The sequence below is a fragment of the Paracholeplasma manati genome (assembly GCF_025742995.1).
Taxonomy (GTDB): domain Bacteria; phylum Bacillota_I; class Bacilli_A; order Acholeplasmatales; family UBA5453; genus Paracholeplasma; species Paracholeplasma manati.
In genome coordinates this window covers 403,701-461,371 of the sequence record NZ_JAOVQM010000001.1, presented here as the reverse complement: position 1 = coordinate 461,371, position 57,671 = coordinate 403,701, and the positions used below count along the sequence as shown (strand labels likewise).

Below are 57,671 nucleotides of genomic sequence, written 5' to 3'. Positions count from 1 at the left end.
AGTTTTTCAACCAATGCCTTGAGTTCTTCTTCAGACTTCACTTTGATGGTGAGCTTATTCGCGGTAACGACGGTCTTTAAACCTAACTTTTGATTTAAACTTTGTTCGTAAACGACAAATGTCTTTGGTTTGGGTTCGCGTTTTTGTTTGTTGGTTTTTTCTTCTTTTTCAGCAAGCACTTCAATTTGACGTACAGACAATTGTTCGTTCACAATTTTCTTCGCCAATGTTTTGATGCGTAGTGGATCGTCTAACTTAGATAATACACGCGCATGTGCCATAGAGATGTCGTTGTTGAGTAACATGGCTTGTACTTCATCTGGTAAATTTAATAGCCCGATGATATTGGTCACATAACTTCTGGATTTCCCAATGCGGTCAGCCAATGTTTTTTGTGTGATTTCCATAGAACGCATGATGTTGGCGTATGCTTCAGCTTCTTCAATTGGGCTTAGGTTTTCACGTTGTAAGTTTTCAACCAACGAGATTTCAGCAACCTTTGCTGGATCATAGGAACGAATGATGGACGGGATGGTTTTAAGTCCGACTTGTTTAGCCGCTCTAAAACGACGTTCACCGGATACAATCATATACCCATCTTTGACTTGTTTAACGATGATGGGTTGGAAGATACCATGTTCACTGATGGACGCTGCCAAATCATTGATTTTTTCTGGGTCGAAAATACGTCTTGGTTGGAATGGATTTGGGGTGATTTCTGTTAATGGGATTTCAACAATTCTTTCCCCTTCTTGGATTTCATCGATGGTATTTTCTACCAATAAATCTCTTAAACCTCTGCCTAAAACCTTAGTGTTTGTTTTCATTATTCTCGATTAACTCCTTTGCCAATGATTTATATAAAGTAGCTGCGCTGGATTTCGGCGCGTACGTTAAAATAGGAACCCCATAGGTCGGTGCGACTTGAGCAGCTACATTACTGGTGATGAACGTTTTAAATACCCCTTCTTGAAAATATTCTTTTACTTCATTAACAATCGCCCAACCGGCTTTGGTGCGCTTATCTAACATGGTTAATAAGACACCTTCAATGGTCAGTTCACGATGATTGACCTTTAGGTTTTTTTGAACAACCCTAACGGTATTGAGCAATTGTGTTAATCCGTCAATCGCTAAGAATTGACATTGGATTGGAATCAAAACTGAGTCGGATGCATAGAGTGCATTCAAGGTTGAAATACCAAGGGCTGGTGCACAATCAATCAATACATAATCATATCTATCTTTGACCTTTCTAAGTTGTCGGTCTAGGATGTATTCATGATCATCAAATTTAATCAGTTTCATATCAATACCGGCCAAATCGATGGTAGCTGGTACGACATCCAATGGATATTTATCCAATACAGAAATGGTTAAGGCAACTTGATCAATGGTTTTTTCCCCCATCAATGTATCGTATAAATTACCTTTTAATTGGCTTCGGTTGATACCTAAGCTGGTGGTTGCAGAACCTTGTGCATCAAAATCAATAAGCAGTACACGTTTCCCGTAATATGCCAATGAAGCTGCGAGGTTAACAGATGTAGTTGTTTTTCCGACGCCGCCTTTTTGATTGGCAATCGAGATGACTTTTCCCATGTGTGCTCCTTAGAGTGGTTTATTTTTAATGTCTTTATACGGTCTAGGATATTGGTTATTTTCTTTGACCTTCTTTATTTTAAGTAAATGTCTTTCACCCAATTGGTTGGGTAATTCTAATGATATGATGGATTCTACTTGTCCACCCAAAATATGAATGCCTTTGTTTGCGCGTTCTAATTCCACTTGGAAATTTTGAGCTTTCATGGCGATGAGATATCCGCCGACTTTGACCATCGGTAATGCCAATTCATCTAAAATATCGATGGGTGCGACTGCTCGCGCGGTAACCAAATCAAAATAATTCCGTTTGGTTTTGGCGTAGGTTTCAGCACGGTCACAGACCAGTTCAATCCCGTCTAATTCAAGGGCTTTAACTAAACGCCCTAGGAAAAGAATTCGTTTGTTTAATGAATCCACGATGGTTAGTTTCAAATGGGGGAAAACAATCTTTAATACAATGCCCGGGAATCCCGCACCTGAGCCAATATCTAACAGTGTTTGAACAGATGATAGATCGATTGCTTTAGTCAGTGTTAGGGAATCATAAAAGTGTTTATAATAAACCCCTTCAAGGTCCGTGATTGCGGTTAAATTCATCACTTCATTTTCCTTGACCAAAACCTCAAAGTATCGATGTAATTTTGCTTGTTGGGTCTCGCTCAATTGGAGACCTAGGGGTTGAAATATGTCCATGTTACCTCAAGGATTCTAAGTAGACCAATAAGATCGATATATCGGCTGGATTAACCCCACTGATACGAGAGGCTTGTCCAAGCGTGGTTGGTCTGATTTTTTTCAATTTGACTCTGGCTTCATTCGCAAGGTTTTTAATCAGATCATAGTTGATGTCGTCTGGTATTGGTTTTTCGTCGACACGAACCATTTTTTCTGCTTCTTTATACGCTTTGTCAATGTAGCCTGCGTACTTCACCTGAATTTCGACTTGTTCAAGTACAGCTTCACTGTAATTGTTTGGATAAAATTCATTAATTATATTATATCTAATTTCAGGTCGTTTGAGTAGTTCATATAATGACGTGCGATCGGATATCTTGGCCGAACCTGTAGAACGGATGATTTGATTGTTTTGTTCCGTAGGCATGATATAGACAGTTTTAATCTCTTCAGTCAATGAAGTGATGTCGCGTTTTTTGGCTAAGAAGCGTTGATAACGTTGTTCATCAACAAGACCAATTTGATGTCCATATTCACGTAGTCTTAAGTCTGCGTTATCGTGTCTTAACAACAATCGATGTTCCGCACGAGAGGTCAATAATCGGTACGGTTCTTTGGTGCCTTTGGTAATTAAATCGTCAATTAAAACGCCAATATAGGCTTCGTTACGTTTGAGGATGAATGGGGCTTCGCCGCGAATCTTTAAAACTGCGTTTATGCCCGCCATTAAGCCCTGTCCCGCTGCTTCTTCATAACCGCTAGTCCCATTGATTTGTCCCGCACAGAATAAATTCTTCACAAGACGTGTTTCTAGTGATTGATAGAGTTGTGTTGGGTTGATAGCGTCATATTCTATCGCATATGCATATTTAACGATAACCGCGTCTTCAAGCCCTTTTATGGAGTGCACAATACGTTCTTGAACGTCTCTTGGCATCGATGAAGATAGCCCTTGGACATAGATTTCATTCAAACTCATGCTTTCAGGCTCTAAGAATATTTGGTGTCTTTCCTTATCGTTGAAGCGAACCACTTTATCTTCAATCGATGGGCAGTATCTAGGGCCGACACCTTCGACGATTCCCCCATACATCGCAGAGTCACCCAAGTGCATATTGATGATACCGTGGGTAATTAAATTGGTATGGGTTAAGTAACAAGGTTCTTGGTGTCCCATGGATGTAATTTCAGGGTCATATGAGAAGGTTTGAAACTTATCATCGGCGTATTGTGGGGTCGTCTTTTCATAGTGAATGGACTCCTTTAAAATGCGGGGTGGTGTCCCTGTTTTTAACCTGACAATTTCAAAACCGAGTTTAGCCAATTGAGCACTGATGCCATGGGTGGTCGGTTGATTGTCTGGTCCACTGTCTTTCGTTTGATGTCCGATGAGGATACGGCTATGTAAATAGGTTCCAGTAGTGATGATGACTGTCTTGGATTCAACAATATCGCCACTCTCTAAAATAACCCCTTTCGCAACCCCGTCTTCGACATGTAGGCCATCGACCAAAGCTTCTAATAAGGTTAAATTAGCGGTGTTTTTGAGCACCTCTAACATGATTTTTGGATATTCTAACTTGTCAATTTGTGCCCTTAAAGCCCAAACAGCCGGACCTTTAGAAAGGTTCAGCATCTTCATTTGGATTTGTCCTTTATCGGCACTTCTGCCCATTTGTCCGCCCAGAGCGTCGATTTCTCGAACAACAATACCTTTGGCTGGACCCCCAATGGAAGGGTTACAACTCATGGTGCCAACACGATCCAGTTTACCTGTAACGAGCATGGTTTGCATGCCCATTCTCGCAGCAGCGAGCGCTGCTTCGATTCCGGCGTGTCCGCCACCAACGACGATGACGTCTAACATAAATATCACTTCCTGCTGTAATATTCTACCAAGAACGCTTTATGTTTACAACATAAAACGCTTTTAAGAAAAAAGAAGCGATTGCTCGCCTCTTAGATACTTAAAAATGCTTGTGCTACTTTTTCTTTGGTAAATCCAAAAGCCTTGATGACCACTTCAAGTGGGGCGGATAGACCGTAGCGGTCAATGCCATAAACATGAGGTGTGTACTTGTACCAAGAAGCGGAAGAACCCATCTCGATGGCTAAAGTTTTAACCCCTGAAGGGAGCACTTCTTGTTTATAGGCTTCAGATTGTTTTTCAAATAAGTAATGAGAAGGCATTGATACGACTCTCGTAAATACGCCTTGAGATTCGAGTTGTTGTTGCGCTTCAATCGCTAAACCAACTTCTGAACCAGCTGCTAATAAGACGCCTTGAAGTTTACCTCTTTCAGGGGAAACCACATAAGCACCCTTTTCAAAAACGTCCATACAAACGACTGGTAAGGTCTTTAAATTTTGTCTTGTTAAGATGATTGCTGACGGTGTTTTATGTTGCTTAATGGCCCATAACCAAGCGGCTCTGGTTTCGTTTGCGTCAGCAGGTCTTAAGACGTTTAATCCGGGAATGACGCGAAGTCCCGCGAGTTGTTCAATGGGTTCATGGGTCGGTCCATCTTCACCAACCGCGATGGTATCGTGGGAGAAGACAAAGATGGATGGGATTTGCATGAGTGCTGCTAAACGAATGGCTGGTTTCATGTAATCGGAGAATACGAAGAACGCGCCTCCGAATGCTTTCAATCCACCATGTAGTTGAAGACCATTGACGATGGCACCCATCGCATGTTCTCTAACACCAAAGTTGATGTTACGGCCTAAGCGGTTTTCTTTCGAAAAGTGACCATCTGCACCTTTGGCTTTGGTTGAAGCAGTTAAGTCTGCAGAACCCCCGATGATGTTTGGCATCAATTTTGAAAGTTCATCTAAGACTTTACCAGAAGCTGCGCGTGTGGCGATTTGTGCACCTACTTCAAACTTCGGTAAATCCTTTAACTCAACTTCTTGATTTTCAACAATGAATGATTTGAGTTGTGCTGCTTCTGTTGGGAATTGTTCTTGATACTCAGTGATCATTTGAATCCATTTACGATAGTTTCGAGAACCGCGATTATAGACTTTGGTTCTGTAGTATTTATATACATCTTGTGGTACTTCAAATGGTTTATAGGACCAATTTAAGTTTTTTCTAAGTTCGTCGGCTTTTTCTAAACCAATCGGTGAACCATGAACATTCGATGTACCAGCCAATGAAGTACCATAACCAATGATGGTTTTGACTTCAATAACACTTGGTTTATCGGATTCTCTTTGAGCTTTTTTAATCGCTTTGGTAATGGCGTTTAAGTCGTTACCATCGGAAACCTTTTGATAATGCCAGTTCATGGACTCGAATTTCTTCTTGTGGTCATCTGAGAATGCTAAAGAGACTTTGCCATCCAATTGAATGTCATTCGAATCAAATAAAACGATGAGTTTACCTAATCCAAGGTGCCCTGCTAAAGATAAAGACTCTAACGCAACCCCTTCTTGTAGGTCACCATCGCCACAGATGACATACGTATAGTGATCAATGATTGGGAAATTTTCTTTGTTAAAACGAGCTGCTAAATGGGTTTCAGCGAGTGCCATACCTACCGCGTTTGAAATCCCTTGTCCAAGTGGACCAGAGGTGGTTTCAACCCCGTCGGTATGACCATATTCAGGGTGACCTGGGGTCTTACCAATTTGTCTGAAATTCTTTAAATCTTCGATGGATAGTTGATAACCGGACAAGTGGTTTAATCCGTACAATAACATCGAGCCATGACCCGCAGACAAAATGAATCGGTCACGGTTGAACCAATTGGATTTCTTTGGGAATGCTTTTAAAAAACGGGTGAAAAGCACGTGTGCCATTGGTGCTGCACCAAGTACAATACCCGGGTGTCCAGAGTTGGCTTGGTTGATTGCGTCGACACCTAGAAAACGTAGCGTTTGAATACTTAAATGATCCATTTTTTCCATAAATTACCTCTCTATTTTGACTTATTATCTTCGGTTTCAGTTTTTTCTTCTACTTGAGCTTCAACAACTTCTTCAACAGGTTCTACTTTTTCTTCAAACTTGAAATAGTCTTCGTAGTATTTACCTTGTTGTTCTAATAGTTCGTTGAAACGAGCTTCACCCACGATATGTTTGATGTCTTTAACGGCTTCTGATCTTGCGCCTTCGACTTTCTTTCTCATGATGGATGTTTGTAACATATTGGTGATTAACACCACTGCTAATATACCGATGAGTGCATAGTTTTGATAATCACTCAATGCTTCTACGGTAGAGAATAGAACAGCCAATACCATGGATAATGCAATCATTGGGAACACCATTTTGTATAGTAATCCAAAGCGGACTTTGTCGGCTTGTTCATAGAAGCGAATCCACACTTGATTGACACGTTTTGAATAGAGGTCCTTCATGACTTTGTAATAGCCATCTTCGACCAAGAGTTTGTAAGATTTGGAGTCACTGGTCCACACGGCGAATTGTCCTTTGCCTGCGAAACGTGATAAATATCGGGTATTGTTCATGGAATGGATTTCCACAGTTTTCCCTTCAGCTTGTTGGGTTTCTTTCGGTTCGTTGAGTTGTTTAAATATTGCGTATTGTAATTTCATGGGTTACGTCCTCCAAATTTAATTATACCACATATATTCATATGTAATCGAAAAAAAACGAAGATAAAAGCCCTATAATGGGCTTCTATTGAATATTATTCATAAACAGATTTTTAGGTTCATTGTATTGAACAGGTTAAAATGATGATTTCATTCATGTCGTATCATAAACTCAAATCTACGTTAAATCAATCATTAAGAATTGTTATATGAAAAGTATCCCTATCAGGCACCGCCACCCACATCTTACCAATGCTTATGGCTGCTTCGATCAAGACCTGACCAGGTTCACACGGTAAAATTGGATGACGGTGCCTCATAGGGATACCTGTTTTATGATTTATTTCTAAGTTGTTTGAAGAAGGATTTGAGTTCATTCGAACAAGCTTCTTCTAGTATACCACCAATCACTTCAACTTGGTGATTGAATTTGATATCGAATAAATTCATGATTGAACCTGCGACGCCACCTTTAGGATCTTTCGCACCATAGACAACGGTTTTCATTCGAGATTGAATGATGGCTCCTGCGCACATCGGACAAGGTTCAAGTGTAACGTAGAGCTTACAATCTTCTAAACGCCATGAATTCAGCTTCTTGTTCGCTTTTTGGATAGCCAACATTTCTGCATGGGCATGGGTTTGTTCTTTTTCGACCCTTTTATTATAAGCTTTTGAAATCACTTTGTCACCTAAAACGATGACTGCTCCTACAGGGACTTCATCGTGAAGGGCTGCTTTTTTCGCTTCTTTTAAAGCAATCGCCATGAAATAGGCATCGTCTTTAATCATAACTTGTTGGGTTTGTTCTTAACTTCATGACAATCGCGACTTCTTGGTTCATAGGCTTCAGAGGCACCCACAAGTACAATCGGGTCATCGAATGAGGCTGGTTTACCATTGATTAAGCGTTGAGTACGTGTGGCTGGTTGTCCTGAAACCACACAAACAGCGGTGAGTTTTTGGACGAATTCTGCGATGGCTAACAATTGAGGCATCGGACCGAACGGTTCCCCTCTAAAATCACGGTCTAGTCCACCAATGATGACACGAATACCGCGATCAGCCAATACTTCTGATACCCAAATCACGTCATTATCTAAGAATTGTGCTTCATCAATAACAACGGCGTCTACACCTTCTTTAACATAGTCTAGAATTTCAATGGCTTTGTTAATGTTGATGGATTTCGCTTTGGTTTTGTTGTGTGACACTATTTCCGATTCTGAATAACGATTGTCTATGGTTGGTTTGAAAACCAAGACATTTTTCTTAGCGTATTCTAAACGACGAATACGTCTGATGATTTCTTCTGTTTTTCCCGCAAACATTGGTCCGCAGACCACTTCAATCCAACCGCCAAATATTGGTTGATGCATAGTATCACTCCCTACAACTAGTATACGGATTTCAATTCAAAGGTTCAAGCCTAAAAAAGATGAAAGTATCTTACATTCTCATTAAGCAAAAACACGACCTTAAAAGTCGTGTTTTTAGTGTATTTTTATTTAAAATATTAAGACTAACATCGATACAGCTGTAGATACAAACCCACTGATAAAGTTTACAGCGTCGTTGGTGATCCATGCAAGCCCACTGGTTAAAATGACTTTTTCATTTTCTAAGAAGGCTTTTTCGGTATACTTACCAGTTTTCTCACCTTTATACTTAGCCTGAAGCAAAATCCCCATGTATGAATCCACCAAGCAACCAATAAAGCCACCCAATGTAATCACGCTGAAGTACATCCATATCTTAGTAGTACTAAACAGTGGTGAAGACCAATAGAGTAATAGGAAACTGATCCCGATGAATAGCGATCCTAGAAAAGACGCGAGTGTGCCCAATCGAGAAACGCCACCAGAAACCCCTTTTTGAACTTCTTTGAATGTCAGTATAGAATAGGTTTTACCTTTGGATAAAACACCAATTTCACTCGCCCACGTATCTGAATTACAAGAAGCGATGGAAATGATTGCTGCTACCATAAAAAGTTCATTCTTAGTGACATAAAAGAATATCGAGAATAGTGCTGCGACAAATCCGTTAGACAACACCTGAATATAGTTTCTACCAGACGATGCGTCTTTAACTTTTTTCTCGTGTAGTTTGGTTAGTAAAGATGAAGAGATGAAAAACAGGATCAAAGCACTCCATACAACATACGTTCCAAACCCATAAATGATGGTTCCTAATAGCGTTGCAGTAATGAAGCCTGATTGATTCAGTGAATGTTTTTTATAGGCTAAGAACGCAACCACAAAGCTGAGTAAAAGCCCGATTAAAAATTGAATTGCCATAGGAACCTCCGTGGTTAGATGAGCAATAATAACACGTAGACTAATAAGCTAGAAAATAGCGGAACGGAGAGATTATCTAATCCCTTCGGTGTGTATAATTCAATCACAGTTGACAATAGTGATACCACGACTGCAACAATCAATGTGGTGACCAAAGCGGTACCCGCTATGAGTAGCACAATCAAGATCACTATGAAGCTTGCAAGTAACATGGTTAATGAGCCTTCTAAGGATTTGTTATCTACCAGTTTACGTTTACCATAAGCCTTACCGATGACCGCTGCTAAGCCGTCCCCGTAACCCAATACGAGAATCCCTACCGCACCAATTTCAGGACGGTTAATGACACCAAAGGTAAAGATGACTAAAATCAATAATGAGATTGGAAAGTAGACGGTACCTAAGTTACCATTGCCACTGCGTTCCATGGATTTGATCAAATTTGTTTTATAGGAATAATAGTTTAATAGGATGAATGTGATTGGTGGCACAATCGCGAACCAAAGTGCATTTTCACCTTGGAAAAATACCCACGCAAGAATCCACCAATTGGATACCCCAATGTGAATGAACTTACGTGCGCCTTCGTCATCTAGGACTTTTGCTTTTTGTAAAACCGTAGAAATACCAATGATTAAAAATACCAAAATGTAAGATAATACTAAACCCCAAATGTTCATATATAATCTCCTTAGCCCTTAGGCATGTTTTTGATAAAGGCCTTCATGATTTGTTCTTTCTTAGCTTCTGTAACAACCGCTCGTTTTCTAAAAACGTCATAACCATTGTCACGTATCGCATCCAAAATAGCTCTATAAAATACAATGGATAGCCCCAATGGTTTTGCTGTATCTTTAGGGTACATACCGATGTCTTTTAACGCTTCATCGAAGTACTTTTCTGCGACTTTCGCTAGTTTTTCAATCAAGACGACCAATCCGTTATTGATTTTACCATTTTCTAGGTCATTTAGTGAGTAGTTTGCTTCACGCATCAACTCTCTTGGAAGATAAATACGGCCTTGTTGATAGTCTTCTCCGATGTCTCTTAAAATGTTTGTAATTTGCATCGCGTGACCCAAGTGAACTGCGAACGGATATAGTTTAGGTTCATCTGTCCCTGCCAATATCGGATTTAACATGAGTCCGACGGTCCCTGCGACATGATAACAGTACTTTAACAAGTCATCTAATGTTTCATAACCGACAAAATGTAAATCCATGCGTTGACCTTCAATCATGTCGTAAAAAGCTTTAAAATGGTGTTCTTGATAGACATCTTTGGTATGTCTTTTCAAAGCGCGCCACATAAAGTTAGGTGTTCTTTTTTTATTGATATAGTTGGTGAGTTCCTTTTCTAGTTTATTCAACTTATTTTCATCCTGATACTCATCCACCAAGTCATCGGCGTAGCGACAAAAAGCGTAAACAGCATATATCGCTTTACGTTTGTGTTTATCGCCAACTTTTGAGAATGCTTTGTAGAAGGTAAGTGAGTTTTTTTGGATGATTTTCTTACAGCGACGATCGTCTCTATAAGGTCTGGTAATTTGAATCAAAATGAGGATTGTAGTAAAACTAAGGTAAATCCAAACGAGGTATAAATGAGTTGAAATAAACTCAATGATATTATTCATGGGTTGTATGGTCCTTTAATATGTCATTTACAGCCAATTTAGCACTGGCTAGCACGATAGGTACCCCTGCACCGGGGTGATTAGACGATCCTGCAAAATAGAGGTTTTCAATCGTCTTAAATTTGGTTTGTGGTCTAAAATAAACACTTTGAGTCAGGGTTGGTTTTAACCCGAAGGTTGCCCCATGCTCAAGGTTGAATTTATAACCGTAAGTTTTTGGTGAATAGATTTTTAATACTTCGATGTTCTTCTTGATGTCTTCAAAGCCAGGGATTTTTTCAACCATGTCGATAATCTTGTCTTTATAGGCTTCAGTCATACCAAAATCCCACTCAAATTGTCCACTCTTCATATTAGGTACTGGCACTAAAATGTATAACAGTTCCTTATTTTCAGGTGCTACTGTCGGGTCAATTTGTGATGGACTATACATATAGAATGACGGATCATCTGGCAAGATATCTTGATCCAATTCTTCAATATTCTTCTTAAAGTCTTTCGCAAACCTAATGGCGTGAACTGACGTTGGGTATTTTTTCTTTAAACCTAAATAGATGACGAACGATGAGGATGCATATTTCATCTTCTCAATCTTTTTCGGTGTGTATTTGCCTTTCAATTCATCTTCTTTAATCAAATTATTCATAGCCCATGGGAAGTCTGCATTACACAAAACGATGTCTGAGTAAATCGGCTTACCTGCAACCAAGACACCTGTTACTTTTCCAGACAGTGTAAGAATTTCTTCGACTGGTGAATTGAAGCGGATTTTGCCACCCATCTCGATGAATCGTTTTTCCATCGCTTTCGCCATTTGATACATACCGCCCTGGATATACCAAACCCCATATACCAATTCAATCATCGGGATGATGGTATAAATGGATGGGCCAGAGAATGGAGATACCCCAATATAAAGTGTTTGGAAGGATAGAATTTGTCTGAGTTTTTCGTCTTTAACAAACTTAGAAATCGAGGTGTATGCGCTGTTTAACGTTTTAAGTTTTAATATTTTATATAAGGTTTTTGGGTTAAAAAACTCTAAGGGTTTTCGATAACTTTTCTCTAAGAAAGTTTCTTTAACAATGGCGTATCTTTCATAAACATCGGCTAAATAGGCTAAGTAACCATCGGTTTCTTTCATGCCGAATTTTTCTAGCTCAGCCATCAAGCTTGGTAGATTAGAGGATACTTTTACGGATGTCCCATCACTGAAGTGAATCACATTCAGTGGGTCTACTTGGACCATTTGAATATAATCATCAGGATTGACCCCAGAAAATGTAAATACGTCTTTATAAAAGTCTGGCATCATGACGATGGTGGGTCCAACATCAAACTTAAAACCACGTTCTTCGATAGAGAACATGCGGCCGCCTACTTTTTCATTTTTTTCATAGATTTCGACATCGAATCCAAGGGTTTTTAATCGGATGGCAGATGCCAAACCAGCAACCCCAGCCCCTATGATAATCACTTTTTTCATGAGTACCACCTCTATTTTATTGTATCATTTTTAAGCCTCTTAACCTAGCAAGAATTTACGTATTCAATTATAACCATGTTATAATGGGATTACTACATAGAGCATTATGACGAATGGGGTATATCATGGGACTAAAACACATCTTAAATCCAATTTTGTTTCAAGGCTATAAAAAGAAAAACCGTTATTTTGAGGGTTGGTATTATAAAATGGTTTCAGCCGATGAAACCTATAAAGTGGCTTTTATTCCAGGCATCAGTTTAGCAGGTGAAAAAACCCACAGTTTTGTTCAAGTCTTCATCTCTCAAAAGTTACCAAATATGACACTAAAAACCGACTATTTTAGATATGAGAAAAGTGACTTTCAATATGAAAACGAACCGTTTAAAGTTACTGTAGGCCCTCAATCTTTTTCAAGCAATCAATTATCTGTAGATTTCAAGAGTAATCGTCTACAAGTCAAAGGATCCCTATTCATAGAGTCCTTAACGCCGCTTGAAAAAGGGCTTTGGACGCCAAACATCATGGGTCCATTTGGCTATTTGAACTTCATGGAGTGTTATCATGGGGTGGTCTCAATGACTTCACCTTTAAAAGGATCATTGATCATCGATGGTAAGGAAGTATCTTTCGATGGTGGTAAAGGGTATATTGAAAAAGACTGGGGTAAGAGTTTCCCTAGAGCTTACGTATGGCTTCAAACCAATCACTTTCAAGACCCTGATACATCACTTATGTTTTCATACGCTGATATCCCATTCCTAGGATTTTACTTCATTGGTTTGATATGTAATTTATATTACAAGGGAAAAGAGTATCGTTTCGCAACCTACAATTTCTCAAAAGTTATCAAAGAAGAAATCTCCCCCAAACAAGCTTTTTATGTCCTCAAAAAAGGAAAATACAGACTAGAAATCAAAGCGATTCAACAAGATCAAATTGACTTAGCTTCACCGATCAATGGGGCGATGGACCATACGATTAAAGAAGGATTATCTGGTCAAGTTGAAATCAGGTTATTCCATAAGAACGTTTTAATCTATGAAGATACAGGTAAAGAAGCCGGTATTGAAATCATGCGAAAATAAAACAGCTTTCGAGCTGTTTTTGTTTTACTATAAAGAAAAAACACGGTTGCCCGTGTTTGGTTTCTTAGCTTATTTAGCGTTTTTTTCAACACCATAGCGCTTATTGAATCTTTCAACACGACCTGCTGCTTGTGTGAATGTTTCAACGCCAGTGTAGAACGGGTGGCAATTTGAACAAGTATCCACGCGAATTTCTTTCGCTGTTGTACCCACTTCAAATTCGTTACCACAAGTTACACAGTGGACTTTAGCCACTTGGTATTTTGGATGAATTTTTGCTTTCATATCCATTCTCCTTCCGCCATAGACATACGTCCATAGTAAGTTTGCGTAGGTATTATAACATAGTTAAATCCAATATACAAACATAATCTTCATTTTTTTATTGGGATCGATTGAAATCAATCTATAAGACTTTGACCATCGTTTTACAAAGATAAGCCTGTTATAAAAACGAATATCTTCTGTTATCCACAAGCATATACACAGATGTGTTTAAGAGTGCCAATGACATGTGGATGGGTTGTTGGCCTTGACCAAAGTATATCTCTACCAATTCAGGGTGATCAATGAATGGGTTTCGATTATCTTGAATGCCATAAATACGATCATTGCGGGTTTTTTCAAAGTCATTGACCGGATCCAATTCATGCCATTGAAGGAATGTTTGGAGGTTACCTACGACGTCAATATTTAAGTTATAGCGAATTGAAATGTATAGGACAATTCTCGCAACATCTCCGATATATTCATCACCAGGGTACCAACCACTACCGAATTTCCCATAGGATTGATTGCCAGTGAACGGACGATTATCTTCAACAAATGGTAAATTACCACGGTCGGAGTTAGTGTTTGAGTTAGACGCTCTCAGATTATGTAGGTCATCTTTGACTGAACCTAATTTGGATTGTGGCCAAACGTGTTCACGGTTGCCATAAGAGCCCATGCCATCATAGATGAGGTAGTAACTGTTGCCAACACGGTCAATCGATTGTACTTGTGACGTTGACCCCGTTGCTGAACCAGTATTGACTACAAGCGAGCGTAATGCTGCAGTGAAACTGCTGCCTGTTAAGCCATTTAGACTTAAGTAATAGCCTTCATATACACCGATTTCAATCGGATTTCTAACATAAATGATGTAGGTAGCAATCACATCTTGATAATTATTTAAATAGACTGTGACTTCGTAATCACCAGGTACGTCCAAATCCACCAAGGATGTATCGACACCTAACAAGGATGTAAAATCATCGCCATAACCATTTTTAGCTGTAATACCTGCAAGGAAATTAGGGGTAGCATCACCAATGGTGAAGTTAATATTGGTTGTGCCATAAATACTGATGATATCTGGATTCTTAGGTTTTGAAACAACAGAACTACGGTTGGTGAATAAGAACTGTGCTTTACCAGCGTATTGACCGACGGTGATGTTGTATAAATCGACGATTTCACCGACTTTAATGGTATCAAATAGGTAAGGTGATGCATTGACACGTTTGTCTAGTCTGACAAAGGTTTGTTCACCAACACTATTCTTTAAATACAGCTCAATGGCGTTGTTTGGTGTCGCGATTGAAGTGACTTCTAACTCTAAATAGGTGATGACGTTGGCTTCATACAAAATAACATCGTCAAAGTCCAATGAATAACCCGTTAAATCAATGCCATCACTCAGGGTATGTGTGCCCAAAGTTTGTATGATTTTTGGTGAACTGAGTTGTATTAGGCCATTGAATTGACTTAAAGTACCTTCAATCACGTATTCAGTTCCGACAACTAAGCCGGTGTTGTTATTCATGTAAACAGGGATTGCACCTGTTGCGTCCTGAATGGTGAAATTGCCATTGGTCATCAAACTGGTGACGACACCTTGAATGGTCACCACAGTGCCTTGAGTTTTCAATCTCACTTCAGAAATCGGTGTTTGAGAAGACTGAGGGAAGTCAGCTGATTTAGGTACCAATACACTAAATGTCTTGGTAAATTGGTTATTATCAACAATCGTTGCGGTTAGAACAACGGTCACGTCCACATTTTGTCTTGTGACAACACCAGCATTATTGATTGCGTTACTATTGGATGTCCATTGAATTTGAACCCCTTCAATGGTCGTTGGTAATGTTAGATTAGTACTGGTTTGTGATGGTACTGAGATTTGATTTAAGATGCTTTGATAATCTGGAGTAATGGGTTCTGCCTTAATGACTTTAACATCCAAGGTGATCTCATACGGTACACCATCGATCGTGACTGTGGCGGTCAATTCTACAACCATATCTTCGGCTTGTCTGGTTATTAACCCTGTGTTTGAAATCACTAGCGGGGATGCTGATTGCCAAGTGACTGGATTGCCTAAATAGGTTGATTTTAAGACCAAATCGACGTCCGTTTCAGTAGGGACAGCTAAATAATCACTAAACGCGTCATAATCGAATACATAAGGTGCGATGATTGTGATCGTATATGTATGATTTTGGGTGATGCCATCAACCGTAATGGAAGCTGTTAAAAATACAATTCGATTGAGATCTGGTAAAGTGACCACACCTGTATTCGTTAATAGCGCTTCATTGGAACTCTTCCAAGTAATGCTGTGACCATCGATTGTGGTGGGTAATGTGATGGAATCCTCGATTTGTGATGGGAGTTCAATGGCATTGAATAGCGCATTAAAATCCACAGGGGATTTCAAAATTGTGAAACTAAACGACTTACCTACAACAATCCCATTCACGGTGATGGTTGCGGTTAATTTAACAGTAACGTCATTGGTTTGTCTAGATACTTTTACACTGTTGTTATCGATGACTGCGTGAATGCTATCGCTCGTCCAATCAATGGTGTACTCCTGAATCGATGTAGGTAGACTAAAGTCACTGATGACCGTGTCTTTGGTTTCATTATTGGAATACTGAATTTCGATGCTTTCGATGATACTTTGTGGTGTTTTTTGAGTACACCCACTTAAAAACAAAATCAATAAAACGACAAAAATCCTATTCAACTTCATTGTTTATAATCCTGCCTTCGTTTTTTCGGTAAAGACATTATAGCACGGTTTTTATTCATTATTTATTAAAAAATGAAAGAATTGATTGTCTTATCTATTATTAATATAAATATAAGAAAAAACAGGCTATTCTTATAGAATTTGCCTGTAAATTAGAATTTTTTCTCGATAAAAAGTTCTTTCGTGCTATCCAAAAAGCGTTTCGCAAGTATACCTGTCAGAATCCCTGCGGGTACCGATAAGAATAACATAATTGGTGCGTAGAATAAAGCCGCTTCAGTAATCACATAGCTCGCCGCGACAATCTGTCCGATGACATGCATCACCGATGAAATGGCGGATACGGCCATAATACCAAATAAGTCTAATTTTTTAAGAATAATCAGTGTGATCAATGAGAAAATGGCACCTGAGAGAGACAATGTGAATGTAACTCCGTTGAATGTACCAGGGGCGAATAAGGCGGTAACAATCAGTCTGAGAATGACCACTGTGACGGCTTCTTTGGGTCCATATACATACAAAATGATGAGTGTGACAATGTTTGAAAAACCAATCTTAAAGGCTGTGCCTGGGACCAATTGTACGTAAGATTCTAAAATATTTATGATGGATGCGACACCCGTGAAGATGGCGATCATGGCTAGTTTTTTGACAGTCATTATATGATCACATCCAATCCCAAATCTCTAAACTCGATGGTAACATAATTGGGTAAACAAATGATGGGTTGTAAATCTGAAAAACCAACTCTACTACATATATTATATGGGCTGGTTTCTTCTTTTACCCTCACCTTGTTATCCTTGTATTCAATCCAAATGAAGCCAAGATTACCCAAAATAAAATAGTTATTTTGATACTTAACAATGCCTTGTCCTAAAGTTAAATCCGTAAACTCAATGGATTCTATCAGTAGTTGATCCCCTTGAATATCTGGTAAGGCATCCACGGTATATACCGTTTGATTATTGGCTTTGGTGAATTCACCATTCTCTAAGTTGATGGCGAACATAGTGGTATTTTTATACTTGATGTATGCTTGTTCTCCACTCTTACGGGTGACTAATGAAATGACTAGGATGGCTCCAAATAAAATGAGCAATACGCCAACCACTAAGGTATCATGCTTCGTTTTTGTCTTCACGAACATCCCCCTTAGCTTTTTTCTTTTTGTCGTAAACACTGATGCCAATAATCAGTGCACCACCGACAATGACCACGCCACCTAAAATAATATAGAGGTTGGTTAAGTCATTCGGTTCATCGGCGAGAGGTTCGCTTTGTCTAAAGTTTTGTGTCAAATTGACGGTTTCTATTGACCCATCGTACATGTAAAAGATGGCTTCAATACCCAGGCTTTGAACCAATATCGTTGCTTGATCTAGAGGCATCGAGAAAAGTGCTGTAGACATGGAGTCTAACAACGCTGAATCATCACCGATGATGGTAACGACATGGTAATACTGTTTAGGTTCGAAATCAAACGGTGAAATGATGTGGTGGTATACTTTACCTTCATAGGTTACGAATTGTTCATAGTTACCGGATGTAACCACAGCTTTGTTTCTCACTTCAAGGATACCTGAAATACCATTTTGATATATTCTTAAAGGATCTTCTAAACCAACCCTAAACGGACGGTCATTGGTATCAGAATCATCCGGATGAACCCCGACGATGATGTTTGAACGACCTGCATTAATCATGTATTTGGTTATGTTTTTAGAGTCTAAATACTCTTTGGTTTTTTGGGTCGCATACCCTTTCGCAATCGCGCCTAAGTCCAATTTTAGGTTATCATTGTTGATGAAAACCGAACGGTCATTATCGTTAAAAATAATGCTAGAAGGGTTGACTGAATTGGAGATTTCTTCGAGGTCTAGTTGCACTTGATCAAATACACTCTTTGGTAGTTCTCCATACATAAATTCGCTATATATGGCACTTTTCCAGATATCAATGGCGTTGCCAATCGCTGGGTTAAAGAACCCATTGGATTGGTTATGGTGATTCACACTGAGCTTGATGAGATCGTATAAACGTTGATCCACAACCACTGGTGAAACGCCTCTATTCTCATTGATGGTTACGATGTTTTTTTCGTGATATAGTGGGTCATCATTGGTTAAATCTGGTGCTGTATAATTGTCTGCTAAATGGCTGTAAGTGCGGTATATGTCTTCTATCGCATCCAAATCAGCTTCTTCACCTTCATAGAGGGTCACGAGGATTTGTGTACTCATATATTCCATTTCACGCTGTAACAAAATCGAAGGTTCTGTGGCGTGAATTTGTGTATTCGGTTGTAGTAAAATTGTGCATAAAAGACACAAAATTGCAAAATATTTTTTCATGTTTAATCGTCCTTTTTCCACGTTATTATAACATGTATTGTTATAAGAAAAAAGCATTTTTTGTCCCCTGAAGGCCTTATCCGAGGGTATTTATAAAGTAAGTGTTTACAAACGAACCAATTGTGTGAACAAAAACACGAACCATAGGTCCGTGTTGATTGTATTAAAGTTTGATTGAAACTGGTGTACCGTCTGGATTTGGATGGTCTTTTAAATATTGAAGAATTGGGTTGTAGTGTTTGTCTGGTTTACCAGGTTTACAACGAGAAACGTTACCGGCTTTACCGGAGACGATTTCGGTTGCGAACGCATGGCACCCAGGGGTTCCACACGCACCACAGTTGTAGTTTGGTAACATTTTTTCAACGGCAGCGATACGTTCATCTTCAAATACTTCAAGGTATTTAGCAGCGAAGGCCAATCCAACGCCGAGCAGTAATCCAAGGCCACCTAAAACGAGTGTAGCTTGTATCATTTCTTGATCTCCTTCATCATATCGATAGCTTCTTTAAACGAGCACCCACCACTGACGGCGCACGTTTCACAACTTTGTGCTTCCATGTAGGCATGTTGGCAACTTTCAGGTACTGGCGTTTTTTTGTTCAACACTGAGATGATGACGAAAAAGCCAACGAGTACCAAAAAGATGAGTAGTCCAAGGATTTGTCCCATTAGATGAGTCCTTGTAAGCCTAAGAATGCAAGTGACATTAAGCCTGCAACCACTAACGCGATCGGCATGCCTTTAAATGCTTTAGGGACATTCGCTGAATCAAGTCTAATTCGAATGGCAGAGAATGCGACGATGACTAAGGTGTAACCTAATACTGTACCGAAAGTAATCGTTAAGGCATCTAAATAGTCTGCTGCTTCTGTGATATTGGTTTGTGCAACCCCAAGGACCGCACAGTTGGTGGTGATGAGTGGTAGGTATACCCCTAAACCACGGTATAAGCTTTCAACATATTTTTTTAGCAACATCTCAACCAATTGAACCACGGCTGCGATGACAAGGATGAAGGCGATGGTATCTACATAACCAACCCCTAGTGGGTCAAGTACATAGAAATAAAGCGGGTATGTAATGGCAGTAGAGATCATCATGACGAACATGACGGCTGCACTCATACCCCATACGTTAGACATCTTCTTAGAAACGCCTAAGAAGGAACAAATACCTAAGAACTTGATGACGATGATGTTGTTGATTAGCATGGAGCTAATTAACGATACGAAAAATACTTCTAATGTCATTTTTTAGCCACCACTTTCTTTTTAGGTTTGGCGTTGCCAACGGCTGCGAATAAGCCTAATAATAACCCGATGACCAAGAAGGCACCTGGTGGCGACACTAAGACGCCAAGACCGAATTCGCTAGGGAAAATACGTAAGGTTGTTTCGAATGGTAATGGTAACAATACGCCTAGGGCTAATGAACCTTTACCTAAAACTTCACGGATGATACCAATCAATGTGATGGATAAGGTAAAGCCTGTAGCGGAACCTAACCCATCGATGAAGGAGTTCAACACACCATTTTTCGATGCGAAGGACTCTGCTCTACCTAAGACGATACAGTTAACTGCGATCAATGGGATGAATACCCCTAAAGATTCAGCAAGTGCACCTGCAAACGCGTCAACGAACATGGATAGCGCGGTAACGACGGTTGCGATAATGACGATGTAAGATGGAATACGAACATCGTTTGGAATGACGTTTCTAAGTGCTGAGATGATGGCGTTGGTTAAACCTAAAACCAGGATAACCATCAAGCCCATACCGAATGCGGATTCAAATGAGTTTGTAACCGCAAGCGCAGGACACATCCCAAGCATCATTTTGAATGTGGCGTTTTCTTTGATGACACCCGTCATGAATATATCTTTTTTCTTTAATACGACTGCGTCGCTCATGCGAGTACCCCCTGTAATGCTTCTAGTAACTCTAAGATATGACCTCTAGAGAAGGATGCACCAGAAACTGTATCCACGGATTCATAGTTGGATACAGCCACACCTTCAAGTGCTGTGAAGTAAGTGCTGTGTAATCCATAGAATGAAGCGGTATGGTCAGAAGCTAATGTGTAAATGCCTTCAATATTATTGGTGGTATCGACACCAACCAATAAGGTCAATCCCCAGTTTTCATCTTCGTGATGGTCAATATTGGATCCAGTATTTCTCACACTGGACAATGTATATGCATAACCTAAGATGTTGTCTGAAGCGTCTTTGATGATTTCTTTCTTGGTGACTTTATCCGTTGGAACGAAAGTATCATCTTCAGTCTTACTTGCGTATTCACCGAAGATTTCAGCGTATGGGTCCACTGGATTTGGTACGATTGGATTAGAGCCTGTTAAGTCTCTAGAAATCGCAGATAAAATGTTATGAACAATTGGCATGGAATAAGCAGACGCGCCACCTACCAAGTCCACAGATAAGTAGTTTTCGATAACTGAACCTTGAAGACGTACAAGGTCAGGTTTTAACGAACCTTCAACATAGGTTGAGGTATGTTCGTAATAATCCACCACGATCTTCGCGATTTCACGGTTTGCTTTAACAAATACGTGTAATCTTAATTCATCTTCTGAACCACCATGACCTGGAATTTGAGTACTGGTTCCAGAACCCACATATAAATAACCAAGCACGGTGTTGTCTTTCATGATCTTAACTTTTTCAGTTAAACTGGTTTGATTGACAGAAACAGATTCGAATTTATTCGCGGTAGCGAAAACTTCTTGATAATAGGATAGTTTAATTTGCTTTTCTTGATTGCTGATGAGTGAACTAAATGCGAACAAGAAGATCACACCGACCAACAATGCGCTTAAAGCATTGATGAGTAAAATACGATTTTCACGTGTCATATTAGAGCACCCCCTGTAATGCATTCAATAATTCTTGAATGTGTGCTAAGGATGCGGATGCCCCTGAAATGGTATCTACTGTATTGTAAGTAGCCACTGCAACCCCTTTTAAGGATTCAAAATAAGGTAAATGCTTACTGATATAGAATTCTGTATGTTGGGAAGAAACGAGTTCTATGCCTAAGAACTCATCGTCAGCGTCGACACCGACCAATAGAGATAAACTCCAATCTTGGTCTTGAATGTATTCAGTTAAGTTTGAACCTGTACCGGTGTTTTTAACACTGGTTAAGGTATACGCATAACCAATGACATTGTCAGATGCATCCTTGATAATTTCTCTCTTAGTGACTTTATCGGTCGCTGTAAAGGTTGCGTCATCTGCTTTGCTAGCGTAAGGTCCAAAAATGTTTTGGTAAGGGTCTACAACAACAGGACCTTCGTTTTTGAATTGGTTAATCGCATCTCTTAAGATGGTTCTCATGGTGGTCGATCCAAAGGATGAACCAGCAGTGGTGTCATACACGTTTGCTGAGGATGAGAAGACCACTAAGTTGGTTAAATTGATGTCGTTAGCGTTTAAGCCTTTATAGACCGCAGCATTGGTTTCAATGGCTGGTTTCATCGAAGGGGTTTGATCTAAGTTTAAGAATTGAACACCTGTGATTTCACCATTGGTCTTAATCCCTACCAATTGGTCGATTGAACCATAAGAGTTGGTCAATTTACCCTTATATAGATAGCCGACAGTTTGACCGCCATCTTTAACTTCTAGAACTTCATAGATAGCACCTTGAAGTTCAACATCTAATTTATTGGCTTCATCAAGCCCTGGGAACAATGCCGCATAGGCTTTTAATTCAGCTTTTCTTTCGTTTTCAGCGATGATTGGCGCTGTGATTTGGTTGGATAAACCAATCAGTAAACCACAAGCAATCCCGATTAAGGTAAGCACTAATGCTGTTTTAAATATTTTCATTAGTTAAGCCCTCCTAATCCAACTAAAACAATGAATCCAAGCAATGCTAAAGCAACCACATAGCCCACGATGAATTTCACGGAGTAACGGTTTTTAGACCACTTGTAATAATCGATGAGTGGTACGAAAATGTTGGCCAGTAGAATGGCGAATACAACGCCTTCTGGATAAGAACCAAACAGACGAATGAACGCGACAATCGAACCTACCAATAAACCATATATCCAACGACCTGGCTTGGTGACAGGTGATGTGACAGGGTCGGTAACCATAAATACTGCACCGAACAATAGACCACCTGCTAATAATTGGTAAACAACGATGTCTACCACATTGCCATTGACTGCAATCGCAGCGATGGCCATCATCACACTGAAGGATACCAAGGTGGATAGAGTTACTCTAAAGTCTGCAGCACGTCTAGCGAATAGATAAATACCACCAATGATGATGAGTAAAGCGGAAATTTCACCCATCGAACCTGGAATATTACCTAAGAATAAATCTAGTACTGTATAGTTTTGTAATAAGTTAGGGATGTTTAATAAAGCGTCCTTAGCTGCGCCAAGTGGGGTAGCACCGACCACAGCGTCAATGCCTGTATAAGCAAATTGGCTGGTGAAGGATAAACCGATGAATACTCTACCGGCAGCGGCTGGGTTGAAGATATTAGAACCTAAGCCACCAAAGGCTGCTTTAACCACCAAGATACCGAACAATGCCCCTACAGCAACCACATACAAGGATAAGTTGCTTGGGATGATGAGTGCGTAAATAATTGCAGATACCAACGGTGCGGTAATGTTATTAATGGTTAATGTTTTAAAACGAACTTTGAATTTTTCTTTACGTTCTTTAACCGATGGGTGTGGTTTAGTACGATAGAATGTCGTTACCACTTCCCCAAGAATAAAGATGACTGCGGATAATACCAGTCTGACGACTGCATCCCATCCAAATTGATAGATGGCAAATACAACCACTGGTAATAAAGCGATCAGCACATCCACCATCATGCGTTTTGTGCTGTTTTCCTTACGCACATAAGGTGCTGTTTGTTTTGCGTAGTTCATTTGCTTCACCTATTTTCTAATAAAGCGTTTCGCTTGTCTCATGGTTTCTGTCAAATGAATCTTAGATGGGCAAGTGAATGAACACAAACCACATTCGATACATTTGTTGACATTGAGCACGGCAAGGGCGTCTTTATCTCTTTCTTTATAAGCATTCATGATTTGAACTGGTTGTAAATCGACTGGGCATGAGTATACACAAGATGCACAGTGGATACAAGGTTCTGTTTTGATCGGTTCTTCATCTAATACGATGAGTGAGGTTACTGTCTTGGTAACAATTAAATCATCGCTTTGTAGGTTGGTACCCATCATCGGTCCACCACAAATAACCACTTTATTCTTATCGTTTTCAGTATAACCACCGCACATTTCAATGAGGTCTCTCACTGGGGTACCGATACGTACTGAGAAGTTTCTTTCGGTCTTAATCCCGTTCCCGGAAATGGTAACAAAGCGTTCAGTGATTGGCATTCTGCGTTTAACCGCACGATAAAATCCATAAAGGGTTGCGACATTAAATACACACACGCCATATTCAGAAGGCATTTTGCCTACTGGTACTTGAATACCTGTAGCTGCTTTGATGGTTTCGATTTCCCATCCTTGTGGGTAATGGTTGCCAACACGTTTGATTTCGATATCAAAATCCATAAAACTGTGTCGAGCATTTTCCAAGACTTCATAAAGTTCTGGATATTTTTTCTTAACCGCTACCACACCACGTTTAGCGCCTTGAGCACGCATGGCATAAGTAAGGCCTTCGATGATTCTGTGTGCGCGTTCAAGAATTAATTTATAATCTGAAATGAGGTGTGGTTCACATTCTACCCCATTGGCGACAATGACATCGATTTTATTTTTTGTTTCAAGTTTTACATAAGTTGGGAAACCTGATCCACCTAAACCCGAAAGTCCTGAATCTTTGATGATTTGAATGTAATCTTCTTTGGTTAAAGCCGCGATTTCTTCATCGGTTCTAGAAACACAGGATTCATGTAATACGTACTTCTTATCGTTTTTAACGATGAGGCAGTCGACAGTTTGACCTGACGAATGCACTTTCTTTTCAAACCCTACCACATAACCGCTCACGGTTGAATGGATTGGTTGATCGAAAAAGCCACCGTGTCTTGTACCAATAAGTTCGCCTACTTTAACATATTGTCCATCGATAACACAGGATTCGCCGGCTGGGCAGCGTAAATCTGTGGTCGGAAAATATAAGTATTCTGCTTCTAGGTAGTGACTGACTGGCTGATTCTTTCTTTCTTTTTTCCCGTCGGGAATGTGTCTTGTTTTCTCAATCATTTACTTCACCCCTTCATTATAATGACTGATAAATCGGAAATCGATTCATCAATGAAATGACAGACTCTTTTACTTCGTTTAATACTTCTAAATTCTGATAGCCTCTTAATGCTTTATCCATTAAAATAGCTACTTGTTCGATGTCCGATTCTATTAACCCACGGGTAGTGACTGCAGGTGTTCCTAAACGGATCCCTGAAGTGACCATTGGTTTTTCTGGGTCAAATGGAATGTTGTTTTTGTTGCAGGTAATGTTGACTGAAGATAGGATATCTGCAGCTTGTTTACCGGTCATACCAATGGATGCTTTGACATCGACGAGCATCAAATGGTTGTCTGTTCCGCCTGAAACGATGCGATAACCTAAGCTTTGAAGTTTATTGGCTAACGCTTGAGCGTTTTTGACGACTTGTTGTTGATACGTGATGAAACTTGGGTCTAAAGCTTCATAGAATGCGGTTGCTTTGGCAGCAATCACATGCATGAGTGGGCCACCTTGAATACCTGGGAAGACTTCTTTATCAATCTTCTTGGCTAGGTCAGGATCGTTGGTTAATATGATTCCACCCCTCGGACCTCGTAAGGTTTTGTGGGTGGTTGATGTCACTGCATGTGCATATGGCATCGGATTTGGATGAACCCCTGCCGCAATCAATCCAGCGATGTGTGCCATATCGACGAGCAGTTTCGCACCGACAGCATCGGCGATTTCTCTGAATTTTTGGAAATCGATGACGCGTGGGTAAGCACTAGCACCTGCAATGATGAGTTGTGGTTGTTCTCTTTTCGCAATCTCTAAGATTTGATCGTAATTGAGTGTTTCTGTTTCCCGGTCAACCCCGTAGGTTGTCCCCACATAATCCATCCCTGAAAATGAGAGTTTGTAACCATGAGTGAGGTGTCCACCATCGGATAAACCCAACCCAAGGATCTTATCTCCTGGTTTGATTAATGCGCGAATCGCCGCCATATTAGCTTGAGATCCAGAATGTGGTTGGACGTTGGCATATTGGGCATGGAACAATTGTTTGACGCGTTCAATGGCTAAAGTTTCAACCACGTCCACATGTTCACAGCCTGAATAATATCGTTTACCTGGATAACCTTCCGCATACTTATTGGTTAGTACAGACCCTTGTAAACGAAGGATGGCTTCCGAAACAAAGTTTTCTGAAGCGATGAGTTCAATGTGTTCTTCTTGTCTTTGTTGTTCAAGACGAATGGCTTCTAATACGGCTGTATCTTTTAGCATAAGTTCCCTCTCATAAGCACGGTTATTATATCATAATAAGGTTTGGATGATACCCCTTATTTTTGCTTGATATATACTTTGAGTGCTTGTGTATCAAAGTAAATTTGTTCGTCTAATGCGGTTGGCATGTTCTTACCAACATAGTCAGCGCGGATTGGCAGTTCACGATGTCCACGGTCTACCAATACGGCAAGTTCGATTCTCGAAGCTCTCCCGATATCGAGTACCGCGTCGAGAGCGGCACGTGCACTCCGACCTGTAAATAAGACATCATCGACTAAGATGACTTCTTTTTTTTCAGCCTCTGCGTATAACTTATCTGACGCTTGTTTTTTATCATCATCGCGATACGCGGTGATGTCGATTTCATAGATTGGAATGGCTTTACCAGTAAATTCCTGAATGTAGGCACCTATCATGTGTGCAATTGGTGTCCCTTTGGTCTTAATTCCCATCAAAACGACATGGTCTAAAGTCACATGACGTTCTATGATTTCATGCGAGATTCGTTTGAGTGTTTTTGAAACTTGTAGCGAATCCATCAATTCTTTCACATTATCACCTTGTAATATTATATATTAGGTCTGTCAAATAATCTACATAAACCATAATAAAACGGGGAAAATTGACGTCTTTTTTATAATGTTTCTTCGAAGTTGGTGCATTTTACTTTACAAATGATGGGGAATCTATCAATATCAAAAAAAATACCCACAGAAGTGGGTAATTGTTCATGACTTTTCTATTTGATGTTGTGATAAACCGATTGAACATCGTCCAATTCATCCAACATATCGAGTAAGCGTTGGAATTGTTCTTGTTCTTTTTCATCGGTTAATTCAGTCGCAGCTAGTGGTAACCATTTGATTTCGTCTTCTTCGAATTCAAGGTCTGGCATCGCATTTTTTAACGCGGTTCTGACTTCACTATAGGCAGTTGGTTCAGCATATAATGTGATGTATTCTTCATCGACTTCATAGTCTGAAACGTCGACACCAGCATCTAGTAATACCATTAAAACTTCATCTTCAGTGCCTTTGAATGTGAACACGGATTTGGATTCAAACATGTGTAATACGGAACCCATTTTTCCGCCTGTTTTGTTAAAACATGTCTTCACTTCAGCAACCGTTCTATTGACGTTGTCTGTTAAACATTCCACAACCAATTGGGATGCGCCTGGTCCGAAACCTTCATAACGTGCACCAATGTAGTTATCTTCAGAACCACCTTTGGCTTTTTCAATCGCTCTATGAATGACGTCGGCAGACACTTGGTCTTTCTTCGCTCTTTCGATGACCCTCTTTAAAACTTGGTTCATTTCTGGGTCAGGTACACCTGCTTTAGCGGCCATGTAAATTTCTCTACCGTACTTTGCGTATACCTTACTTCTCGCAGCGGCGGTCTTTGCCATCGATGCTTTTCTTACTTCAAATGCTCTTCCCATTGTATTAAATCCCTTCTATTATTTGTTGAAAATTTCCTTATATCGTTTCATTGAATCTTGAATGATTTCTTCCGCAACCGATTTGTCGCCGATATCTAATATGTATGTCTTTTTACCTTCAAGTGACTTGTAAATCTCAAAAAAGTGTCCCATTTCATTGAGTAAATGGGCGGGTAATTCCGAAATGTCTTTGTATTGGGTTAACGATGGGTCACCGATTGCGATGGCGATGATTTTTTCGTCAACTTGGTCTGAATCGATCATTTTGATGACACCGATGGCATAGCAGTTCACTAAGCTCAACGGTTCAATGTCTTCCTGGCATAATACTAAAACATCAAGGGGGTCATTATCACCAGCGTATGTTCTTGGAATAAATCCATAATTCGCTGGATAGTGGGCAGAGGTATATAACACTCTGTCAAGGATAATCATACCTGTCTCTTTATCTAGTTCGTATTTTTTCTTACTACCTTTGGATATTTCGATACATGCAACAAAGCGTTCTTTTGAAATTCGTTTTTCGTCAATATCGTGCCAAATATTCATAAACGCCCTCCTTGTCATTAGATATTTTATCATTATTATGCAAAAAAAACACCCAAAATTGATAGGTGTTTTCTTTATTATATAAATTTAGGCTAAAAATATGAATATTTATTCAGCTTTTTAGAAGATGCCTGCGCCATTTAAGGCTTTGAAGACAAAATATACTAAGAAAATGATTGCGGATGCTAATAAGATAGGGTGAATTTCTTTAGCCTTACGTAAAGTCACTTTTACGATCACATAAGAGATAAAACCGAATGCGATACCATAAGAAATGTTGTAGGCGAGTGCCATGACGACCACGGTGAAGAATGCAGGGATTGCATCTTCAAGTGAATGCCAATTGACATCTCCAAAGCTAGAAGACATCAAGATACCAACGATGATGAGTGCAGGTGCTGTTGCAGCTGCAGGCACGATACCGACCAATGGAGAAATGAAGATGGTTAATAGGAAGAATGCAGAGACGAACACAGCGGTTAAGCCAGTTCTACCGCCTTCTTCGATACCAGCAGCACTTTCCACATATGTGGTGACGTTAGAGGTCCCTAAGACAGCGCCTACAGTGGTTGCGACCATGTCAGAGAACAATGCTTTTTCAACTTTAGTTTTGAAGCCTTTACCAGTACCCATTTGATAGAGTTCTTCATCGGTAAAGATTTTGGATTTTTTAGAAGTACCGACGAATGTACCTACGGTATCAAAGGTATCGGTTAAGCTGAATGCGAATAATGCGAGTAATGCTAAAGGCAATTTAGAAACGTCTGAGAATAAGGAACCTAGACCACCAAAGGCAGCACCAAAAGTGATTGGGAATTCTTTGAATGGTTCAAATACATTGAATTCAATGCCTGAAAGGTTGGTAACACCCATCGGAATACCGATGACTGTAGCAGCAACGATCCCAATAAGGATAGCCCCTTTAACCTTTAATAAGATGAGTACTAAGGTTAAGACAACACCGATGATGGTTAATACTGCAGATGGGTTAGAAAAATTAGCCAATCCAGGTACTGCACCAAACTCGATGATTTGTACGTTGACTAAACCGATATAAGCGATGAATAAACCAATACCACCAGAGATAGCGCTTTGTAAATTCTTCGGAATCGCGATGATCAATTGTCGACGAATGCTTGTGACGGTGATGATCATGTTGATGATACCGCAGATGAAGACTAAAGCAAGCGCTTCTTGCCATGAGAAACCAAACCCATAACCAATACCACCAACGACGGTATACGCGAAGAATGTGTTCAATCCCATACCTGGGGCTTGAGCATAAGGCACATTGGCGAATAATCCCATCATCAAGGTACCAATGACGGTAGCGAAGATGGTTGCTAAGAATACTGCACCCCAAGGCATACCTGTTGCAGATAAGTGCATTGGGTTGACGAAAATAATGTACACCATAGCGAAGAATGTGGTTAGACCAGCAACGAATTCTTGGCTAATGGAGGTGTTATTTTCGCTCAATTTGAAAAAACGATCCATTTTTTGTTCTCCTTTTCCGATAAATGGTTTGTATTCAAAATAAGTCGGACGGTTTATGAAAAAAGCCACCTCTATTGCTAAAGGTGGCGTTTCTGCATATGAAAACAAAAATAAAAAAACGTGTTTTCATACCGTAGTCGAAAGATTGGGTCTTTCGGTAGAAACTTGGCCACCATATTAGGCCGATTATACGATATATTGTTGAATACACTCCCATTATATCAAGCCGATTTTTGTTGTAAACTACTAAAACGCTTACACAAAATTGTAAAATCGGTTTGCTAAAGCAAAGAAAAAAAGAACGCCAATTAGGCGTTCAATTTCAATTAGAATTGTGCGAAACGTTGGCCGAATGCAAAGCAAGCTTCTTCATCGTCTGAGCTTGGTGCTTCATTCGCCATTAATGGTTGATCGAATAAAACTGCAGTGGTTTGACCGACTCTTTCAGACCAGTCTTCCATCCATTCACCAGAACCCCAACCATAAGAACCAAAGATCGCAATCTTCTTGCCTTCTAGGCCTGGTTCAACTTGAAGGTACCATTCTAGGAACTCTTCAGCTTCTTCAAATGTGTCTCCCATTGCAGGGCATCCGAATGCAATCTTTTCATATTTAAGTGCATCTTCAGGTGCAATTTCACTAATTTCTTTTAAGTCTGCTTTCGCGCCTTCAGCAACTTTAACCGCCATAGCTTGGGTATTACCGGTTGCTGTCCAATATACTACTAATACATTACTCATAAGTTATTCACCTCTTCGCATACATTATATAAATTAGGCTCTACATAGTCAAAAGATATGCTATTTTGAATTTATCTAAACACGCGAGCGTAAATCGAATCGACTTGTTTTAAATAATAGTCGTTCGACATCGCTGCTTCAATGTCTGATTGAGTCATCGGGTGAACCGATTTGAAATCTTCATGGTTTTGGAGTAAATCGGATATCGCGACTCGATGTTCAATGGCGTAGCTCGCTACCCCTTGAATGAAATCGTAAGCTTCTTCTCGGTGGTATTGATACTTCTCTATTAAAACATTCATGAATCGTTGTGCATAGAGTGCACCTTTCGTGAATTCAATGTTTTCTAACATCTGATTTGGATAGACGTTTAGATGTTCTAATGTATCCATATAACGGACTAAAATATAGTCTAACAAAGTGGTGGCGTCAGCGAATATGACACGTTCAACCGATGAATGTGAAATGTCTCTCTCATGCCATAAAGCGATGTTTTCAAAAGCTGGGATTGTATACCCTCTTAAAAGCCTTGCGCACCCTGAAATATTTTCGCTGGTGATTGGGTTTTTCTTGTGTGGCATCGCCGATGAGCCCTTTTGTTTTTGACTAAAAGGTTCTCTCACTTCACCCACTTCGGTACGCGATAAATGACGGATTTCAACCGCGATTTTTTCCAAAGTCGAACCGATCAATGCGAGCACATGGATGTAGTGCGCATGGGAATCTCGTTGTAAAACCTGGGTTGAAATCGATGCGGATTTTAAACCTAAAGATGCGCATACATCATCCTGTATAAAGGGTGGCACATTGGCGAAATTGCCAACAGCACCACTGATTTTCCCCATTTCGATGTCTTCACATGCGGCTTTAAATCGATTAAGATTACGACCCATTTCATCGTACCATAAAGCCCATTTTAGGCCGAAGGATGTCAAATCTGCATGTATCCCATGGGTTCTACCGACGCAAATGGTATCTTTGTATTGATAAGCTTTTTTCTTTAATACAGCCATGAATGCTTCGATATCAGACAATAAAACCTCATTCACTTTTTTGAACACAACCCCATAGGCTGTATCGACAACATCTGTAGATGTTAATCCGTAATGAATCCATTTTTTCGCATCGCTTGTCATCCGTTCGGATAAGTTGCGCGTAAACGCGATGATGTCGTGTTTAGTTTCAGCTTCTAGTGCTTTGACTTCATCTAAATCATAGGTCGCCTCAAGAATGTCTTTGAGTTCGGATTGGGTAATGAGCCCTAATTTAAACCACGCTTCAGAAGCCTTTTTTTCGACCAATAATAAAGCGTCGTATCGGGCTTTTTCACTCCAAAGTTCCTTCATTACTTTTCTTGAATAGCGATCAATCATGGTGTTTTACCTCATATTGAAATAGCACGTTAAATAACAGTGCTGAAATGGTCATTGGACCAACCCCACCAGGGACTGGTGTGATGTAATATGCAACATCTTTAACCCCTTCAAAATCCACATCACCAACCAAGATATCACCAACACGGTTGATCCCGACATCTACGACAACAGCTCCTGGTTTAACCATGTCTTTGGTGATGAAATTGGGTTTCCCAACCGCGACACATAAGATATCGGCTTGTCTGGTAAAGGATGCTAAATCAGTGGTTTTACGGTGAACGACTGTTACTGTCGCGTCGGCGTCATTCAACAGTTTCGCCAGTGGCATCCCAACTAGATTAGATCTGCCAACGACGACAGCGTATTTGCCTTCAGTCTGTATTTTATAATGATTAAGTAACATCATGACACCCAGTGGTGTTGCAGGAACGACCCCAGGTTGTTTGGTGAACAATTTACCTGCGTTAATGGTATGCAAACCATCCACATCTTTATCAGGAGATACCTTGTTTAAAACAAAGGTTTCATTGATGTGTTTTGGTAAGGGTAATTGAACGAGTATCCCATCGACCTTAGGGTCGTGGTTAAGGGATTCAATCTTATCAATCAGTGCTTCTTCTTGAATATCGATGGGTAAGCGAATGATTTCGCCATCGATACCGACACGATCACACGCTTTTTTCTTTGAGTTTACATAAGCGATAGATGCGGGATTTTCTCCCACTAAAATGACCCTTAAAGTGGGTGTAAATCCGAATTTTTGTTTTAATGATTTAACCTTTTCTTTGAGGGTGATTTCATTTTGTCTTGCTAGACCTTTACCGTCTAAAATCATGATTAAACCCTCCTTTAGAGTTTGCCTGAAATGTTGCCTAAGTCATCGATGAACATCTTGGTTGCGTTCGGTACTTCTGGTAAACCAGGCATGGTGATGATGCCTTTGGTTAACACAACCACAAAACGTGCACCTCTTGAAACACGGACATCTTCAATCGCTAAATCAAAGGCATGAGGCATGCCTCTGCGTTTAGGATCGTTCGAGAAAGATAGTGGTGTTTTCGCGACACAAACTGGGTAGTCATGGTATTGTTCATTGAGTGCTTTGAGTTTTCTTTGTGCTTTTGGTGAATAGACCACCGCGTTCGCACCATAGATATTTTGAGCAATCTTTTCAACTTTTTCAAACAAATCATCCGATAATTCATAAATACGTTTGACTTCATGCTTATTTTCCGCAAGCTTAACGACTTTTTGAGCTAAGTCTTGTCCACCTACTGAACCTTTCAAGAACACTTCTGCTAGGCTGATTGGGTGGTTGTTATCCTTGGCCCAATCCATTAAGAATTCAAGTTCATTATCTGGGTCGTTCGCAAACTTATTGATCGCGATGACATATGGTAAGTTGAATTTACGAATATTAGAAGTATGTTTTTCTAAGTTCGCGATCCCAATCTTTAAGGCTTCTAAATCGGATAAACCTTCTGCCATACCGTGGTATTTAAGGGCACGCAGTGTCGCAACCACAACCACCACACTTGGGGTTTCACCCAAGTATCTGGTTTTGATGTCGATGAACTTTTCCGCACCTAAGTCCGCACCAAATCCAGCTTCAGTAACGACATAGTCAGCGAGTTTTAAAGCGGTTTGTGTCGCGATAATTGAGTTACAGCCGTGGGCGATGTTCGCGAATGGACCGCCATGGATTAAGACACCGTTGTGTTCTAAGGTTTGAACTAAGTTTGGTTTCAAAGCGTCTTGTAAAAGAATGATCATCGAGTCAATGATGTTGAGTGCTCTCGCGTGGACTTCTTTACCTTCAACATCATAGCCAATCAAAATATCCCCTAAGCGTTGTCTTAAATCTTTAATGTCTTTTGCTAAACACAAAATAGCCATGATTTCAGAGGCTGCAGTGATGATGAATTTGTCTTTACGGTATTCTGTTTGAACCTCACGAATGGCTCTGTCGTTCATGTCTAATGTTCTTGGCCAAGTGATTTTTTCAAGGTCTAAATGAAGCGGGTTACCAAAGTGTAATGAATTATCGATGGCTGCAGATAAAAAGTTATGTGTGGTTGTAATGGCGTGGATATCGCCTGTAAAGTGTAAGTTGATTTTTTCTTTAGGTAAGACTTGTGCGTAACCGCCACCGGTTGCGCCACCCTTCATCCCTAAAACAGGACCTAATGAAGGTTCTCTTAAAGCCCCCATGGTCTTTTTTCCAATGCTATTGAGCGAATCTACCAAGCCCACGGTCATGGTGGTTTTACCTTCACCAAATGGGGTTGGGGTAATGGCTGTTACGAGAATAAGTTTGCCATTGGGTTTATCTTTTAAACGGTCATAAACGGATGATTCAATTTTTGCAACCCATTTCCCAAAAGGTTCCAATTCTTGATCGAAAATGTCATACTTTCTTGCAATCTCACTGATGTGTCGTTTTTCTGCTTCTAAAGAAATCGTTACGTCGTCTTTCATAGTATCGCCATCCTTTTTGAGTTTTCTATTTTAATTATAACATTTTTTGAAAACCGATACTGATTGAAATAAAACGTCTCTCATAATGAGAAACGCTTAGTACCATATGTTCTTATTCACAGTTCAAGAAGTCATCTAACATATCGACTGCAAATTCATAGGAAATTTTTTCGAAATCAGTTGTATGAATCCATCCATTATGGAGATGCGAATCATCTGAAACAGCTTTAGCATCATTCTTTTGTATGTATCGTTTGATTTTTTTAACAATTTCGAATTGAGGTTCAGTGAGAAAATCTAGATTAACTTTCTCTTGCGAAACCATCAAATAATCCAATTTTCTAGTCATTTTTTCAAGTCTAATCAAATCGTCTGTCAATTTATTTAATGCTTCTGAGTAAGGACCAAAAGGAAACTTTCGATAATATAATCCAGTTAATGATGTACCTGTGGTTTTATAATTGAGAAAATCGCTATAAAACATTGCTTTTTGAAGTCGTGTTTGAGATATACCTTTGTCCGAAAAGAATAACATCAATGAAATCAGTATGTCTTCATTAATGGCTTGGAAACCAGAATATTCATCCATAGATTCCTCAACTCTAATGTTACCTATGACCTCCATCTCTTTATAGGTTAGTGGGGCATTGAAATGAGTTGACATTTTTTCAAGTAAAGTTTCATCTTTAATCATTGACTGTATCAGTTTTAGATTTTGATTGTTTGGGATGGCATAATTTTTTTCATAGGAAATGAGTGTTTTTCTAGATATCCCTAAGATTTTTGCAAACAATGCTTGTGTCAAATCATGTTTTTTACGAAACTCAATGAGTTTTTCTCCGTCAAAATGAATAGATTCTCGATATTTTTTACCTGCTTCAATCAGCAAGGCATTGTCTAAATCATAATCAAAAACAGGTTCATTTGTCGTGGCATCGAACCTTCTCTTACCTGGTACTATAATGGTCGTATCATTGATTTGAAATGTAGTAGTGGTTTCTTTAATATAGGTGTTCATTATATTTTTCATAGCAATCTCCTGTGGTTATTCATTTGTGAAATGAGAGACAAACCAATATTTCCTCATTGTTTTGAATTTCAATTTTCAGTTTTATATATATGTCTTCACCATGGATATTCTTGATGAATATATATGCTTCTTGCCCACCATCATAAGCAGGTTTATAATCTACTAATCTTTGAAATTTGGTAAGACTTAGGATATGATGCCAAATCTCGTCAATATTGAGTATTCCGATTAGTGCCAAATTTTGAATAAAATCTGCTCTAGCAGCGACACTTCTTTTTTTATGGGTAATTAGTTTTTTTGCTTTTGTGAGAAATGTCACTGTTTCATCTGGCATACATTAACCTCCTGTAATTGTATTATAGTCTTTCCAGCGAAATTTTCAATGAAAATGTTACAATTGTTACATTTGTCGATGCTCAAGTATGTAGATTCAATCATTGAAGATACGTTTATTTGCACATTTTTTATTTATTGATTCTAGACTATCAAAATAAGTATTGCTTTTTATAATGAATGATGTAAAATGTTTATAAATTAAACAGAAATTGAATACTTTAGTCTCAAATTGGAGGTGGAATCATGATTCGTCGATATATTCGTCGGTTTTTTATCGTATCTTTAATCAGTCTTTGGAGCTTTTTTGTCTTTAGCTACACGACATTGGTAGCCTTGGATACCGCTGTAACAGTGGTTTCATCCACTGAGGATGTCCACACATCCCATGGGCTCACCTTTAAGATTAATGTTACTCTAGATACACCATATCCGGTTGCAGGCTATCAGATGCGACTGCTTTACGATGCCAATCTTTTTGAATTAATCAGTCTCAATTATGATCAGCGTCAATTTCCAGGTTTAGTCTATAACATTGAAAACCCGGGCATCATTTCTGTTGCGTTCAGTCAAACCGAACAAACCATCACAGGCTTCAACACTTTATTTGAGTTGTCCTTCAAGGTTAAGTCATACATTCCATACGGACAATACGATGTCATCTCTTTAGATCAAACCTTTAACAATGAGATTATTATGATGGGACCTAGTAGTCAATTCACTGCGATTCCAGACGTATCTTATGTCTTCATGGCAGTTCATGTCGGTGAGTTCGGTGACCTAAATATGGATGGTCAAGTAACCATACAAGACGCTTTGATGATTCAACTGCATTTGGCAGGAAAAGCATTATTAAAAGATGATTTGATTGAACTGGCTGACATCAATCGTGATGGACAGATCAGTTTATTGGATGTGGCTTACCTTCAACTTTTTATCGTTGGCAAAGTCGATGTTATTGGTCCTGATGTGACCAATGATGTACCGCTTGAGTTTTTTCAAGAAGCCAATGGTTTGTATGACTTTACAGAGTTAAACTATACCGAGATTGCGAAGATATATGCAGCCGCAGAAAACTATCTACTAGATAATGTCTACGCAGGCGTACCTCTATTTACAGGCTCGACACGCATGATGTTTTCCAATAGGGTTGAATTATTCAGCCCAACCCATAATGCTGTCTTAGGTTTTGGTGTACCGTTTTCTAAATTAAATACCGATGATTCACAAGTTATGATGTCAGGCAACACTTATGGAAACGCAAATGAATTCACATTTAGATCTGCTTACAGTACAGACCCATACACATTAAATAGTTGGATAAGTGATAATTATACGGATGAAGCAATAATCAGTCAATTCAGTGGGTCATTGTATGATCACTTCTTCGATGACACCAAGACTGGGTTTAAACTTCAACCTTCTTTGGCTGAATCTGAGCCAATCCCTGTCAATCCAAACGTCATTAATGGACAGACATACGCTAAAGTTTGGCGAATTCCTGTTAAAGATAATTTGGTTTGGACTTATCATCCAAATACAAACCTAGCGGGTCTGCCAAGTGGTCATGAAGTGCTAAATGCAGAGGATTTCTTATGGACCTATCGATACGCTTTGCAACAACAATGGTTTAGAGCACGTACAGGGGGTAACGATTTTGTTAGTAACCAAGTCAAAGGGGCTTCAGAATTTTTAGCAGGTACTATTGGTATCAATCAAGTTGGTTTAAGATTGGCTTCGGGTAGTTCAAACACCTTAGAAATTGAGTATACAACCGATAAATCAGCATTTGATGTTAAGTATCAGTTTTCCTCACCATTACTCTCGCCTTTAAACCAACAACTTTTAGAAAAACTCACCCCTAATGGGTACGCAACCTCACCTGAGTCGACACCTTCTTCTGGTATTTACTATTTAGATAGTTGGACCTTGGGTGAACAACTTACTTTTAAAAAGAATTCGAATCACCCACTAAAAGACATGTATCACTTTACAGGTTTACAATATCAGTTTATGACTGGTACCGACCTTATTTTCCAAGCATTTTTAGATGGTAAACTCGATATGGCTAACTTACCAACAAACCGTACCCTCGAATATGCTTTAGACAGTCGAGTAAGTACCATACCATCCGCAACAACTTATCGATTGGTAATTAATGGGTTTGGTACAGAAGAACGACGAGATGCCTACATCGAATCACACCCGGATGTTACAATTAATCCAAACTTTGTTCCTGAACCTATTTTGATGTATAAAGAGATGAGACAAGCCTTGTATTATGGGTTTGATCGTTATGAAGCCGCAGTGAATCAAGCGAAAATTTATCTGCCTGTTTATACTTTACTAAGAACTAATTTCTTCATCGATGTGCCTCATGGTGTAACAATCAGAACACTTCCTGCAGGGGCAGACATTTTAATTAAGTATGGACAGGATAACTATGGTTTCGTTCCAGACAAAGCCGTATCTCTCTTTGAACAAGCGGTGAATCGAGCCATCACTGAGGGGTATTATGAACGTGGTAATGCTTCAAATTATACTGTGATTGCTTTGGATTTGACCTATTCATCCAGTGGCAACCAGGCCTTTCAAACCATGGCACAACAACTAAAGTCTCAATATGAGCAACGCTTGATTGATCATAACAACTATGTGAAAATCGAAATCAATTTAGTGGATGTTGCTTTCCCAAGCAACTATTATGATTTCTTACAAAAAGCGAATACCGATTTAGGTATCGCCGGAATTTCAGGCTCAGTACCGATTAATCAAGGCATTTTGTCATCGTATACCGATGATAATCGTTCGAATTTCACGATGGATTTTGGTATTGATACAACCTCTGCCAATATCCCTATAGCTTACCGTAACGCTTCAGGTCAAATGGTTTATGAGCTTTGGAGTTATAACGCCCTAGTTTCTGCGCTGAATGGTAAAGTTTATGTGAAAGATGGGATGGAACAAAAGACTTGGGATACCCCAGAAAGCCTCATTCAAGTGAAACTCAGCCAATACGAAGATAGTATCGCTTCAATCGCTTCCGATTCGTTGGGTATCGCAGCTCTAATGGTTGGGGATTTGAATACACTCGCTGCTAACCTCCATGTCGATACCATCGAGAGTTATGTCGTTATCACTACAACCGGCCAAGAATTGTTATTTCTTTTGAAAAAAAATAATGATGGATACGAACTCTATGACATCCTCACATTAGCGAAAACAGTCAAAGAGGCAATAGCTTATCATAATTATGAGTATTTATTACATTACACGTCTGAAACACCATTGACTTTAGATGAAATCAACGCCATCCCATACATCGCCTCTACCTATGGTACATTTAATACCTGGGATGAGATTTGGGCTGAATCCAAACTACCGACTGGGGTTACAGCGTATGTCTATGGTACGCAGTTCATCAATCTTCAGTTGGATGCTTATGTGGTCATAAAAGTAGGCGACTACTATGTTGGCTGGTACTGGTTATAGAGGTAGATAAGACATGAAAACATATAAGATCAAAAAAATCCTGCTTGCATCATTGTGGTTGTTATCAATGATAGTCATCGCTGGTTGTTCATCTAAATCGCCAATCATTGGATATGACATCTTCGTAAATTCAGACCAAAATCAAATGATCGTCGGATTGTTTTCTTATGAGGATCTGTCTATTCGCGTTTTAAGAGATAATGGTGATGCAGAAATCGTGACTGTAAAACAGTCTATGATCAGTGAATCAGATCTTTCTAAATTTATGCTTACTGGTCCTCAAACCATTCGTATCCAATACAACAAAGTATCGTTGTTGTTCAACTTTGAACTATTTTCAGACACATTGGTATCCACGTTAAAACCATTTTACGATTATATGAAAGCTAAAAATACGGGATTATCTGCTTATACGAATTGGATTACAGATTATCAAGTGGTTACTTTACCCATCACAGAGAACGTCGATTTGTTCTATCACAATCAAACATTTTACTATCGGTATACATCTGATATCGAGTGGCAATATTTGATAGACGTTACTGGTGAAACCTTTGAAGTGGATGCTGAGTATGTTTATGTAGGGTCTAAATTGAGTCCCAAAATGATATTACCTTTGACTCTCTTTGTTCATGATGTGACGCGTTATTTTTATGATATCTATGTCGAGAAAAATCGACATAGTGCTGACCTTACTTCTTTTATTCAAAAGTGGTTTACGTTATCCAATTTCCAACAACAAGTTTATATCATCAATTATGTGTATGATGCCTCACTGACAACCCATGATTTTGGTTATTATGGTGAAGGGATTGAATCCCTACCAATTCATCATAAACTTGGTTTAGAACACCTTGGATGGGCTTTATCTCAAGCCCATAGTGCCTTATTTTATGGACCCATTATAGAAACAACAACACTATACCCTGTGTATCAAACGCTTAAAAATGGATTCATCTTAAAAGTTTTAAATGAAAACTGGGATGAACTTCAAATGGATGTTGTTTTATCTGGGGATATTTCACTGAATGGGCTGGATTTGTCACTGTTATACGAAACAAGTCAGTATCAACTCGTAGATGTTATCTACCATCTAGATGGTATCCATCACGAAATGGATGGTCATATATCCTTCAATTACATGAATGTTCAAACGAGATTAAGCAGCGAACAAACACTCTTTACAATTGTTTTTAAAAAGCTGAATCCTATCCATGATTTATCCAATATTACGCTTAACTTGAGAGAAGCGCTATTCATCAATATCTATGACAGACCTGAACAAGCAGACTGTCTAAATACTCAATGGGTTGATTAATCATTCGTAAACGTAACAAAAAGCACGAATTCTTCGTCAGAAATCGTGCTTTTATTTTTATACACTAGGTTGAATGGTAATCGTAGAAGGTCCTGTGCCTGGTGGTTCATCGCTTGGTATTGTAAAAATCACAATAGTTACTGGTTGCGCCATATAAACCGATGGTACTTCATAAACCATTTCCGTTGCAGAAATTGAATGAACCATGGCCCTTACAAGTGTACCATCATATGTATAGATGGCGATCCCATACCTTTGCTCACCTGAATGAATAATGATATCGGATGCACCTGTGAACGTATGTGTTATGATTTGGGGATCTCCGGTTAACGTAAACGTCTGATGGATGGATAGGTTGGTTACATCCGTGGTCATATGCTCAAAATCAATCGTAGCTTCTCCCGGTCCATCATGGGTTATCTTGAAAATAACTCGTGTCGCGGTTTTATGAATTTTGATGACATTGTCATCTAAAAATACAACGTAATGACCGATACCTTCATAGGCTAAACCTTGATAGGCTCTGATTTGAACAGGGTCACCTGTATATTGATAATATTGATCTTCACCTGATAAGTTTTGGTATTCTACAAAGAAGGATGTATCTCTTGTTATCGTCTTATTGAGGTTTTCAAGGTTGTCGTATTTTTCTTCTCCAGATAAAGCAATCGTGATGGTCAAATTTAGTTTTCTCATATCATTGACTGTGAGTTCATAGACGCGATCACTTTCTAATAAAACACTGAAATAATCAGTCGATTTTAACATCAAAACATTGTCTTGTGTGGTTAAATCTTCTAAATAGTAGGCATAATGATCATCCATCATAGATGGTGTCAATCGGTAAGTTCCTGTATAGTTTGGTGAAATTAAGACATGCGCACTGTGGTTATCATCAAATATCAATGTTTGAACAAACTGACCAAAGTCATACACTTGGCTTTGTTTTCTCGGGGTTGAAACCAACATAGGTACTCGGACACTCTTTTTGAAGTATTTTTGATTGCTGTAGGCTTCAACTTCGATGGTATAAGAACGGGCGTAATCCAAATGATACAAATTATAACTGGTCTCCTCTATGTTGTCTCTTAACATACCATCGACATAAATACGATACCCATCAGCATGCTCAATGGGATCCCATTGAATAATGGTTCTATTGAGTAATTCAACCGAAGGGGATGCCAACACCGTATACTTTTGTAACTCCTGTATATATAAACCTAAATAGACAATGGTGGATATCAAAACAATCCCTAATCCCGATAATACACCCCATCGAATATATTTGTTCTTCTTCGGTAAGGTTGCGATGATGTCTGTCGTATAGGTACGTAAATTCATAAATTCATCTAAAGAACCACCTGTCATTTCTAGCTCTATAAAGATGTTATATAGGTCTTGTAAAGCTTCTGATCTTTTCACGCTAGAACGGGTTTGTTTCTTAATGACTCTTTTGACTTTCTTATACCGATTTAAATACTCACCAGATAATACAAACATGTCATTTACCTCCTAATATATCATCGGAAATGGTTCTAAATTCTGCCCAAATAGCTTTAATGTTGGCCAATTCTTCAAAACCATCTTTCGTGATTTCATATCGTTTCTTCATAGGTCCTAATGGGTTAGGTACTTTGGTGTACACGATAAAAGATTGTGCTTCTAATCGTAACATCAGTGGGTATATGGTACCCTCGCTTAAGTTTTTATATCCCATGGTATCGAGTCGTTCGATGATTTCATGGGTGAACAATGGTTCCTTTGAAAGTACCTCCAAAACGAAGCCTTCTAAAAAACCCTTGATGATTTGAGCTTTATTGGCCATGACGTATCCCCCTAGTATTATGTTATGCAAGATACGGGTATATTGTATAGCAAGATACTATATTTTGTCAACCAAGAAAAAAACCAAGCACAGTGATGTATGCTTGGTTTAGCTCATTTCTTGTAAATATAGGCTGTTTTTAAGATATCATGGGCTTCATAGATTTCTTCTTTGGTTGGTTCTCTTAGGTCCATCAAAGCATATTCAAAACCTAAGGTTTTCCATTTAGAAATGCCTTTGGTATGATACGGCAAAATATCGATTTGTTTGACATTGTGTAGCGTATCTAAGAAGTTTCTCAAAGCGTTCAGTTGGGTGGGTGTGCCCGTAATCCCCGGCAATAAGACATGTCTGATATAGACGGTTTTATCTAAGGCATCTAAGTATCTCGCAAACGCGAGTACATTCTTATTAGAGGCACCAACTAAGGTTTGATGTGAACCCTCATCCATGTGTTTGATATCTAGTAAGATTAAATCTGTATAACGCATCAACTCATCCATTTTTTCGGTATTGTTTGGGTTGAAGGTTGCGCCAGCGGTATCGATGGCGGTGTGGATATTGTGTGATTTAAAGAGTTTAAATAGTTCAATCAGAGCGTCGATTTGTAAGAGGGGTTCACCACCAGATACGGTAATGCCACCATGCTTATAAAATGACTTGTATCGATTGAAATCGGCGAGTACTTCTTCAGGCGTTTTGATTTTGTTAATACTCGTATCCCACGTGTCTCTGTTGTGGCAAAACTGACATTTAAATGGGCAGCCTTGAAGGAATAAAACATAGCGGATGCCTGGGCCATCGAATGCGCCCATGGTTTCAATCGAGTGAACGTTTAAACTAGATAGATTCATGGAACGTTCTTGCGATAACATCCAATTTTTGTTCCTTCGTGAGCAAGCTGAAGTTGACAGCGTAACCTGAAACTCTAATCGTTAGGTTAGGGTATAAAGCAGGGTTATTCATCGCTTCAATGAGCTTTTCTCTGAGTAAGACGTTGACATTTAAGTGATAGCCACCAGATAGGAAGTAACCATCTAAGATGGACACCAAGTTTTCACTCTTGATATCTGCTCTCATGACGTTTTCAAAGTCATAAGATTCTTCTTTACCTAATGCTTGTGGGACAATGGTGAAGGTGTTTGAAATACCATCTGCACAGGATTCGCAAGGGATTTTCGCAACACTCATTAAGGATTTTAAAGCGCCTGATTTGTCTCTACCGTGCATTGGGTTTGCACCTGGTGCGAACGGTGTGCCTTTTCTTCTACCATCTGGGGTGTTACCAGTCTTTTTACCATAAACCACGTTTGAAGTAATGGTCAAGACAGACATGGTTGGTACACTCTTACGATACGTAGGGTGTTTTCTGATTTTATTCATAAAGCTGTTGACGAGTTCAACCGCGATGTCATCGACGCGATCGTCGTTGTTACCATACATTGGGAAATCGCCATCAATTTCAAAGTCAACGATGAGGCCGTTATTTTCGTCATAGATTGGTTTAACTTTGGCATATTTGATCGCCGATAATGAGTCAGCAACCACCGATAATCCTGCCATACCGGTTGCGAAATTACGGACCACATCTCTGTCATGTAATGCCATTTCAAACGATTCATACGCATATTTGTCATGCATGTAGTGAATGATATTTAATGTATTCACATACACTTGTGCAAGCCAGTCAAGGGTCACATCATACACCGCTTTGACTTTATCATAGTCAAGGTATTCGCCTTGATATATGTCACTCTTTGGCGCGATTTGCTTACCTGAGATTTCGTCTTTACCGCCATTTAACGCATATAACAATGCTTTGGCTAAATTCGCTCTAGCACCGAAGAATTGCATTTCTTTACCGATAGCCATAGGCGATACACAGCACGCGATGGCATAGTCATCGGTGTGTCCCGGACGCATAATTTCATCATTTTCATATTGAATGGATGAGGTATCGATGGATACTTTCGCTGCGAACTTTTTGAAGTTTTCAGGCAGTCTATCTGACCATAAAACAGTTAAGTTTGGTTCAGCAGAGGTGCCTAAGTTGTATAAAGTTTGAAGGTATCTGAAGGTGGTTTTGGTTACGAAGCTTCTACCATCGTCACACATCCCTGCGAGCACTTCTGTTACCCAAGTAGGGTCACCTGTAAATAATTCATTGTATTCAGGTGTTCTTGCGAAACGAACCATGCGAAGTTTAAGGATGAAATGATCCACCATTTCTTGGGCTTCGACTTCAGTGATTAAACCATTCTTAATGTCTCTTTCAATGTAGATATCTAAGAAGGTTGCGGTTCTACCTAATGACATCGCTGCACCATTTTGTTCTTTAACAGCGCCTAGGTATGCAAAATATAACCATTGAATGGCTTCTTGAGCGGTTTCTGCAGGACGTGATAAATCAAATCCATAGATATCGCCTAACTTTTTAAGTCTGTGTAACGCGTTGATTTGTTCAGTGGTTTCTTCAATGGCGCGGATGGTTTCTTCAGTCATTGGATAAACCCAGGTTTTCTTCTCTTGTTCTTTTTCGTGAACTAAATAGTCAATCCCATATAAAGCGACTCTTCTGTAGTCACCGATGATTCTACCTCTACCATAAGCATCCGGTAAACCAGTAACAACCCCAGAGGAACGTACCGCTCTGATTTCTTCATTATAGACATCGAATACACCTTGGTTATGTGTTTTACGGTATTCATTGAAGATATGAACCAATTCAGGTTTAACATTAAAACCATAAGCTTCAGCTGCTTTAACTGCCACTTGAATGCCACCATAAGGGAAAAAGGCACGTTTGAGTGGTTTGTCCGTTTGTAAACCAACAATCTTTTCTAAGCTCTTTTCAATATAGCCCGGACCATGAGAAGTGATGGACGATACGACTTCAGTATCGCATTCTAATACCCCACCATTTTCCTTTTCTTGTCTAAGCAAATCGATGAACATGTTGTTGAGTTTTGTGGATGCATCTGTTGGACCTACTAAAAATGATTCATCCCCTAAATATTCCTCGTAGTTTTCTACGATAAAGTCACGGACATTGACGGTATTCGCCCAATTGCCCAGTTTAAAACCTTCCCATTTTTTCATGAGAGACTCCTCCTATATATGTATTTGTTATAATCGGTTATCGACAAGCCCATTATATCGATATTTCAAATGAAATGCATTCGTTTCTATAATGAAAACGTTTTTCACAAAATGGCTTTGTTATGATAACGTTATCACTATACACCAGTTAAAAAATAATATAAATAAGCCTCGGTAATAGAGCTCATTAGCGATGATATATTCATCTTAAAACAAAATACTTTGATATTCAATGCATTTGGTTATTCTCTTATCAATGGAATAGTGCTATACTTACAAATATGTGAGGTTATTTTTATGTATGATACGATTATCATTGGGGCAGGTCCTGCGGGTTTATATGCTGCAACCCTCGCCGGAATGCACAAACTAAAAGCTTGTCTATTGGAGTCTTCCTTCGAATATGGGGGTACACTCAATCTATATAAACAAAAAATGGTGTATGATATGCCTGGGTATCGAAAGATCAATGCTGGTGATTTAATCGCGACATTATTTGATCAATACAGCGAATACGCTGAAGATGTCCCTTTAAGATTAAACACCAAAGCCATTTCAATTGATTATGTCGATGACCACTATGTATTAGAATCCAATCAAGGGGTATTTTTAACCAAAACCATTCTCTTAGCCAATGGTGGGGGTACGTTTGAACCGAGATTACTTGAAGTTCCTGAAGCGGATTCAAAATCAAACATTTATTATAATGTCAAAGATGTCCATGATTTTGAAGGCCAAGAATTGATTGTTCTTGGTGGTGGAGACTCCGCGGTGGACTGGTCTTTAACCCTCGCTGAGGTTGCGAAAAAGGTGACATTAATCCACCGAAGAAATGACTTTAGAGCGCATGAATACAGCGTTGATAAAATCAAACAAGTGGGACGTGTTTTGACACCATACGCACCTAAGGGGTTCATTGGTTATGATAAAGTGGATTATCTAACCATTCAAAATACGGAAGACAACTCGATTATGGATGTCCCTTGTGATGCATTATTTGTGTTTTATGGATCTAGTCCTGCCAAACACAATTTGTCTGAATGGGGTTTTGAACTTGATGATAAAGGCCTTATCAAAGTGAAGTCCAATATGGAAACCACAAGAGCAGGCATTTTCGCTGTAGGTAACTCTGTCACCTATCACGGTAAGAAAAAAATGATTTCCACTGGTTTGGGTGAAGCCGCTACCGCGATTTCAACCATCGGTGCCTTCTTATATCCAGAAAAAACACAATCGTATAAACACTAAAAGGCATGGTGATTTTGATGTTCAATGAAGCGTATCAAGGGTTTACTTGGTTTGGTTTGTCGCATCTCTTTTCGATTTTATGGATCTTGGTTAGTATTGTTTTAATAGTGGTCTTTAGGGATAAAATAACAGGTAAAACTGATTTGTATCTCAGACGTGGTGTCGCCCTATTAATGATTATCCTTGAATGGACATTTTATGGGTGGAGTTTATCCAAAGGTGGATTTCAAACCTCTTTATTACCTTTAGGGGTCTGTGCCATCAGCATGTATGTGACCGCTTATACCTTATGGACTAAGAACGAAAAGACATTTAAAATCATTTTCCCATGGGCTATTTCTGGGGCGTTATTATCTTTAATCATCGCTGATTTAGGTTATAACTTCCCGCATTTTAGATTTTTACACTACTTTGGTAACCATGGTTTATTCTTACTTGGCAACATCTATTTATTGGTCGTTGTCAAATTCAAATTCACCTATAAAGATTTGTTAAAATCCAGTCTCATTTTATTGATATACTCGATTGTAATCTATCCACTGAATTTCTTGCTCGACAGCAATCACCTGTTCTTAAGAGAAATACCTCATGAGGTCGCACCGCTTTATGCATTCTTAGGCGATTTTTGGGTAGTAGGATTTATGGTATCCATAGCATTATTATTCCAACTCATCTATGTACCTTTCTTATTGAAAAGACAAAAGGCATAATAAAACACCACTCAGCGTATGGTAGGTTACGAACTTGCTGAGTGGTGTTTTATTTTTTAAGATATTGTTTGTTATCAAAAATTTTCTTATGAATAGTGTGTTATCATGTTGTTAGGGTGATATCTCATGTTTATTACACAACGTTTTATTAAAAGATTGAAAGCATTTCTCACATCCATAGACTATCCATATACCGATTGCTATTATCCTGAAATCGTTCAAAAACTGGTATTTGAATTAGTCCCTAAGGGTAGAACCATATATGATATAGGTCAACTGATCAAAGAGTATCGATTCTTTAATCTTCGTGAAAAACGTATTTTTAAAGTTTTCAATCACCCTGTTCATTCACAAAATTATCAAACCATAGATATTGGTGTAATAACCAATTCATTTACCTATGATTCATCTTATGAAAAAGTGGTTATCACGAATGCATTAACCAAAGGCTATGTTTTCCCTTATAATCGATATAAACTGATTTCAACTGTCGAAGGTAAAAACATCGATATGATCAAATCAGGGCGGTATTTCAGTTTGAATAACAGCAATTATCAAATCAAAACCTCATTTAGTACCATTGAACTATCTTATCGAAATGATTTGATCATGAAATATTCAATGTCTCATTGGGGTAAAAAATATCGATTTAAAACCAAAATAATGAATGATTATATGATTGACCAATTAGGTGATACCTTCACGTTATCTAGACGTAATCTCGACCAGCAAAAGGAAATCATTGGAAAAGTTGAAATCAATGAATTCATCAATGCTTTTGTCCCGAGTGGCGTCGCTATCGTACATGTCATCGATGATACGGTGTACGAATTGATGGTAATGTTCGCCATTGGACTGATGTACTCAATGATATACTCAGAGAGTTCAAGTCGTTCAGCGAGTTAATAAAAGCTCAGCGGGGTTGCCGCTGAGCTTATTTTTTAATGGTTTTATTGACGTGTGCAACTTCTTTACAATGTGGACACTGATACTCGTATTCATATTTATAGATAAACACAAATTGACCATAACGAATTTCTTCATCTTGATTGATGAGTTTTTTGTCAACCAATTTCATGTTCTTACGACACGACTTACAGACGGGTTTACCTGTTTTTTGGTAATACACAATCATGAATGTCCCCACTGCTAATGAGATGAAAAACAGAGGTGTGTAAATATAATAAGATACGTCGTAAAATACTCTAAAGACGACAAATCCTAACATGATTATTATGGTGTATATAAGTGTAGTGGTAGCTTTTTTATTTAAACTCATATTTGAATCCTTTCAACGTTTATCATTAATTATAACCTCGTAAATTATAACATGAAAAATTGATTTCACAATATTAAATAATAAATGTGTTAATATTTTGATAATGTATTTCAGTGCTTTATTTTTCGAACGTCACACGTACCAATCGTACTTTATACATGATGAACACTAAGATTCATTCAAGCGTTTTATTTCAAATTGATTACCATTAATATACGTATTGCCTCCTGTAATTATTGGTAATATTTTGACGACATAGAATCGATATGTCGGTATTTATGGTTAATTCGGAAGATAGGTTGGAACGTCTGGTTCGGTTTGAACCGTCTCAATTGGCAGTTCCGTGTATCGTTTTAGATAGAATTGATACCCCATATATGGGAATACAATCAATCCAAATATAGCCATCAATATTTCAATCCATAAAGGCATATGGTTGAACATCGCGTGAAATAAAATGATGAATATATAAACCAAGACGAAGGTCGGATGGTATAGTTTGTGAAAGTCGACTTTGTATGACTTAGATAACCCTGCGAGGGTCGCGAAAATAATGGCAGTCCAGTAATGGTGTCCAATCCCAAAGGATAATACACTTCTAAAGGCGAGTGTAATGGTCCCTTGGAAGTAGTCCCCCGTAGAGAAAATGGCGTTGATGCCATACTCCATGGTTTCGAATGCGTCAAACCCAGCGCCGATGGCGAAAGCTAAAACAAAGGCTGTGTAAACATTTCTAAACTTGATTTTTCGGATGAAGACAATGGCAGTGATGAGTTTAGCGGTTTCTTCTACAAATCCCGTCATTAAATCGCCTACTAACCCATCTGGATAACCAGTGAACATTCTAATCCAATAGGTAATACCCATTGATACAATCCCACCTACCACAAATAAAACCAATACGTCCCTTAAATTCAATTGATCGTGTTTATCAAATTCATAGACCAATATAAGTAATGTCAACGGTATAGATAACCCTAACGCAACATTTTGTACAACGGTTAGGTCTGCCATCAGATAACTCAATCCGAAAACCAATAACAAACTGATCAATACTTGTTTATAGATAAAAGGCTCGGTATAGCCAAAGTTCTTCTCAAACAAATGTTTAGGAGCAAACTCACGTCGATATTCTTTACTCGTTCTTGTAAAAAGATTGGATAATAAATGACGTAAAGCCCTCATGGGTTGATTAGGTACGCCTCTATTCGGAAAAAATAAGGAAAGCGGTGAACCAATCGCTGTTTCAGTTTTCGGTTCAGTATAGCCAATGTAGTATTTATCAATACCAATGAACTCGATAAAATCGATGTATCGTTCATCTTCAAAGAACGGTTTACCGGAAGCGTACTCTCTGAGTTGTTGTTCGGATAACACCAAAAAGCCCATCAATTCCTGTGGTGTGATGGTTAATCTGAGTAAATACTGTTTGATTATCTCTTTACGTTGTTTAACTAACATTAAAATCACCTACCGACTTAAATCAATTATACTAAATATTTCATAACTTTCAAAATTATCGTAAATTCCCCATCAAATTGTTATATACTTAGGTTGGATGGTGATATAAATGGTCAAAGTAAACTACTTACCCAATGACGATGTGTTGAAGAAATTGTTAAAGCCTTTGTGGGTAAAAGATATTTTGATACAAACAATCTATTTACTCGTAATGGTTATTTTCGGATGGTTTTTGTTCGATGTGAATGATGCTATCAACCTAGCCATTGTATTGACTGGTGTCTTTTATTACACATTTAGACTCTATGATATCATCAAATATTATGTTCGAGCCCCCAAAAGGTTCTTTCATCATTTAAATGAGCTCGAATTCATCCTAAACGAACATGATTTTGTGATTACATATAGATTTAGTGATGGTCAAAGTATTCATAATAAGTCTTTATACGCCATTGCTTGGGTAATCTATTCTAATGAAGGTCTTCTAATATCTACGGGAACGTCTACCTACTTTGTTCACGCAGGGAAATTTAGTGAAGGCACGTTTGAAGACATAATAACGTTATTCAAACAGTATCCAACCATCAAACTAAAAAGCGTTTAAAACCAAAATCAGCCGATTTTGGTTTTTTATTTTGATCTATGATTTCGAATACGTTTGATCCATAGTTGTGTGAGAATCATCCCGATAATGACACCCGATATATCAATGAGTACATCTCTGACTTCACCACTTCGATTGGGTGTAAATAATTGGATGGTTTCATCGATTGAGGCTGTGATTGCACCATGAATGATGACGATTAACCATAGTTTATTGGGTTTTATGGTTTCTATATATAGAATGCATAACAGTAGACCTAGTATGAAGTACTCTGTAAAATGGGCTAGCTTACGAATAAGGAAACTAAAATCATTCACTTGAATCATTAAACCCATTTTATTGACCAAAGGATATAGAACATCGACAATAAAGCCGCTTTGATCGGATGAAATATCCCCAGGTAATAGGGATTGTGTAAAAATGAATAGTGTCCATAAAATTGTGATGGTTATTAGAATATGCTTCTTTTTCATTTTTTACACCCTCAATCTCAAATTGAACAAAAGGCACACAAGTTTGCGTGCCTTTCAACCTATTTTAAGTTACTCTCGAAATGCCAGGCGTCTCTGACCATATCTTTAATGTTGAGTTTCGCTTCCCATTGTAAGAGGTTTTTAGCTTTGGTTGTATCGGCGTAAGATACAGCGATATCACCAGGTCTTCTTGAGACTATTTCATAAGGAATTTTAATGTTATTCTCTTGTTCAAATGCTTGGATAATTTCTAATACGGAAGTACCTTTACCCGTACCTAAATTAACGGCTTCAACGCCACTGATGTTCGCTTCTAATGCTGCAACATGGCCTTGAGCTAAATCCACGACATGGATGTAATCTCTAACGCCTGTACCATCAATAGTATCGTAGTCATTACCAAAGACATTGAGTTTTTCTCTTAAGCCTTTCGCAACCTGGGTGACATAAGGCATTAAGTTGTTTGGAATACCATTCGGTACTTCACCAATCAATCCAGATGGGTGAGCACCAATTGGGTTAAAGTATCTTAGTAAAACCACGTTTAAACCTGGATTGGCTTTAGTAGCGTCGGTTAAGATGCGTTCACTCATCGCTTTGGTTTCACCATACGGATTGGTTCTTTCTAGTAATGGCATGCTTTCATTGAATGGGGATGTGCCATCACCGTAGACGGTTGCTGATGAACTAAAGATGAATTTAGGTACTTGATTGATCACCGCTAGTTTTGCAAGATTAATGGTGGACACTAAATTATTGTAATAATATTCAAGCGGTTTTCTCACCGATTCACCGACAGCTTTATACCCAGCGAAATGGATGATGCCATCAAAATCATAGCTTTGAAATACATTTTCTAGTGCTTCATAATCCGTCGCGTCTAGTTCATAGAAGGCTGGTTTTTTCCCAGAAATGCGTTCGATTTTGTGTAGCGTACTGATTTGGCTATTATATAAGTTATCGATAATCACGACTTCGTGTTTGTGGTTTAACAATTCAACAACGGTATGTGATCCAATAAATCCTAAACCACCTGAAACTAAAATGCGCATAATTGGTTACCTCACTTGTATGAATATCATACCATAATATGGCCTTCGAAACTATGTCAAAAACTAAGGCTTTTCAAAAGAGAATCGGATATCTAACTTTAATAGATCTCTGACTTGTTTGAACTCATTTTGAAGCTCTTCACCAATCGGAACACCTTTATCTTTACGCTCTAACCAAGTAAGGTACTCTTTTTCGCCTGCCGTGTATATTCGATCATGGTTCGGGGCCTTTTCGGAGGCTCTGAGTTGTCTTAAAATTTCACCCGTGGTGTGTTTCAAATTTTCCAAACCCATGAAGAATTCTGGGTTGATAGCGAGAAAGAAGTGTCCGACTGGAATTGGCCTTGCTGTGCCATCTTCAGCAACCCCACTGAGTTGATGAAGGAAGGAGCCTGCTTGTAAAGCACTCGAAAAAATCTCTACCAAAGTAGCGTAACCATAGCCTTTATACCCGGCGAGTTCTTCACCGATGCCCCCTAGGGGTGATAGGGCTGCTTTTCCACTGACTAAGTCGGATAATATTTGTTTACTATTGGTTTGAGCTGTGCCATCTCTACCAATGACCAATCCGGCTGGGGTTGGTTGTTGATTTCTGGCATAATATTCAATTCGACCACGTTGGGTAATCGAGGTTGCTGCATCTAATACGAATGGAAATGCTTCGTCGGTTGGGACAGCGAAGGTGAGTGGGTTGGTGCCCAACATATTTTCAACACCAAAGGTCGGTGCGATGGATGGTCTGGCATTGGTCCCAGTCATGCCAATCAAACCATGCTCCGTCGCCATCGTTGCGTAATATCCAGCTATTCCAAAGTGCGTACTGTTCCTAACGACCACCATGCCTAAGCCCAATTGTTTGGCTTTCGTGATGGCCATACACATCGCTTTATGAGCAATCACCATACCCATACCATTGTGGCCATCAATGACAGCGGTGGTTGGGGTGTCTTTAAGTATTTCTAAATGCGTCACTGGTTCTTGTATCTTTTTCATAATACGGTCAATATAAAACGGTTTAAAGCGGTTGATCCCATGCGATTCAATCCCTCTTCGATCGCTTTCCAATAAAACATCTACACAAACCTCGGCGTCTTTTTGAGGGACACCGACTTTCATAAATGCGGCCATCATAAAAGACTTGGCTTCTTCCCAATGCATGTATGGTCTTTCCATGTTAAAAACCTCCCAATTGAATTGATTATCTATTTATATTGTAATCCTTTTTATGTTGGTTTTGTTGAGAAAAATAAAACATCCTAATCGATGACTAGGATGTTCACAATGGATACTTCAAAGACGGTCGCTAAGACAACTAAGTTATCTATTGAAGGCAGAGAATCTCCCTATTGCCATTTATAAATGGCTTGTGGCGATTCGAATCCAAAGACTTCTTGAATTTCCTTCACCGATAGATTCTTTTGTTTGCGTAGTGATTCAATGTTTTTGCCGGTTGCTTTCATGTTGATTCTGGGGAATGTTTTTGACAATTCTGTTCACCTTTCCTTTTAATATAACTGATCAATCACCTCATACTTCTTAAGGGTTTCTAACATAAACGCATAAGGGTCAATCGATTGATTTTTTGCAATACTATCAAATACATGCGGTGATGCACCACTCACTAAAATTACGTGGTCTTGTTCTAAGGCAGGTAGTTGAACGCGTCTTGCGCAAACATTCCAGAATACGACAACGGGCAATTCGTATCCATTTTTAGCATATTCAGTTTTGAAATACTCATAGGATGACATACCATGTGTATCTCCATCAAACTCCATGTCGGAGATGATTAAGATTCGCTTTGGCATATCCTCAGCTTTCACATCTTTTTGCTTAGCCATATCCAGAATCAATTGAAATACCTTCTTAATGTTGGTATTTGAACAGTCTCCGTAATGCATAGCTGTCATTATTTTATCATAAATATCACCTTTGTCTAGTGTAACCAGCTGTGGTCTAGAACTAAAAGTAATAAATTTATTTTTAAATGGTCCGGTAAGCATCTCAGAGGCGAGGATTGCGAGAGATGTGGCGACATAAATCGCACCTCCATCATACATCGAAACAGACCCATCTCGTACCACAATGGTTTGAGCATCCAAATCGACTCTAGGGTAGTTGTCCCATAGTTTTTGATAGAGGGCTTTGGTGGTTTCATCGACTTCATCTTGTTCAATCGCATCTCTTACAATTTCATAAGGATACAGTGTGCTCATATTTTTAGGTGCTTTATTTTGAATAAACGCATTGAATCGATCGGCATCGTTTCGAATGAATGCTTTTTTATACTTAAATAAGGCTTTGGTTGGGACAGATTGATAGTCTTCAACTGGGGTTTTGGTTCTCAAGTTGTTTTCCACAATTAACCCATCTCTTAAATAAGTTAATTGTTTTCTGTAATCTGCTTTTGATAATTTTAAAGCTTCACAGATTACATTCGCAAGCCTTCTTGTCTCTGAATTACTTGTGTTAATAGAGGGCATCCATTTAGCCAATAATGAGACTGGTTGACCAGCTTCTTTATTGGCTAAATCTGCCTTTAATTGTTGTTCGATAAGGGTCATAACGTCGGATTCAACCGGGGTTCCAATGAATGCGAAGTAATCATCATATCGACCGTATGTCTCAATGATTGGTAGTAGTTTTCTAGCCACTTCGGGGTAGAAATTACCCAATCCATTGAGAAGAATACGGAAAATCCTTCTCTCACCCAAACCACTTTTAACGTCTCTCGCATAAAATAAAACCCTTAATGCGATATGACGGTCTTCGTAGTAGGCTTTCAAGAACGTAGCATATAGTTGGTCTACATGGTATCTCATGCCACCAATCAAAGCAAACAAGTCCAAACAATGTGAGCCTGAGCTATAGAAAGCTTTGTCTCCATTCATGGTTTCTGTGATATTCAATTGATTGGTGAAATACGTTAAAGCATCCATAAAGACCTCCGTATATGGGGGTGTTTGAGGATACCTAATAGATATCCTCAAACGACAAGACACGTTGTTTTTGGTTGAACCTTGATCTCTATAATTTTAATAGTAATGTTGGCTGCAAGTGTCTTTACACTTTCATTATAGATGGTTGTTTTTACCGAAACAATAAACCGTTAGTTTAAAATAAAAACACGCCGAGATTGGCGTGTTAGTGTTGGATTGCTTGTAATAGATTTTGTTTGTGTTCAGGAGACCTTACAACAAACAAATGGGTATCACCCAATTGATAAGGGTTCCCTGTTTCATTGAATAATAGGGCACCTGCTTCTTGACATAATAAGACCCCAGGACCTAAATCCCACAAGTTCTTAACCGAGGTATAGAACATGGTGAAGATGCCTTCTGCAGTAATGGATAATTCTAATCCAATACTGCCAAGCATACGCAATTTAACTTGATTCTTTAAAGCGAACTTCAATAGTTTTTCATAATAGGTTTTATCACTGTTTTTATTGGTATACCCCACCATCGACATCATCTTATTCGATGGTTTTTTATTGTCTAATACATGGATACGTCTATCGTTCAAATAAGCACCTTCACCTTTAATCGCGTAATAGACTTTCTCATTGCTTGGGACATAAATAAAGGATAAAGCCAAATCATCTTCGTCATATAAAGCGATTTGAACCACATAAGCATCAAAGTTCACAGCGTAGTTCGAAGTCCCGTCAATCGGGTCAATAAGCCAAGCACGATTGACCAATTGACCATCTTTATGAAATTCTTCACTCAAGAAGTTATCGTTTGGAAAATCTTGTTTAATGACTTTAATGAGTTCTGATTCTATATATAGATCGGTGGTTGTAACAATCTCATCCCCTGATTTGAAGGATACCTCTTTTAGGTTACTATCAATCTCTTTATATATTCTTGGCACATGTGTTTTTAATAGGTTTAATTCTTTTATATATTTCATCGTCATTACCTCCCCTTCATTATACAAAAAGGATGACTAAAAGTCACCCTATGATTGTTGTTCGTTCAGTTCCTTTAAGACCATGGAGAAAGTTCCGATAGCGAAAGCAAGTATCATTAAGAATCCAAATACCAAGATAATCCCTGGCGCATCCATTTCGTCTGCGAAATCATAAACAAACGGTAAATCAAAAAATAGAACCGCGCCAATCGTGTAACCTGAATAGCCTATTTGAGACAAGTAACGTTGACTTTTAGTGGTATAGTACTCTTTTTGTTCTATTTGAATCAATAATCTAAAGGTAAGATATAAGCTATAGACATAAGGAATGACCATGATGTACATGCTGATGAATACCCATAACAAATAAAATTGCTTATAGCCTATTTCAAGTAAGGCATCGCCGATCCAAATCGGAAAGACATAAAACGCACCTAGCATTGCGGGCATGAGTCCTAGAACAGTTGTTATTTTTAAAATGAGTGTTTTTATTTGTAAACTATTCCTATCCATATATAATTATTGTACTTTATATTTTAAATGAGACTACTCATTTCTAGAGAAGTTATTGTACTTTATATTTTAAATGAGACTACTCATTTCTAGAGAAGAATACTGTTCGAGAATCATCGCATACTCTTCTAATTTTTTCATCCAACAAATTATATTTTTTTTCATATTCTTCATACTCGTTTTTGTATGAAACCCTAAAAAATACGAATAATATTAAATACAAAATACCTGGTATAACAAATAATACTGCTAACAACAAAAATAATATAAAACTAAATGCGAACGGTGGCTTTGGACAATACAAGTTTTCTTGTTCTTCACGCAAAGTTTCATATTCGAACTCAAACTTCACTAATTGATGATACACTTTGTTTTGAGTTTCTCTTGACATGGAAACATCTAAGTTATTAATTGATAGTAGTTCCCATCCAAACGCTTCGTACTCTTTGACTCTCTTCGGTACTTCACTTTTTCGATTAACTGAAAAAATCTTAGATTCTCTTGACATAAATAATCTCCTTATATTTCATTATGAGTTTCACTATTATAATATTACCATGAAAAAAATTATAATACACTATAAATTTAAACAAAATCCCCACACGTGGGGAGGTGTGGGGATAGTTCATAAGGCCGTGGGAGGCCTTACTTACGGGGATTAGTTCGCTGCGTATTTTTCAGACTCAGTAAAGAGTTCTAGTAATAGCGCGAAGGTTTTTCTATGATTATCTTTGTCATAAACAAATTGATCACTTAATATGTCATTTAGGTGGTTTTGATACCAATCAACCATCTTCTTAGAAGTACGGTTTACAAGATTCACTTCGTGCTCTTGGATTGAATTTTTTAGGATTTCCATGTATCCTATAATATAGGGGTCCTTGGTGATATTTTCGACTGTTTTGGTCATGCCAGTCAATTCGATTTGATATTTCGTCCAATCCATAAATAAATTCACTCCATCCTCGAAATAAAACTTATCCGCCGATTTTTTTACCTGGGTCTG

Annotated in this window: 59 protein-coding genes, 1 other RNA gene and 1 riboswitch (2 of these 61 cut by a window edge); of the genes, 7 read left to right on the top strand and 53 right to left on the bottom strand. The window is 38.8% G+C overall.

Annotated features, from left to right (window positions below; genetic code table 11):
- The 13 genes from N7548_RS01980 to N7548_RS01920 form a co-directional block, all read right to left on the bottom strand.
- Nucleotides 1–827 carry the 5' portion of a ParB/RepB/Spo0J family partition protein gene (locus N7548_RS01980; RefSeq protein WP_263607740.1) on the bottom strand. Its footprint begins 10 nt before the window's first position, so 827 of the gene's 837 nt are visible here — the first part of the coding sequence; its start codon is at nucleotides 825–827; the stop codon falls past the left edge of the window.
- Nucleotides 811–1,602 (bottom strand): ParA family protein, encoded by a 792-nt coding sequence (locus N7548_RS01975; RefSeq protein ID WP_263607739.1) that lies wholly within the window; start codon nucleotides 1,600–1,602, stop codon nucleotides 811–813. The genes N7548_RS01980 and N7548_RS01975 overlap by 17 nt, the downstream gene beginning before the upstream one ends.
- Before the next feature lie 9 nt (nucleotides 1,603–1,611).
- Nucleotides 1,612–2,298, bottom strand: a complete 687-nt coding sequence (gene rsmG / locus N7548_RS01970; RefSeq protein ID WP_263607738.1) for a 16S rRNA (guanine(527)-N(7))-methyltransferase RsmG — start codon at nucleotides 2,296–2,298, stop codon at nucleotides 1,612–1,614.
- A 1-nt stretch (nucleotide 2,299) separates the two neighbouring features.
- Nucleotides 2,300–4,147 (bottom strand): tRNA uridine-5-carboxymethylaminomethyl(34) synthesis enzyme MnmG, encoded by a 1,848-nt coding sequence (gene mnmG / locus N7548_RS01965; protein ID WP_263607736.1) that lies wholly within the window; start codon nucleotides 4,145–4,147, stop codon nucleotides 2,300–2,302.
- Nucleotides 4,148–4,239: 92 nt separating this feature from the next.
- On the bottom strand, nucleotides 4,240–6,195 hold the full coding sequence (gene tkt, locus N7548_RS01960) for a transketolase (RefSeq protein WP_263607735.1): 1,956 nt from the start codon (nucleotides 6,193–6,195) through the stop codon (nucleotides 4,240–4,242).
- A gap of 11 nt (nucleotides 6,196–6,206) precedes the next feature.
- The gene (locus N7548_RS01955) at nucleotides 6,207–6,845 is read right to left on the bottom strand and encodes a hypothetical protein (RefSeq protein WP_263607734.1); all 639 of its coding nucleotides are present in this window, start codon (nucleotides 6,843–6,845) and stop codon (nucleotides 6,207–6,209) included.
- Between the two features lie 223 nt (nucleotides 6,846–7,068).
- Nucleotides 7,069–7,163: signal recognition particle sRNA small type (ffs, locus tag N7548_RS01950), an RNA gene on the bottom strand.
- A 15-nt stretch (nucleotides 7,164–7,178) separates the two neighbouring features.
- Nucleotides 7,179–7,637 (bottom strand): tRNA adenosine(34) deaminase TadA, encoded by a 459-nt coding sequence (tadA, locus tag N7548_RS01945; RefSeq protein WP_263607733.1) that lies wholly within the window; start codon nucleotides 7,635–7,637, stop codon nucleotides 7,179–7,181.
- Nucleotides 7,634–8,224 (bottom strand): thymidine kinase, encoded by a 591-nt coding sequence (locus N7548_RS01940; RefSeq protein WP_263607732.1) that lies wholly within the window; start codon nucleotides 8,222–8,224, stop codon nucleotides 7,634–7,636. Before N7548_RS01940 ends, tadA begins: the two co-directional genes overlap by 4 nt.
- A gap of 129 nt (nucleotides 8,225–8,353) precedes the next feature.
- Nucleotides 8,354–9,145, bottom strand: coding sequence for a DUF92 domain-containing protein (locus N7548_RS01935; protein ID WP_263607731.1), 792 nt, complete (start codon nucleotides 9,143–9,145; stop codon nucleotides 8,354–8,356).
- A 14-nt stretch (nucleotides 9,146–9,159) separates the two neighbouring features.
- Entirely contained in the window at nucleotides 9,160–9,825 is a 666-nt protein-coding gene (locus tag N7548_RS01930; RefSeq protein ID WP_263607730.1) for a diacylglycerol/polyprenol kinase family protein, read from the bottom strand.
- An 11-nt stretch (nucleotides 9,826–9,836) separates the two neighbouring features.
- Entirely contained in the window at nucleotides 9,837–10,781 is a 945-nt protein-coding gene (locus tag N7548_RS01925; RefSeq protein ID WP_263607729.1) for a phytoene/squalene synthase family protein, read from the bottom strand.
- Entirely contained in the window at nucleotides 10,774–12,267 is a 1,494-nt protein-coding gene (locus N7548_RS01920) for a phytoene desaturase family protein (protein WP_373425166.1), read from the bottom strand. Before N7548_RS01920 ends, N7548_RS01925 begins: the two co-directional genes overlap by 8 nt.
- A gap of 125 nt (nucleotides 12,268–12,392) precedes the next feature.
- Here N7548_RS01920 and N7548_RS01915 point away from each other — a divergent pair, with 125 nt between their 5' ends.
- Nucleotides 12,393–13,355: a tocopherol cyclase family protein gene (locus N7548_RS01915; RefSeq protein WP_263607728.1), complete on the top strand. Its 963-nt coding sequence runs from the start codon at nucleotides 12,393–12,395 to the stop codon at nucleotides 13,353–13,355.
- A gap of 69 nt (nucleotides 13,356–13,424) precedes the next feature.
- On the opposite strand, the gene rpmE is transcribed toward N7548_RS01915, so the two are convergent.
- The 24 genes from rpmE to N7548_RS01795 form a co-directional block, all read right to left on the bottom strand.
- Nucleotides 13,425–13,640 (bottom strand): 50S ribosomal protein L31, encoded by a 216-nt coding sequence (gene rpmE, locus N7548_RS01910; RefSeq protein WP_263607727.1) that lies wholly within the window; start codon nucleotides 13,638–13,640, stop codon nucleotides 13,425–13,427.
- A gap of 160 nt (nucleotides 13,641–13,800) precedes the next feature.
- Nucleotides 13,801–16,374: an immunoglobulin-like domain-containing protein gene (locus N7548_RS01905; RefSeq protein ID WP_263607725.1), complete on the bottom strand. Its 2,574-nt coding sequence runs from the start codon at nucleotides 16,372–16,374 to the stop codon at nucleotides 13,801–13,803.
- 152 nt (nucleotides 16,375–16,526) lie between these two features.
- Nucleotides 16,527–17,036: a Gx transporter family protein gene (locus tag N7548_RS01900; RefSeq protein ID WP_263607723.1), complete on the bottom strand. Its 510-nt coding sequence runs from the start codon at nucleotides 17,034–17,036 to the stop codon at nucleotides 16,527–16,529.
- A complete protein-coding gene (locus N7548_RS01895; RefSeq protein ID WP_263607721.1) occupies nucleotides 17,036–17,521 on the bottom strand; it encodes a NusG domain II-containing protein in 486 nt (161 codons plus the stop codon). The genes N7548_RS01900 and N7548_RS01895 overlap by 1 nt, the downstream gene beginning before the upstream one ends.
- Complete coding sequence (locus N7548_RS01890) at nucleotides 17,499–18,731, bottom strand: FAD:protein FMN transferase (RefSeq protein WP_263607719.1); 1,233 nt, start codon at nucleotides 18,729–18,731, stop codon at nucleotides 17,499–17,501. The genes N7548_RS01895 and N7548_RS01890 overlap by 23 nt, the downstream gene beginning before the upstream one ends.
- A gap of 163 nt (nucleotides 18,732–18,894) precedes the next feature.
- Entirely contained in the window at nucleotides 18,895–19,206 is a 312-nt protein-coding gene (locus tag N7548_RS01885) for a (Fe-S)-binding protein (protein WP_263607717.1), read from the bottom strand.
- On the bottom strand, nucleotides 19,203–19,403 hold the full coding sequence (locus N7548_RS01880; RefSeq protein ID WP_263607716.1) for a hypothetical protein: 201 nt from the start codon (nucleotides 19,401–19,403) through the stop codon (nucleotides 19,203–19,205). Before N7548_RS01880 ends, N7548_RS01885 begins: the two co-directional genes overlap by 4 nt.
- A complete protein-coding gene (locus tag N7548_RS01875; protein WP_263607715.1) occupies nucleotides 19,403–19,984 on the bottom strand; it encodes an electron transport complex protein RnfA in 582 nt (193 codons plus the stop codon). The genes N7548_RS01880 and N7548_RS01875 overlap by 1 nt, the downstream gene beginning before the upstream one ends.
- Nucleotides 19,981–20,646 (bottom strand): electron transport complex subunit RsxE, encoded by a 666-nt coding sequence (gene rsxE / locus N7548_RS01870; RefSeq protein ID WP_263607713.1) that lies wholly within the window; start codon nucleotides 20,644–20,646, stop codon nucleotides 19,981–19,983. Before rsxE ends, N7548_RS01875 begins: the two co-directional genes overlap by 4 nt.
- Entirely contained in the window at nucleotides 20,643–21,608 is a 966-nt protein-coding gene (locus N7548_RS01865; protein ID WP_263607711.1) for a hypothetical protein, read from the bottom strand. Before N7548_RS01865 ends, rsxE begins: the two co-directional genes overlap by 4 nt.
- Before the next feature lies 1 nt (nucleotide 21,609).
- Entirely contained in the window at nucleotides 21,610–22,587 is a 978-nt protein-coding gene (locus tag N7548_RS01860) for an RnfABCDGE type electron transport complex subunit G (RefSeq protein WP_263607710.1), read from the bottom strand.
- Entirely contained in the window at nucleotides 22,587–23,660 is a 1,074-nt protein-coding gene (locus N7548_RS01855; protein ID WP_263607708.1) for an RnfABCDGE type electron transport complex subunit D, read from the bottom strand. Before N7548_RS01855 ends, N7548_RS01860 begins: the two co-directional genes overlap by 1 nt.
- Before the next feature lie 9 nt (nucleotides 23,661–23,669).
- Complete coding sequence (locus tag N7548_RS01850) at nucleotides 23,670–24,971, bottom strand: RnfC family protein (RefSeq protein WP_263607706.1); 1,302 nt, start codon at nucleotides 24,969–24,971, stop codon at nucleotides 23,670–23,672.
- A 16-nt stretch (nucleotides 24,972–24,987) separates the two neighbouring features.
- Nucleotides 24,988–26,223, bottom strand: a complete 1,236-nt coding sequence (glyA, locus tag N7548_RS01845; protein ID WP_263607704.1) for a serine hydroxymethyltransferase — start codon at nucleotides 26,221–26,223, stop codon at nucleotides 24,988–24,990.
- Nucleotides 26,224–26,279: 56 nt separating this feature from the next.
- Nucleotides 26,280–26,765, bottom strand: coding sequence for a bifunctional pyr operon transcriptional regulator/uracil phosphoribosyltransferase PyrR (gene pyrR, locus N7548_RS01840; protein ID WP_373425169.1), 486 nt, complete (start codon nucleotides 26,763–26,765; stop codon nucleotides 26,280–26,282).
- A gap of 200 nt (nucleotides 26,766–26,965) precedes the next feature.
- On the bottom strand, nucleotides 26,966–27,670 hold the full coding sequence (locus N7548_RS01835; protein WP_263607700.1) for a YebC/PmpR family DNA-binding transcriptional regulator: 705 nt from the start codon (nucleotides 27,668–27,670) through the stop codon (nucleotides 26,966–26,968).
- Between the two features lie 18 nt (nucleotides 27,671–27,688).
- Complete coding sequence (locus tag N7548_RS01830; protein ID WP_263607698.1) at nucleotides 27,689–28,219, bottom strand: inorganic diphosphatase; 531 nt, start codon at nucleotides 28,217–28,219, stop codon at nucleotides 27,689–27,691.
- Between the two features lie 120 nt (nucleotides 28,220–28,339).
- The gene (locus N7548_RS01825; protein ID WP_263607696.1) at nucleotides 28,340–29,716 is read right to left on the bottom strand and encodes an NCS2 family permease; all 1,377 of its coding nucleotides are present in this window, start codon (nucleotides 29,714–29,716) and stop codon (nucleotides 28,340–28,342) included.
- A gap of 114 nt (nucleotides 29,717–29,830) precedes the next feature.
- Nucleotides 29,831–29,930, bottom strand: a riboswitch (purine riboswitch).
- Between the two features lie 112 nt (nucleotides 29,931–30,042).
- On the bottom strand, nucleotides 30,043–30,456 hold the full coding sequence (locus tag N7548_RS01820) for a flavodoxin domain-containing protein (protein WP_263607694.1): 414 nt from the start codon (nucleotides 30,454–30,456) through the stop codon (nucleotides 30,043–30,045).
- Between the two features lie 71 nt (nucleotides 30,457–30,527).
- Nucleotides 30,528–31,829: an adenylosuccinate lyase gene (purB, locus tag N7548_RS01815; protein ID WP_263607692.1), complete on the bottom strand. Its 1,302-nt coding sequence runs from the start codon at nucleotides 31,827–31,829 to the stop codon at nucleotides 30,528–30,530.
- Nucleotides 31,822–32,667, bottom strand: coding sequence for a bifunctional methylenetetrahydrofolate dehydrogenase/methenyltetrahydrofolate cyclohydrolase FolD (folD, locus tag N7548_RS01810; protein WP_263607691.1), 846 nt, complete (start codon nucleotides 32,665–32,667; stop codon nucleotides 31,822–31,824). The genes purB and folD overlap by 8 nt, the downstream gene beginning before the upstream one ends.
- A gap of 14 nt (nucleotides 32,668–32,681) precedes the next feature.
- Nucleotides 32,682–34,310: a formate--tetrahydrofolate ligase gene (locus N7548_RS01805; RefSeq protein WP_263607690.1), complete on the bottom strand. Its 1,629-nt coding sequence runs from the start codon at nucleotides 34,308–34,310 to the stop codon at nucleotides 32,682–32,684.
- A 112-nt stretch (nucleotides 34,311–34,422) separates the two neighbouring features.
- Entirely contained in the window at nucleotides 34,423–35,340 is a 918-nt protein-coding gene (locus N7548_RS01800) for a type II toxin-antitoxin system antitoxin SocA domain-containing protein (protein WP_263607689.1), read from the bottom strand.
- Nucleotides 35,341–35,359: 19 nt separating this feature from the next.
- A complete protein-coding gene (locus N7548_RS01795; protein ID WP_263607688.1) occupies nucleotides 35,360–35,674 on the bottom strand; it encodes a hypothetical protein in 315 nt (104 codons plus the stop codon).
- 245 nt (nucleotides 35,675–35,919) lie between these two features.
- Here N7548_RS01795 and N7548_RS01790 point away from each other — a divergent pair, with 245 nt between their 5' ends.
- Both N7548_RS01790 and N7548_RS01785 read left to right on the top strand, forming a co-directional pair.
- Nucleotides 35,920–39,165 (top strand): ABC transporter substrate-binding protein, encoded by a 3,246-nt coding sequence (locus tag N7548_RS01790; RefSeq protein WP_263607687.1) that lies wholly within the window; start codon nucleotides 35,920–35,922, stop codon nucleotides 39,163–39,165.
- A gap of 13 nt (nucleotides 39,166–39,178) precedes the next feature.
- Nucleotides 39,179–40,483: a hypothetical protein gene (locus N7548_RS01785; RefSeq protein ID WP_263607686.1), complete on the top strand. Its 1,305-nt coding sequence runs from the start codon at nucleotides 39,179–39,181 to the stop codon at nucleotides 40,481–40,483.
- 57 nt (nucleotides 40,484–40,540) lie between these two features.
- Here N7548_RS01785 and N7548_RS01780 read toward each other — a convergent pair whose 3' ends face one another.
- From N7548_RS01780 to pflB, 4 genes are all read right to left on the bottom strand, one after another.
- The gene (locus N7548_RS01780) at nucleotides 40,541–41,986 is read right to left on the bottom strand and encodes a hypothetical protein (protein ID WP_263607685.1); all 1,446 of its coding nucleotides are present in this window, start codon (nucleotides 41,984–41,986) and stop codon (nucleotides 40,541–40,543) included.
- 1 nt (nucleotide 41,987) lies between these two features.
- Nucleotides 41,988–42,311 carry a PadR family transcriptional regulator gene (locus N7548_RS01775; protein ID WP_263607684.1) on the bottom strand — a complete coding sequence of 108 codons (324 nt, stop codon included), beginning with the start codon at nucleotides 42,309–42,311 and terminating at the stop codon, nucleotides 41,988–41,990.
- Nucleotides 42,312–42,424: 113 nt separating this feature from the next.
- On the bottom strand, nucleotides 42,425–43,186 hold the full coding sequence (gene pflA, locus N7548_RS01770; protein WP_263607682.1) for a pyruvate formate-lyase-activating protein: 762 nt from the start codon (nucleotides 43,184–43,186) through the stop codon (nucleotides 42,425–42,427).
- A complete protein-coding gene (pflB, locus tag N7548_RS01765; RefSeq protein ID WP_263607681.1) occupies nucleotides 43,152–45,410 on the bottom strand; it encodes a formate C-acetyltransferase in 2,259 nt (752 codons plus the stop codon). Before pflB ends, pflA begins: the two co-directional genes overlap by 35 nt.
- A 297-nt stretch (nucleotides 45,411–45,707) precedes the next feature.
- Here pflB and N7548_RS01760 point away from each other — a divergent pair, with 297 nt between their 5' ends.
- From N7548_RS01760 to N7548_RS01750, 3 genes are all read left to right on the top strand, one after another.
- Nucleotides 45,708–46,658, top strand: coding sequence for an NAD(P)/FAD-dependent oxidoreductase (locus N7548_RS01760; protein ID WP_263607679.1), 951 nt, complete (start codon nucleotides 45,708–45,710; stop codon nucleotides 46,656–46,658).
- Nucleotides 46,659–46,675: 17 nt separating this feature from the next.
- Nucleotides 46,676–47,368, top strand: coding sequence for a YwaF family protein (locus N7548_RS01755; protein WP_263607678.1), 693 nt, complete (start codon nucleotides 46,676–46,678; stop codon nucleotides 47,366–47,368).
- 126 nt (nucleotides 47,369–47,494) lie between these two features.
- The gene (locus N7548_RS01750) at nucleotides 47,495–48,274 is read left to right on the top strand and encodes a hypothetical protein (protein ID WP_263607677.1); all 780 of its coding nucleotides are present in this window, start codon (nucleotides 47,495–47,497) and stop codon (nucleotides 48,272–48,274) included.
- Between the two features lie 28 nt (nucleotides 48,275–48,302).
- On the opposite strand, the gene N7548_RS01745 is transcribed toward N7548_RS01750, so the two are convergent.
- On the bottom strand, nucleotides 48,303–48,503 hold the full coding sequence (locus tag N7548_RS01745; protein WP_263607676.1) for a hypothetical protein: 201 nt from the start codon (nucleotides 48,501–48,503) through the stop codon (nucleotides 48,303–48,305).
- A gap of 426 nt (nucleotides 48,504–48,929) precedes the next feature.
- The gene (locus N7548_RS01740; RefSeq protein WP_263607675.1) at nucleotides 48,930–50,108 is read right to left on the bottom strand and encodes a PrsW family glutamic-type intramembrane protease; all 1,179 of its coding nucleotides are present in this window, start codon (nucleotides 50,106–50,108) and stop codon (nucleotides 48,930–48,932) included.
- Nucleotides 50,109–50,217: 109 nt separating this feature from the next.
- Here N7548_RS01740 and N7548_RS01735 point away from each other — a divergent pair, with 109 nt between their 5' ends.
- Complete coding sequence (locus tag N7548_RS01735) at nucleotides 50,218–50,712, top strand: hypothetical protein (RefSeq protein WP_263607673.1); 495 nt, start codon at nucleotides 50,218–50,220, stop codon at nucleotides 50,710–50,712.
- Nucleotides 50,713–50,738: 26 nt separating this feature from the next.
- Here the strand turns inward: N7548_RS01735 and N7548_RS01730 are convergent, their stop codons facing one another.
- From N7548_RS01730 to N7548_RS01685, 10 genes are all read right to left on the bottom strand, one after another.
- On the bottom strand, nucleotides 50,739–51,185 hold the full coding sequence (locus tag N7548_RS01730) for a VanZ family protein (protein WP_263607672.1): 447 nt from the start codon (nucleotides 51,183–51,185) through the stop codon (nucleotides 50,739–50,741).
- Between the two features lie 59 nt (nucleotides 51,186–51,244).
- Nucleotides 51,245–52,237 carry a UDP-glucose 4-epimerase GalE gene (gene galE / locus N7548_RS01725; RefSeq protein ID WP_263607670.1) on the bottom strand — a complete coding sequence of 331 codons (993 nt, stop codon included), beginning with the start codon at nucleotides 52,235–52,237 and terminating at the stop codon, nucleotides 51,245–51,247.
- Between the two features lie 63 nt (nucleotides 52,238–52,300).
- Nucleotides 52,301–53,410, bottom strand: coding sequence for an Ldh family oxidoreductase (locus N7548_RS01720; protein WP_263607669.1), 1,110 nt, complete (start codon nucleotides 53,408–53,410; stop codon nucleotides 52,301–52,303).
- A 170-nt stretch (nucleotides 53,411–53,580) separates the two neighbouring features.
- On the bottom strand, nucleotides 53,581–53,724 hold the full coding sequence (locus N7548_RS01715) for a hypothetical protein (RefSeq protein ID WP_263607668.1): 144 nt from the start codon (nucleotides 53,722–53,724) through the stop codon (nucleotides 53,581–53,583).
- Between the two features lie 18 nt (nucleotides 53,725–53,742).
- Entirely contained in the window at nucleotides 53,743–55,176 is a 1,434-nt protein-coding gene (locus N7548_RS01710; protein WP_263607667.1) for a DUF2828 family protein, read from the bottom strand.
- A 205-nt stretch (nucleotides 55,177–55,381) separates the two neighbouring features.
- A complete protein-coding gene (locus N7548_RS01705; RefSeq protein ID WP_263607666.1) occupies nucleotides 55,382–56,152 on the bottom strand; it encodes an inositol monophosphatase family protein in 771 nt (256 codons plus the stop codon).
- Between the two features lie 48 nt (nucleotides 56,153–56,200).
- The gene (locus tag N7548_RS01700) at nucleotides 56,201–56,593 is read right to left on the bottom strand and encodes a DUF2975 domain-containing protein (protein WP_263607665.1); all 393 of its coding nucleotides are present in this window, start codon (nucleotides 56,591–56,593) and stop codon (nucleotides 56,201–56,203) included.
- A gap of 151 nt (nucleotides 56,594–56,744) precedes the next feature.
- The gene (locus N7548_RS01695) at nucleotides 56,745–57,173 is read right to left on the bottom strand and encodes a hypothetical protein (protein ID WP_263607664.1); all 429 of its coding nucleotides are present in this window, start codon (nucleotides 57,171–57,173) and stop codon (nucleotides 56,745–56,747) included.
- Between the two features lie 150 nt (nucleotides 57,174–57,323).
- Nucleotides 57,324–57,611, bottom strand: coding sequence for a hypothetical protein (locus N7548_RS01690; protein ID WP_263607663.1), 288 nt, complete (start codon nucleotides 57,609–57,611; stop codon nucleotides 57,324–57,326).
- Nucleotides 57,612–57,642: 31 nt separating this feature from the next.
- A protein-coding gene (locus N7548_RS01685) for a hypothetical protein (protein ID WP_263607662.1) crosses the window boundary here: on the bottom strand, nucleotides 57,643–57,671 show its end. Its footprint extends 118 nt past the window's final position; the window shows 29 of its 147 coding nt (coding positions 119–147); its start codon lies off the right edge, out of view; the stop codon is at nucleotides 57,643–57,645.

Excerpts from the sequence above, each read along its gene's own strand:
- N7548_RS01800 (WP_263607689.1), bottom strand. The coding sequence starts at position 35,340 with ATGAAAAATATAATGAACACCTATATTAAAGAAACCACTACTACATTT.
- N7548_RS01875 (WP_263607715.1), bottom strand. The coding sequence starts at position 19,984 with ATGACATTAGAAGTATTTTTCGTATCGTTAATTAGCTCCATGCTAATC.
- N7548_RS01955 (WP_263607734.1), bottom strand. The coding sequence starts at position 6,845 with ATGAAATTACAATACGCAATATTTAAACAACTCAACGAACCGAAAGAA.
- N7548_RS01890 (WP_263607719.1), bottom strand. The coding sequence starts at position 18,731 with ATGAAAAAATATTTTGCAATTTTGTGTCTTTTATGCACAATTTTACTA.
- N7548_RS01860 (WP_263607710.1), bottom strand. The coding sequence starts at position 22,587 with ATGAAAATATTTAAAACAGCATTAGTGCTTACCTTAATCGGGATTGCT.
- pflB (WP_263607681.1), bottom strand. The coding sequence starts at position 45,410 with ATGAAAAAATGGGAAGGTTTTAAACTGGGCAATTGGGCGAATACCGTC.
- rpmE (WP_263607727.1), bottom strand. The coding sequence starts at position 13,640 with ATGAAAGCAAAAATTCATCCAAAATACCAAGTGGCTAAAGTCCACTGT.
- folD (WP_263607691.1), bottom strand. The coding sequence starts at position 32,667 with ATGATTTTAGACGGTAAAGGTCTAGCAAGACAAAATGAAATCACCCTC.
- N7548_RS01850 (WP_263607706.1), bottom strand. The coding sequence starts at position 24,971 with ATGATTGAGAAAACAAGACACATTCCCGACGGGAAAAAAGAAAGAAAG.
- galE (WP_263607670.1), bottom strand. The coding sequence starts at position 52,237 with ATGCGCATTTTAGTTTCAGGTGGTTTAGGATTTATTGGATCACATACC.
- mnmG (WP_263607736.1), bottom strand. The coding sequence starts at position 4,147 with ATGTTAGACGTCATCGTCGTTGGTGGCGGACACGCCGGAATCGAAGCA.
- N7548_RS01975 (WP_263607739.1), bottom strand. The coding sequence starts at position 1,602 with ATGGGAAAAGTCATCTCGATTGCCAATCAAAAAGGCGGCGTCGGAAAA.
- tkt (WP_263607735.1), bottom strand. The coding sequence starts at position 6,195 with ATGGAAAAAATGGATCATTTAAGTATTCAAACGCTACGTTTTCTAGGT.
- N7548_RS01790 (WP_263607687.1), top strand. The coding sequence starts at position 35,920 with ATGATTCGTCGATATATTCGTCGGTTTTTTATCGTATCTTTAATCAGT.
- N7548_RS01805 (WP_263607690.1), bottom strand. The coding sequence starts at position 34,310 with ATGAAAGACGACGTAACGATTTCTTTAGAAGCAGAAAAACGACACATC.
- pflA (WP_263607682.1), bottom strand. The coding sequence starts at position 43,186 with ATGTTATCGCAAGAACGTTCCATGAATCTATCTAGTTTAAACGTTCAC.
- N7548_RS01935 (WP_263607731.1), bottom strand. The coding sequence starts at position 9,145 with ATGGCAATTCAATTTTTAATCGGGCTTTTACTCAGCTTTGTGGTTGCG.
- N7548_RS01775 (WP_263607684.1), bottom strand. The coding sequence starts at position 42,311 with ATGGCCAATAAAGCTCAAATCATCAAGGGTTTTTTAGAAGGCTTCGTT.
- N7548_RS01720 (WP_263607669.1), bottom strand. The coding sequence starts at position 53,410 with ATGGAAAGACCATACATGCATTGGGAAGAAGCCAAGTCTTTTATGATG.
- N7548_RS01690 (WP_263607663.1), bottom strand. The coding sequence starts at position 57,611 with ATGGATTGGACGAAATATCAAATCGAATTGACTGGCATGACCAAAACA.
- N7548_RS01700 (WP_263607665.1), bottom strand. The coding sequence starts at position 56,593 with ATGCTAGGTGCGTTTTATGTCTTTCCGATTTGGATCGGCGATGCCTTA.
- N7548_RS01735 (WP_263607673.1), top strand. The coding sequence starts at position 50,218 with ATGGTCAAAGTAAACTACTTACCCAATGACGATGTGTTGAAGAAATTG.
- tadA (WP_263607733.1), bottom strand. The coding sequence starts at position 7,637 with ATGATTAAAGACGATGCCTATTTCATGGCGATTGCTTTAAAAGAAGCG.
- N7548_RS01745 (WP_263607676.1), bottom strand. The coding sequence starts at position 48,503 with ATGATTGTGTATTACCAAAAAACAGGTAAACCCGTCTGTAAGTCGTGT.
- N7548_RS01750 (WP_263607677.1), top strand. The coding sequence starts at position 47,495 with ATGTTTATTACACAACGTTTTATTAAAAGATTGAAAGCATTTCTCACA.
- pyrR (WP_373425169.1), bottom strand. The coding sequence starts at position 26,765 with ATGGATTCGCTACAAGTTTCAAAAACACTCAAACGAATCTCGCATGAA.
- purB (WP_263607692.1), bottom strand. The coding sequence starts at position 31,829 with ATGATTGATCGCTATTCAAGAAAAGTAATGAAGGAACTTTGGAGTGAA.
- N7548_RS01705 (WP_263607666.1), bottom strand. The coding sequence starts at position 56,152 with ATGAAATATATAAAAGAATTAAACCTATTAAAAACACATGTGCCAAGA.
- N7548_RS01940 (WP_263607732.1), bottom strand. The coding sequence starts at position 8,224 with ATGCATCAACCAATATTTGGCGGTTGGATTGAAGTGGTCTGCGGACCA.
- N7548_RS01780 (WP_263607685.1), bottom strand. The coding sequence starts at position 41,986 with ATGTTTGTATTATCTGGTGAGTATTTAAATCGGTATAAGAAAGTCAAA.
- N7548_RS01825 (WP_263607696.1), bottom strand. The coding sequence starts at position 29,716 with ATGGATCGTTTTTTCAAATTGAGCGAAAATAACACCTCCATTAGCCAA.
- N7548_RS01830 (WP_263607698.1), bottom strand. The coding sequence starts at position 28,219 with ATGAATATTTGGCACGATATTGACGAAAAACGAATTTCAAAAGAACGC.
- rsmG (WP_263607738.1), bottom strand. The coding sequence starts at position 2,298 with ATGGACATATTTCAACCCCTAGGTCTCCAATTGAGCGAGACCCAACAA.
- glyA (WP_263607704.1), bottom strand. The coding sequence starts at position 26,223 with ATGCTAAAAGATACAGCCGTATTAGAAGCCATTCGTCTTGAACAACAA.
- N7548_RS01740 (WP_263607675.1), bottom strand. The coding sequence starts at position 50,108 with ATGTTAGTTAAACAACGTAAAGAGATAATCAAACAGTATTTACTCAGA.
- N7548_RS01695 (WP_263607664.1), bottom strand. The coding sequence starts at position 57,173 with ATGTCAAGAGAATCTAAGATTTTTTCAGTTAATCGAAAAAGTGAAGTA.
- N7548_RS01880 (WP_263607716.1), bottom strand. The coding sequence starts at position 19,403 with ATGGGACAAATCCTTGGACTACTCATCTTTTTGGTACTCGTTGGCTTT.
- N7548_RS01785 (WP_263607686.1), top strand. The coding sequence starts at position 39,179 with ATGAAAACATATAAGATCAAAAAAATCCTGCTTGCATCATTGTGGTTG.
- N7548_RS01925 (WP_263607729.1), bottom strand. The coding sequence starts at position 10,781 with ATGAATAATATCATTGAGTTTATTTCAACTCATTTATACCTCGTTTGG.
- N7548_RS01820 (WP_263607694.1), bottom strand. The coding sequence starts at position 30,456 with ATGAGTAATGTATTAGTAGTATATTGGACAGCAACCGGTAATACCCAA.
- N7548_RS01915 (WP_263607728.1), top strand. The coding sequence starts at position 12,393 with ATGGGACTAAAACACATCTTAAATCCAATTTTGTTTCAAGGCTATAAA.
- N7548_RS01795 (WP_263607688.1), bottom strand. The coding sequence starts at position 35,674 with ATGCCAGATGAAACAGTGACATTTCTCACAAAAGCAAAAAAACTAATT.
- N7548_RS01900 (WP_263607723.1), bottom strand. The coding sequence starts at position 17,036 with ATGACTGTCAAAAAACTAGCCATGATCGCCATCTTCACGGGTGTCGCA.
- rsxE (WP_263607713.1), bottom strand. The coding sequence starts at position 20,646 with ATGAGCGACGCAGTCGTATTAAAGAAAAAAGATATATTCATGACGGGT.
- N7548_RS01865 (WP_263607711.1), bottom strand. The coding sequence starts at position 21,608 with ATGACACGTGAAAATCGTATTTTACTCATCAATGCTTTAAGCGCATTG.
- N7548_RS01920 (WP_373425166.1), bottom strand. The coding sequence starts at position 12,267 with ATGAAAAAAGTGATTATCATAGGGGCTGGGGTTGCTGGTTTGGCATCT.
- N7548_RS01710 (WP_263607667.1), bottom strand. The coding sequence starts at position 55,176 with ATGGATGCTTTAACGTATTTCACCAATCAATTGAATATCACAGAAACC.
- N7548_RS01905 (WP_263607725.1), bottom strand. The coding sequence starts at position 16,374 with ATGAAGTTGAATAGGATTTTTGTCGTTTTATTGATTTTGTTTTTAAGT.
- N7548_RS01760 (WP_263607679.1), top strand. The coding sequence starts at position 45,708 with ATGTATGATACGATTATCATTGGGGCAGGTCCTGCGGGTTTATATGCT.
- N7548_RS01855 (WP_263607708.1), bottom strand. The coding sequence starts at position 23,660 with ATGAACTACGCAAAACAAACAGCACCTTATGTGCGTAAGGAAAACAGC.
- N7548_RS01835 (WP_263607700.1), bottom strand. The coding sequence starts at position 27,670 with ATGGGAAGAGCATTTGAAGTAAGAAAAGCATCGATGGCAAAGACCGCC.
- N7548_RS01930 (WP_263607730.1), bottom strand. The coding sequence starts at position 9,825 with ATGAACATTTGGGGTTTAGTATTATCTTACATTTTGGTATTTTTAATC.
- N7548_RS01730 (WP_263607672.1), bottom strand. The coding sequence starts at position 51,185 with ATGAAAAAGAAGCATATTCTAATAACCATCACAATTTTATGGACACTA.
- N7548_RS01755 (WP_263607678.1), top strand. The coding sequence starts at position 46,676 with ATGTTCAATGAAGCGTATCAAGGGTTTACTTGGTTTGGTTTGTCGCAT.
- N7548_RS01885 (WP_263607717.1), bottom strand. The coding sequence starts at position 19,206 with ATGATACAAGCTACACTCGTTTTAGGTGGCCTTGGATTACTGCTCGGC.